At 41.3% G+C, this 42,159-nt stretch carries 32 protein-coding genes and 4 pseudogenes; 32 read left to right on the forward strand and 4 right to left on the reverse strand.

The features are described 5' to 3' along the window. Positions 1-293: 293 nt before the first annotated feature. The 7 genes and pseudogenes from M313_RS0110235 (at position 294) to spo0A (ending at position 8,868) form a co-directional block, all read left to right on the forward strand. On the forward strand, positions 294-893 hold the full coding sequence (locus tag M313_RS0110235) for a hypothetical protein (protein ID WP_010194880.1): 600 nt from the start codon (positions 294-296) through the stop codon (positions 891-893). A 22-nt stretch (positions 894-915) separates the two neighbouring features. Next, positions 916-2,808: a 1-deoxy-D-xylulose-5-phosphate synthase gene (gene dxs, locus M313_RS0110240; protein ID WP_010194881.1), complete on the forward strand. Its 1,893-nt coding sequence runs from the start codon at positions 916-918 to the stop codon at positions 2,806-2,808. Between the two features lie 6 nt (positions 2,809-2,814). After that, entirely contained in the window at positions 2,815-3,651 is an 837-nt protein-coding gene (locus M313_RS0110245) for a TlyA family RNA methyltransferase (protein ID WP_010194882.1), read from the forward strand. A 92-nt stretch (positions 3,652-3,743) separates the two neighbouring features. Continuing rightward, a complete protein-coding gene (ahrC, locus tag M313_RS0110250) occupies positions 3,744-4,193 on the forward strand; it encodes a transcriptional regulator AhrC/ArgR (protein ID WP_010194884.1) in 450 nt (149 codons plus the stop codon). 22 nt (positions 4,194-4,215) lie between these two features. Further along, positions 4,216-5,924: pseudogene (recN, locus tag M313_RS23320) on the forward strand (DNA repair protein RecN). Positions 5,925-6,507: 583 nt separating this feature from the next. Continuing rightward, a complete protein-coding gene (spoIVB, locus tag M313_RS0110260) occupies positions 6,508-7,803 on the forward strand; it encodes a SpoIVB peptidase (RefSeq protein WP_010194886.1) in 1,296 nt (431 codons plus the stop codon). 273 nt (positions 7,804-8,076) lie between these two features. Continuing rightward, a complete protein-coding gene (gene spo0A, locus M313_RS0110265) occupies positions 8,077-8,868 on the forward strand; it encodes a sporulation transcription factor Spo0A (RefSeq protein ID WP_010194887.1) in 792 nt (263 codons plus the stop codon). Between the two features lie 92 nt (positions 8,869-8,960). On the opposite strand, the gene M313_RS25210 is transcribed toward spo0A, so the two are convergent. Then, positions 8,961-9,116, reverse strand: coding sequence for a YycC family protein (locus M313_RS25210; protein WP_010194889.1), 156 nt, complete (start codon positions 9,114-9,116; stop codon positions 8,961-8,963). 92 nt (positions 9,117-9,208) lie between these two features. Between M313_RS25210 and M313_RS0110275 the strand changes: the two genes are divergently transcribed. Continuing rightward, positions 9,209-9,934, forward strand: coding sequence for a glycerophosphodiester phosphodiesterase (locus tag M313_RS0110275; RefSeq protein WP_010194892.1), 726 nt, complete (start codon positions 9,209-9,211; stop codon positions 9,932-9,934). 28 nt (positions 9,935-9,962) lie between these two features. Here the strand turns inward: M313_RS0110275 and M313_RS0110280 are convergent, their stop codons facing one another. After that, the gene (locus M313_RS0110280; RefSeq protein ID WP_010194894.1) at positions 9,963-10,205 is read right to left on the reverse strand and encodes a DUF2627 domain-containing protein; all 243 of its coding nucleotides are present in this window, start codon (positions 10,203-10,205) and stop codon (positions 9,963-9,965) included. Between the two features lie 189 nt (positions 10,206-10,394). Between M313_RS0110280 and M313_RS0110285 the strand changes: the two genes are divergently transcribed. From M313_RS0110285 to M313_RS0110330, 9 genes and pseudogenes are all read left to right on the forward strand, one after another. Then, a complete protein-coding gene (locus M313_RS0110285; RefSeq protein ID WP_010194896.1) occupies positions 10,395-12,446 on the forward strand; it encodes a sigma 54-interacting transcriptional regulator in 2,052 nt (683 codons plus the stop codon). Between the two features lie 135 nt (positions 12,447-12,581). Beyond that, positions 12,582-13,481 (forward strand): phosphate butyryltransferase, encoded by a 900-nt coding sequence (gene yqiS, locus M313_RS0110290; protein ID WP_010194898.1) that lies wholly within the window; start codon positions 12,582-12,584, stop codon positions 13,479-13,481. Positions 13,482-13,533: 52 nt separating this feature from the next. Beyond that, positions 13,534-14,637, forward strand: a complete 1,104-nt coding sequence (gene bcd / locus M313_RS0110295) for a branched-chain amino acid dehydrogenase (RefSeq protein ID WP_010194900.1) — start codon at positions 13,534-13,536, stop codon at positions 14,635-14,637. Positions 14,638-14,714: 77 nt separating this feature from the next. Beyond that, a complete protein-coding gene (buk, locus tag M313_RS0110300) occupies positions 14,715-15,842 on the forward strand; it encodes a butyrate kinase (protein WP_200859860.1) in 1,128 nt (375 codons plus the stop codon). 16 nt (positions 15,843-15,858) lie between these two features. Beyond that, positions 15,859-17,283 carry a dihydrolipoyl dehydrogenase gene (gene lpdA / locus M313_RS0110305; protein ID WP_010194904.1) on the forward strand — a complete coding sequence of 475 codons (1,425 nt, stop codon included), beginning with the start codon at positions 15,859-15,861 and terminating at the stop codon, positions 17,281-17,283. Between the two features lie 216 nt (positions 17,284-17,499). Next, positions 17,500-18,492: a thiamine pyrophosphate-dependent dehydrogenase E1 component subunit alpha gene (locus M313_RS0110315; RefSeq protein WP_010194908.1), complete on the forward strand. Its 993-nt coding sequence runs from the start codon at positions 17,500-17,502 to the stop codon at positions 18,490-18,492. 12 nt (positions 18,493-18,504) lie between these two features. Next, positions 18,505-19,488 carry an alpha-ketoacid dehydrogenase subunit beta gene (locus tag M313_RS0110320; protein WP_010194911.1) on the forward strand — a complete coding sequence of 328 codons (984 nt, stop codon included), beginning with the start codon at positions 18,505-18,507 and terminating at the stop codon, positions 19,486-19,488. A 217-nt stretch (positions 19,489-19,705) separates the two neighbouring features. Then, positions 19,706-21,062 (forward strand): annotated as a pseudogene (locus M313_RS23325) (dihydrolipoamide acetyltransferase family protein). 318 nt (positions 21,063-21,380) lie between these two features. Then, positions 21,381-22,355 (forward strand): NAD(P)-dependent alcohol dehydrogenase, encoded by a 975-nt coding sequence (locus tag M313_RS0110330; protein WP_010194924.1) that lies wholly within the window; start codon positions 21,381-21,383, stop codon positions 22,353-22,355. Between the two features lie 53 nt (positions 22,356-22,408). On the opposite strand, the gene M313_RS0110335 is transcribed toward M313_RS0110330, so the two are convergent. Continuing rightward, entirely contained in the window at positions 22,409-22,837 is a 429-nt protein-coding gene (locus M313_RS0110335) for a hypothetical protein (RefSeq protein ID WP_010194932.1), read from the reverse strand. Between the two features lie 205 nt (positions 22,838-23,042). Here M313_RS0110335 and M313_RS0110340 point away from each other — a divergent pair, with 205 nt between their 5' ends. The 8 genes from M313_RS0110340 (at position 23,043) to M313_RS0110375 (ending at position 34,275) form a co-directional block, all read left to right on the forward strand. After that, positions 23,043-24,902: a methylmalonyl-CoA mutase subunit beta gene (locus tag M313_RS0110340; protein WP_010194934.1), complete on the forward strand. Its 1,860-nt coding sequence runs from the start codon at positions 23,043-23,045 to the stop codon at positions 24,900-24,902. Next, positions 24,892-27,069 (forward strand): methylmalonyl-CoA mutase, encoded by a 2,178-nt coding sequence (gene scpA, locus M313_RS0110345; RefSeq protein ID WP_010194937.1) that lies wholly within the window; start codon positions 24,892-24,894, stop codon positions 27,067-27,069. The genes M313_RS0110340 and scpA overlap by 11 nt, the downstream gene beginning before the upstream one ends. After that, positions 27,062-28,087, forward strand: coding sequence for a methylmalonyl Co-A mutase-associated GTPase MeaB (meaB, locus tag M313_RS0110350; RefSeq protein WP_010194940.1), 1,026 nt, complete (start codon positions 27,062-27,064; stop codon positions 28,085-28,087). Before scpA ends, meaB begins: the two co-directional genes overlap by 8 nt. Before the next feature lie 176 nt (positions 28,088-28,263). Then, complete coding sequence (locus tag M313_RS0110355; RefSeq protein ID WP_010194943.1) at positions 28,264-28,701, forward strand: BrxA/BrxB family bacilliredoxin; 438 nt, start codon at positions 28,264-28,266, stop codon at positions 28,699-28,701. Positions 28,702-29,136: 435 nt separating this feature from the next. Beyond that, positions 29,137-30,654, forward strand: a complete 1,518-nt coding sequence (locus M313_RS23330; RefSeq protein ID WP_010194944.1) for a glycosyl hydrolase family 18 protein — start codon at positions 29,137-29,139, stop codon at positions 30,652-30,654. A gap of 206 nt (positions 30,655-30,860) precedes the next feature. Then, positions 30,861-31,553: a response regulator transcription factor gene (locus tag M313_RS0110365; protein WP_010194945.1), complete on the forward strand. Its 693-nt coding sequence runs from the start codon at positions 30,861-30,863 to the stop codon at positions 31,551-31,553. Further along, complete coding sequence (locus M313_RS0110370; protein WP_010194946.1) at positions 31,531-33,768, forward strand: sensor histidine kinase; 2,238 nt, start codon at positions 31,531-31,533, stop codon at positions 33,766-33,768. The genes M313_RS0110365 and M313_RS0110370 overlap by 23 nt, the downstream gene beginning before the upstream one ends. After that, complete coding sequence (locus M313_RS0110375) at positions 33,769-34,275, forward strand: RNA polymerase sigma factor (protein WP_010194947.1); 507 nt, start codon at positions 33,769-33,771, stop codon at positions 34,273-34,275. Positions 34,276-34,406: 131 nt separating this feature from the next. On the opposite strand, the gene M313_RS0110380 is transcribed toward M313_RS0110375, so the two are convergent. After that, positions 34,407-34,994: a hypothetical protein gene (locus M313_RS0110380; RefSeq protein WP_010194948.1), complete on the reverse strand. Its 588-nt coding sequence runs from the start codon at positions 34,992-34,994 to the stop codon at positions 34,407-34,409. 269 nt (positions 34,995-35,263) lie between these two features. Here M313_RS0110380 and M313_RS0110385 point away from each other — a divergent pair, with 269 nt between their 5' ends. From M313_RS0110385 to M313_RS26365, 7 genes and pseudogenes are all read left to right on the forward strand, one after another. Then, positions 35,264-36,055, forward strand: a complete 792-nt coding sequence (locus M313_RS0110385) for a transporter substrate-binding domain-containing protein (protein WP_010194949.1) — start codon at positions 35,264-35,266, stop codon at positions 36,053-36,055. Between the two features lie 119 nt (positions 36,056-36,174). Continuing rightward, a complete protein-coding gene (locus M313_RS0110390; protein WP_034774706.1) occupies positions 36,175-36,801 on the forward strand; it encodes an amino acid ABC transporter permease in 627 nt (208 codons plus the stop codon). Then, positions 36,794-37,519 (forward strand): annotated as a pseudogene (locus M313_RS23335) (amino acid ABC transporter ATP-binding protein). Before M313_RS0110390 ends, M313_RS23335 begins: the two are co-directional and overlap by 8 nt. A 438-nt stretch (positions 37,520-37,957) precedes the next feature. Next, the gene (locus M313_RS23340; RefSeq protein WP_087942047.1) at positions 37,958-38,530 is read left to right on the forward strand and encodes a peptide-methionine (S)-S-oxide reductase MsrA; all 573 of its coding nucleotides are present in this window, start codon (positions 37,958-37,960) and stop codon (positions 38,528-38,530) included. Positions 38,531-39,061: 531 nt separating this feature from the next. After that, entirely contained in the window at positions 39,062-40,939 is a 1,878-nt protein-coding gene (gene pepF / locus M313_RS0110410) for an oligoendopeptidase F (protein ID WP_010194958.1), read from the forward strand. Between the two features lie 95 nt (positions 40,940-41,034). Continuing rightward, positions 41,035-42,000 (forward strand): aromatic acid exporter family protein, encoded by a 966-nt coding sequence (locus M313_RS0110415; RefSeq protein WP_010194960.1) that lies wholly within the window; start codon positions 41,035-41,037, stop codon positions 41,998-42,000. 57 nt (positions 42,001-42,057) lie between these two features. After that, positions 42,058-42,159: pseudogene (locus M313_RS26365) on the forward strand (L,D-transpeptidase); the annotation flags it as partial.

Below are 42,159 nucleotides of genomic sequence, written 5' to 3' on the forward strand. Positions count from 1 at the left end.
CTAGACTGTTCTGAAATTTAGACATGTATTGAGGATTATAGTGCGGACTAAGTGGTAATCCAGTCTAGTCGCTGGCGACACGGCTAAGGCAGGTTTAAAGGGAAACCGCCAGTATGGCGACATCTGGTACTTGCTTGGGAAAACCTACTGGACCTAAGCCGCAGTTTTTACTCCATGCATGACCACTTTACATAATAAAACGATTGAAGTTTGGTGGATTAAAATAATTTTGTCTATAATAAAATGTAAGATAACTACAAAAGCTTACTTATATAGAGTTGGGATTTTATACTATGGTTAATAAATGGAAAGATGCAATAAATTGGAGTTTAGCTATCGCCGTTATCACACTCGTGTTAGCGGCTATTTTTTCAATCGTTTCCACCTACCTGCTCTCAGGGGTAACCTGGGCTGTTGGAATGGTCATTGTATTTATCATTGTCTTTATCGGAATATTTTTCGATATGCTAGGTATTGCTTCCACAGCAGCAGATGAAATACCGTTTCATGCCATGGCGGCAGAAAGGGTAAACGGTTCCAAACAGGCCATACAAATTGTCAGGAATGCCGATCGGTTTGCAAGTTTTTGTAATGATGTAATCGGCGATATTTCTGGAATCATCAGTGGTACCGCATCTGCGATAGTAGTGATATCGTTTACCCTGTCAGTAGGGCAAAGAGAGGACTCTTTGTTTCACTATATTGTAGCAGTTGTATTCACAAGCGTAGTTGCGGCTGTTACAGTTGGTGGAAAGGCTTTCGGAAAGTCGATGGCCATCCGGTATTCCACACCTATTCTGTTTCAAGTGGGAAGACTGTTTTATATACTAGAAGATAAATTTAACATCGTGGTGTTAAAGGAAAATAAAAAGCGTAAAAATAAGCGAAATTAGCAAGGAAAGAGAGTGATCCCTTTTGGATCTTACAAAGATTGAAAATCCGCAATTTTTAAAGAAAATGTCTATAGATGAATTGGAGAGCCTTAGCGAGGATATCAGACGTTTTCTCATTGAGCAGCTCTCCACATCAGGCGGCCATATCGGGCCAAACCTAGGGGTAGTCGAACTTACTATTGCACTTCACAAAGTGTTTGACAGCCCTAAAGACAAGTTTTTGTGGGATGTTGGACACCAGGCCTATGTTCATAAAATTTTGACAGGTAGAGCCTGTGATTTTGGTACGTTGCGTAAGTATAAAGGTCTCTGTGGGTTTCCGAAAAGGAATGAGAGCGAGCATGATGCATGGGAAACTGGACACTCATCCACCTCTCTTTCCGGGGCGATGGGTATGGCGGCTGCTCGAGACATTAAAGGAACAGATGAATATGTTATTCCGATCATCGGCGACGGAGCTTTGACCGGCGGAATGGCCTTGGAAGCATTAAATCATATCGGCCACGAAAAGAAAGATATGATTGTCATTTTAAATGATAATGAAATGTCCATTGCGCCAAATGTTGGTGCCTTGCACAGTGCACTTGGAAGAATGCGTACGGCTGGTAAATACAATTGGGTAAAAGACGAACTGGAAGTGCTTCTTAAGAAAATACCTGCAGTTGGCGGGAAACTGGCGTCAACGGCTGAGCGCATCAAAGACAGTTTGAAGTACCTAGTTGTCAGCGGTATGTTTTTCGAAGAACTTGGTTTTACGTACTTAGGACCAATTGATGGACATAACTACAACGATCTCATTGAAAATCTTAAATATGCCAAGAAGACAGAAGGACCTGTCTTGATTCATGTGGTGACGAAAAAAGGAAAAGGCTATGAGCCGGCTGAACTGGACACTATTGGAACATGGCATGGAACAGGCCCGTATAAAATTGAAACGGGTGACTTCCTGAAGCCTGTTGGCGGACCGCCGGCGTGGAGCAGTGTAGTTAGTGAAACAGTTCGAAAATTGGCGCGTGAAGACGAGCGCATTGTCGCTCTGACGCCTGCAATGCCTGTAGGATCTAAGCTTGAAGGTTTTGCAAAAGAATTCCCGGACAGAATGTTTGATGTTGGAATTGCAGAACAGCATGCTGTCACGATGGCAGCCGGGCTTGCAACACAAGGGATGAAACCGTTCCTTGCCATTTATTCTACTTTCCTGCAAAGAGGGTACGACCAAGTCGTGCATGATGTCTGCCGTCAAAACTTGAATGTATTCTTTGGAATTGACCGTTCCGGTTTGGTTGGAGAAGATGGCGAAACACATCAAGGTGTTTTTGACATCGCATTTTTAAGGCATTTACCGAACATGGTCCTGATGATGCCAAAAGACGAGAATGAAGGCCAACATATGGTTTATACGGCAAATAAGTATGATGACGGTCCGATCGCACTTCGCTATCCGCGCGGTAATGGACTGGGTGTCAAAATGGATGAGGAATTAAAAGAAATTCCAATTGGGTCATGGGAAGTTCTGAAAGAAGGAACAGACGCTGTCATCCTGACTTTCGGAACGACAATTGGAATGGCACTTGAAGCTGCTGATTATCTGAAAAAAGAAAACCTCTCGGTGAAAGTGGTGAATGCAAGATTCATCAAACCGATGGATGAGGCGTTATTGCATGACCTCTTCAAATCAGGTATACCTTTCGTAACGATTGAGGAAGCAGTCCTTCAAGGTGGATTCGGCAGTGCGGTTGTTGAATTTGCTAGTGATAATGGATATACGAACCGTGTGGTAAGAATGGGAATTCCTGATCGCTTCATTGAACATGGAAGCGTGAAGGAGCTGCTACAGGAAATAGATTTAACAACAGAAAAAGTCGTGGAAAATGTTAAATTGATTGCAGCTAGAAGAAAACAAAAAAGGGCTTAAGGATATATGGCGAATAAAGAAAGAGTAGATGTCCTTTTAGTGGAGCGTGGCCTAGTGGAAACACGTGAAAAAGCAAAGCGCTCCATTATGGCAGGACTTGTATATTCAAATGAACAACGGCTGGACAAGCCTGGTGAAAAAGTAGCATTGGATGCTCCTTTGACTGTAAAAGGCAATGTAATGCCATATGTTAGTCGAGGCGGTTTAAAACTGGAGAAAGCGCTAAAAGTCTTTGACTTAGATGTGAAGGATAAGATATTGCTTGATATCGGTGCTTCTACAGGCGGATTCACGGATTGTGCCCTGCAAAATGGTGCAAAGTTAAGCTATGCACTTGATGTAGGATACAATCAACTAGCATGGAAACTTCGTCAAGATGAACGAGTTGTCGTGATGGAGCGAACCAACTTCAGATACGTTACGCCGGTTGATTTAAATGAAGGTATGCCGGATTTCGCAAGCATTGATGTATCATTCATCTCACTGAAATTAATTTTACCTGTCTTAAAGACCCTGCTGGTATCAGGCAGCGACGTGGTGGCACTTGTTAAACCTCAATTTGAGGCAGGAAGAGAGCAGGTCGGCAAGAAAGGTATTGTCCGCGAACCGAAGATACATGAAGCGGTGATGGATAAGATCATTGACTTCAGCCTGAAGGAAGGGTATGACGTGATGAATGCCTCTTACTCACCTATTAAGGGAGGAGAGGGGAACATTGAATTCCTCCTTCATTTGCAATGGAATGGACATACAGAAGAAAACGCAGAAAATAATCTCGATACTTCCATATCCGCTCTAGTTGCAGATGCGCACCTACAATTGAAGGTCGAAAAAGGGGAATAACTATTACGATGGTTGTTCCTTTTTTCTTTTACATATTGAAAGGTTTCCATTAACATAAAGCTAGGTTATATAGATTATTAAGGGGTGCCAACATGACAAAGGGCCAAAGACACATAAAGATTAGAGAATTGATTACAAACAGCGAAATCGAAACACAGGACGAGCTTGTCGATCGTTTGAAAAGTTTAGGGTTTAATGTGACCCAAGCAACCGTATCAAGGGATATTAAAGAGCTTCATCTTGTAAAAGTTCCGCTATTAGACGGCAGGTATAAATACAGCCTCCCAGCAGATCAACGCTTTAATCCTCTTCAAAAACTGAAACGCTCTTTAATGGATGCGTTTGTTAAAATTGATATAGCAGGTCATATGATTGTGATGAAAACAATGCCGGGGAATGCAAATGCTATCGGTGTTTTAATTGATAATCTTGATTGGTCGGAAATCCTCGGAACTATTTGTGGGGACGATACATGTTTGATCATTTGCCGCACGCCGGAGGATGCAAAAGAGTTATCCGACCGCTTTATAAATATGCTATAAAATCACGCGAGGATGTGATGATATGATTGCTGAGTTAACAATCAAAAAATTTTGCCATTATAGAATCCCTATCTGTTTTCTTTTGACAAAGGGTTAACGGTTTTAACCGGTGAGACTGGAGCAGGTAAATCCATTATCATTGATGCTATTCACTTGCTGGCAGGTGGACGGGGATCTCATGAGTTTGTTCGATTTGGAGAAAAAAGAGCGGAATTAGAAGGATTGTTCCTACTTGAAGAGGAGAAGCATCCTGCCTATAAAGTTTGCCAGGAGCTTGGTATTGATATTGAAGACGAAATGGTTGTCTTAAGACGAGAAATCCATTCTACAGGTAAAAGTGTTTGCCGTGTTAATGGAAAGCTTGTCACCATTGCGTTGTTAAGGGAAGTTGGTCAGACATTGGTGGACATTCATGGACAACATGAGCATCAAGAACTAATGGACCCGGATTTGCACCTTTCGCTTTTAGATCAGTTTGGCGGAGTAGCTGTGCAAAAGGAACTTAAAGAATATAGAAACATTTATACTTCTTTTAAGGATGTAGAAAAAAGGCTGTTAGAACTCACTGAAAATGAACAAAAGGTTGCACATCGCCTTGATTTACTGCAGTTCCAAGCAGAAGAGATCAGAAACGCGCAATTAACCGTGAATGAAGAGGATGAGCTGCTCGAGGAACGTAACAAAATCAGTAACTATGAGCGACTTTATCAATCGCTCAACAACTGTTACCATGCGATGCACGGGGAACAAAAGGGACTCGATTGGGTTGGACAAGCCATGTCTGAATCAGAGGGCCTGGAAGAAATCGATAAAAACCTTAAAGATGTTCACGAAATCATTTCTAATTCTTATTATCAATTAGAAGAACTCTCTTATCGTATCAGGGATGAAATTGATCAGCTAGAATTTGATCCAAACCGCCTTGATTTTATTGAAGGAAGATTAAATGAGATCAAGCAGTTGAAGCGAAAATACGGTACTACGGTTGCTGAAGTTTTGGAATATGCTTCGAAAATAGAAGAGGAGCTAGAGACGCTGCAAAACCGTGATTCGCACATACACCAGCTGCAGGAGTCCTTAGAGTCGCTCAAACAAGATCTTGCACTTGAAGCGAAATCTCTAACTGATGCACGTAGAAAAGCTTCCGAGAAATTGATGAAGAGCATCCATAAAGAGCTCAAAGACTTGTACTTGGAAAAAGCGATCTTTGATGTGAACATGGACGTGAAAAAAGAAAAGGCATCAGGGGAGGTCGTGTTTGGTAAAAATGGCGTGGATGTTGTGGAATTCTACCTTACGACAAACCCAGGGGAGCCGTTAAAACCGATGGCAAAAGTCGCTTCTGGCGGAGAGCTTTCGAGGATTATGCTTGCTTTGAAGAGCATCTTCTCTAGACACCAAGGTATCACATCCATTATTTTTGATGAAGTTGATACAGGAGTCAGCGGTAGGGTGGCACAGGCTATCGCCGAGAAGATTTATCAGGTCTCCGTTGATTCGCAGGTGCTTTGTATTTCCCACTTACCGCAAGTTGCAGCGATGTCTGACACTCATCTATTCATCAGTAAGGAAGTATCCGGTGAGCGCACGAAAACGAAGGTGCGTGGGCTGGATCAAGATGAAAAAGTACGTGAGATTGGTCGGATGATTTCTGGCGTGGAGATTACTTCTTTGACGAAGGAGCATGCGCGCGAGTTGTTGGAGATTGCTGGGAGTATTAAGCAGGGGTAGGGGATTAGATTTTTTATTTAGAGTTGGCCGTTCGCATTTAGAGATGTGGACGGTTTTTTTGGATCCTTATCGCTATTATGAAGACTTCAGTGACGAAGAAAAAGCAGGAGAGATGTCTTCATCGTCGGGATGAAGTCATCAATGACGAGATATCAGGAGGAGAGGTGTCTTCATTGTCGTTATGAAGACATCAGTGACGAGAAATCAGGAGGAGAGCGGTCCTCATCGTCGTTATGAAGACCTCGGTGACTAGAAATCAGGAGAAGTGATGTCTTCATCGATCCGGAATCTTCGTAACTCCCGAAAATCTTCAAACATAAACCCTCGAGATCCTCAAAAATAATGATATCACAAGCTGGAAACCAAAAACCCAACGACACCGTGCCTAAAGTTAGAGCATATTCACATAAAATTCTTCAACCTCATCCCATCAATATTTATCCCCATTCTCCCCTTATTACATAACTATCCATAATGGGTAGCATTTAAATTAATATCGTTGTTATAAATGTAGCCTGACAAGGCAAAATTATATAATGTAGCCATGAATGGTGTGGGATAGGACCGAGGAGAGTGAAAATGTTTGAGAGAAGATATAATTAGAAAAATTGTTGGTGTATTTCTCCTTGTTTCAGTCATGGTATTATGTGTAAGTCAACCATTTAAAGAGTATGTCCAAATCCCAAATAAAATAACGATGTTTGAAGGACAAGGGTTACATTTCCAGTCATCTGTTCCGGTGACTGCGAAGGTGAATGAAGATTCTTCCTCCTCTCTCGGGATTAAGGCGAACGATAAAACGTTAGCATTCCAAGGCAAACAGGCTGGGGATGGGCAGGTTGTTTTACAACTGGCAGGTATCCCGGTTAAGCAAGTCAATGTAGATGTCATCCCTGAATATAAAGTGTATCCTGGTGGTCAATCGATCGGCGTAAAGTTAAATACTTTAGGTGTACTGGTAGTAGGACACCACCAAGTGGACACAGCAGATGGAAAGAAATCACCTGGAGAAATAGCAGGAATTCAAGTTGGCGATATCATCACCAAGATTAATGGGAAAACCATTGAACAAATGAGTGACGTAGCTCCATTCGTACAAGAATCCGGCAAAACCGGAGACCCCCTTGATGTTGTCATCACACGAGAAAAAGAAACCATTGAAACGAAACTTATTCCTTTAAAAGACAAGCAAGAAAGCTCCTTCAGAATTGGATTATATATTCGTGATTCTGCAGCAGGTATTGGTACCATGACTTTTTATGACCCCATTACCATGAAGTATGGAGCACTAGGACACGTAATATCAGATATGGATACGAAAAAACCAATAATTGTGCAAGATGGGCAAATCGTACGATCCACCGTAACATCCATCGATAAAGGCAGTAATGGGGTTCCTGGAGAGAAGCTTGCACGATTCTCTAGCGACCGTTCGGCTATCGGTGATATCTCAAGGAATAGTCCTTTCGGGATATTTGGAACTTTGCATCAGGATATTGAAAACGGCATTATGGACAAAGCTTTGCCGATCGCGTTGTCTTCTGAGGTGAAGGAAGGTCCGGCCAAGATATTGACGGTGGTCGAAGGTGATAAAGTGGAAGAGTTTGATGTAGAGGTTTTAAGCAGCATTCCTCAGAAATTCCCTGCAACCAAGGGGATGGTCATAAAGATTACGGACCCTGCCCTTTTGGAAAAAACGGGGGGAATCGTTCAAGGGATGAGTGGAAGTCCGATTATACAGAACGGAAAAGTAATCGGCGCAGTAACCCATGTTTTTGTCAATGACCCTACAAGCGGTTATGGCGTTCATATCGAATGGATGCTGAATGAAGCGGGAATTGATATTTATCAAAAGGACAAAGAGAAGAAAGTGGGCTAACACAGCTCACTTTTTTTCTTTTGTTTTGCAAATAAGTACGTTAAGATGAAGGAGATAAAGATTTTTCGACATATCCACCAATAAATGTAATAGATTGCGGTTTACGTCGAATTTAAGAGGATTCTGGAGAAAAATAAAGATTTAATATAAATTTTACGGTTTTTTAAATTTTTTAAAGGAAAAGAGGTTGCATTGTCGAATTTAATATTTAGAATAAAATTAAAGGCTTAATGCTTTATTGAAAGTATAGGGACTGAGGAGGAAACTAGTAATATGAAAATTAAAGTATGTGTTGTAGATGACAACCGCGAATTGGTCGGTCTTTTGGAAGAGTATATTTCAGCGCAAGAGGACATGGAAGTTGTAGGGGTAGCTCACAATGGTCAAGAATGTCTTCAGTTGCTTCAAGATAAAAATCCGGACGTTTTAGTGCTTGATATCATTATGCCTCATCTTGACGGCTTAGGAGTACTTGAAAAAATGCGTGGCTTAAACCTTGAGAAATCTCCTAATGTTATCATGTTAACTGCTTTTGGACAGGAAGATGTGACAAAGAAAGCGGTTGACTTAGGAGCTTCATACTTTATCCTAAAACCGTTTGATATGGAAAATCTGGTGGGTAACATCCGTCAAGTAAGCGGAAAAACATCACCTATCCTTAAGAGATCCGGTTCATCATCTGTCCGTTCCTCCAGCCCAGAAAATAAAGGTAGAAACCTTGATGCCAACATTACTAGCATCATTCATGAAATTGGAGTACCTGCCCACATAAAGGGTTACCTATACTTACGCGAAGCAATCTCGATGGTGTACAATGATATCGAATTATTAGGATCCATTACAAAGGTTCTATATCCTGATATCGCTAAAAAGTACAATACCACTGCAAGCCGTGTAGAACGTGCCATTCGTCATGCGATTGAAGTTGCTTGGTCGCGCGGAAATATCGACAGCATCTCTTCTCTGTTCGGATATACCGTGTCTATGACAAAAGCTAAACCTACAAATAGTGAGTTCATTGCAATGGTTGCGGATAAGTTAAGACTAGAGCACAGAGCTTCTTGAGAGGGTAAGGAATAGAAATACTAGTAAAATGAAAACCCAACATGCATTAGTGTATGTTGGGTTTTTATGTTACATATATTAATATGTTAGAATTACTCATTATTGCTGTTACCTGACTCGTTTCGTTCCAATTCTACAAGCTTTTGAACAAGGATATGTTGAGGAAGATGCATGACTTGTTCGATAGGCACATCTAAAGCCTCAGCAAGTTTTTGGGCGGTTTCAGCGGATATTTGTAATGGGCGCATTCTGATCACCTCGCTTTATCTAGAAATTTTACTAAATAATACGTACGTTGACAATTATTTCTGACAAGAAAGAGAAAGAAAGGTGTGTAAAAATGACGAAAATTTTCGGCCATAGGGGATCGGCAGGTACTCATCCGGAAAATACGATGATCAGCTTTGAGCAAGCATATAAAGACGGAGCCGATGGCATTGAGCTAGATGTTCAGTTAAGTAAAGACGGCATTCCTGTTGTCATACATGATGAAAAAGTGAATCGGACAACCGACAGTAAAGGCTTTGTCCAAGATTTAACCTTAAGAGAATTAAAACAACTAAATGCTGTACATAAATTTAAAAAACAATATAAACATGCAGAAATACCTACATTAGAGGAAGTGTTGGATTGGGCTTCCAGAAAGCAGACGATAGTCAATATTGAACTAAAGAACAGTATCCTTCCTTATGCAGGCATGGAAGAGAAAGTGCTGGAGCTAGTAGACAAACATAAGATGGCTCATTTGATTATCTTTTCAAGCTTTAACCACTACAGCATAGCTCGTTTAAATACATTAGCGCCGAAAATAGAAAAAGCAGTTCTATATATGGAAGGGATTTACAAACCGTGGGATTATACGAAATGGGTCGGCGGAAGCGGAATTCATCCCCATATCAAGGCAGCAACTGCCAGTATCATTCACCGTTCTCAACAATCGGGAGTACCTGTCAGGCCATTCACGGTAAATGATGAGAAGACGATGAAGAGACTGTTTGCAGAAGAATGTGCAGGATTTTTCACGGACTACCCGAAGAAAGCTGTGCAAATAAAATATCAAAATTAAAACCGGCTGCCATATACAGCCGGTTTTCTTATTTCTCTCTCTTTTGAAATCTTTTTTGTACATTGTTCCGCTTGCGGTCGCGGTGAAAAATAAATCCTGCAACAAACCATAAACCGATTAAGAAGAATAATAATCCGATGATGAATTGTAAGGTTAATGAAGGGATTAATGGGTGCGCAATGTTAAAAACCATGTCGCGCATCAATTTTATTCCATATACAGCAATTATTCCAGGAATCAATAAAATAATTAAAGCGATTATACGTTGCATATCAATTGTTGGCCTCACTTTCAAAGCTTTCGGTTTCCATTATAGCAGAAATAACCTTGCATAGAAGAGAAAAAAGATTTAAGATAAAAGTGTGCAAGAAATTTCATACCTTTTATAGAAGACTGTGAATTTTCTTTCAATTTACCTATAGTAAGAGAAATATACGTATCAGGTGTAGAGGAGTTTTTTATGCAGACTGTATTAGTAGTTGGTGCTGGTAAAGGTGGCTCTGCGATTTTAAAAATGTTAACGCATTCAGGAATGTTCCATTTGATTGCTGTAGTTGATGTTAATCAGGCGGCACCTGGCTTGGAACTTGCTGAGGAAATGGGGATTCCAGTTGGACGTGATTGGAAGGATTTCTTATCGGAGAAGGTTGACATCATTATTGAAGCGACTGGTTCTGATGAGGTGTTTCTTGAAATTCGTGAGGCGAAGAATCCTAAGACGGTTCTCGTACCAGGAACGGTAGCTCACATTACTGCAACTTTGGTAGAAGAAAAAGAAGAACTGATTGCAAAAATGAAATACGAATCCCATAAACGCGACCTCATTTTCAATCTTTTGCATGATGGATTGATGGTGGTTGATCAACACGGGAAGGTAATTATCTACAATAAAAGTGCCGAAAAAATAGTAGGAATAAAAAAAGCGCATATGCTTGGACAACATATCTTAGAAAATGTGCCGACAAGCAGACTGCAAGATGTGATACATACGCAAAAAGTAGAAAAGAACAAAGAGATGCTCCTGGAAAATGGCAAAAAAATCATTACCACAAGATCTCCTCTTATAGATGAAGATGGGAAGGTAATTGGAGCTTTCGCTGTGTTCAAAGACATTACAGAAGTGATGAACCTTGCAGAAGAAGTAACAAACTTAAAAGGTATACAAACCATGCTTGAAGCAATCATTCAATCCTCCGATGAAGCCATTTCCGTAGTGGATGAATTTGGTAGGGGGTTGATGATAAATCCTGCATATTCAAGGCTGACAGGACTGGAAGAACAACAAATCATTGGCAAGCCAGCTACAGCGGATATTTATGAAGGTGACAGTATGCATATGAAAGTGCTGGAAACCAGGAGAGCTGTACGCGGTGTGAACTTGAAAGTTGGTCCTTCCAAGAAGGAAGTCATTGTAAACGTTGCGCCAATTATTGTGGACGGCAAGTTAAAGGGGAGTGTGGGTGTTATCCACGATGTCTCTGAAATACAAACGCTTACCACTGAGTTGGACCGTGCAAGGCAGATTATCAGAACGCTTGAAGCCAAGTATTCTTTTGAGGATATCATTGGTTCCTCAGAAGAGATGAGCCTTGCTATTGAACAGGCCAAACTTGGAGCGAAAACTCCGGCAACTGTATTGTTACGCGGGGAGTCTGGTACAGGAAAAGAACTTTTTGCTCATGCTATTCATAACGCCAGCAGCCGTAAGTATAACAAATTCATTAGAGTGAATTGTGCGGCCCTTTCTGAGTCTTTACTTGAAAGTGAACTTTTCGGATATGAAGAAGGTGCCTTTTCTGGTGCTAAACGGGGCGGTAAAAAAGGGCTTTTTGAAGAAGCGAACAACGGTAGTATTTTCCTTGATGAGATTGGGGAATTATCTGCCAATACTCAAGCAAAACTATTAAGGGTTTTACAAGAAAACGAAATTATACGGGTAGGTGGCACCAAGTCAATCTCCATTAATGTCAGGGTCATTGCTGCCACAAATGTTAATCTTGAAAAAGGGATTGCAGATGGCTCATTCCGTGAGGATCTTTATTATCGTTTAAATAGAATGCCGATTCACATCCCGCCTCTTCGGAAAAGAAAAGAGGATATAGAGGCATTAAGTGAACACCTTATAAGAAAAATAAACCAAGACTACGGTAGAAATGTGGATGGGTTAACCCCTCGTGCAATCAATCACCTTGCTGCATACGATTGGCCAGGCAATGTGAGAGAGCTTGAAAATGTCCTTGGTCGAGCCATTATTTTTATGAAATTCAATGAAGTGTTTATTGATACGGAGCATATTCCGGACTTGGCGACGAGCGGAGGCAAGATTGTCCAGGATTCTACCGAAGCTGTTGCAAGTGATTACACTTTGGCGGAAATGTTGGAAGGATACGAAGCGAAAATAATTCAGAAGACATTGAAGAAGAATAAAGGCAATAAAACAAAGACGGCAAAAGAACTCGGTGTTTCCATAAGAAATCTTTATTACAAAATGGAAAAGTTTATGATTGATTGAACTTGCATGCAAAAAACTGCACACTATGAAGAAACTTGCTTGTTGTTGAACGCTAAAATAAAGCGTTTTCATTAAAATGAAGTTGGCACGCTTCTTGCATATAGAATATTGGAGTAGAAAGGAAGGGTTGAGAAAATGAAACTAGAGGAACTTATCACCAAAGCAACCCAGCTCACTTCTAAAGTAGTAGCCATTGCTGCAGCTGAAGATGAAGAAGTGATCGAAGCGGTTTCTCATGCATTAGACAAACAGTTGGCTTCCTTTATATTGTTTGGGCATGAGGAAAAAATAGTAGCATTATTAAAAGAACATAATGTGGATGCATCACACCCAGCATTGAAAATTGTAGCTGCTGATGGTGCCAAAAAGGCATCAGAACTTGCAGTGAAAGCTGTTTCCGGCGGTGAAGCGGATGTGTTGATGAAAGGAAATGTCCCGACGGCAACCATTCTAAAAGAAGTGTTAAATAAAGAATATGGTTTGCGTACGGGGAATGTCTTATCACACGTTGCTGCATTTGAAGTGCCAGGCTATGAACAGTTAATTTTTGTAACAGATGCCGCAATGAATGTAGCACCAGACCTACAACAAAAGGTGCAAATTGTTCAAAACTCTGTTCAGGTTGCAAGAGCACTAGGAATAGAACTTCCGAAAGTGGCGCCACTAGCGGCCGTTGAGGTAGTGAATCCAGCTATGCAAGCAACAGTTGACGCAGCACTTCTTACACAAATGAATAATAGAGGTCAGATAAAGGATTGCATCATTGATGGCCCGCTGGCTTTGGACAACGCCGTATCAGCACTTGCTGCTGAGCACAAAGGAATTCAAAGTGATGTGGCAGGGCAGGCAGATATCTTGTTTGTTCCAACCATTGAAGCTGGTAATGTCCTATATAAATCTCTGATCTATTTTGCAAAAGCAAAAGTCGGCGCAATCATCGCCGGCGCAAAAGCACCAATTGTATTAACATCTAGAGCAGACTCAGCTGAGAGTAAACTAAACTCACTCGCACTTGCAGTTTGTTCTGTTAAATAAATTTTTATAAATCATACTAAAATTATTTACTATCTTGGGGAGGAATTTTATCATGGAAATTTTCAAATATATGGAGACTTACGACTACGAGCAACTGGTGATCTGCCAAGACAAACAATCTGGACTAAAAGCAATCATTGCCATTCACGATACTACACTCGGACCAGCACTTGGTGGAACACGGATGTGGACATACGCAAACGAAGATGCAGCAATTGAAGATGCACTTCGCCTTGCAAAAGGAATGACTTACAAAAACGCAGCAGCTGGATTAAACCTTGGTGGCGGTAAAACAGTTATCATCGGTGATCCACGCACAGACAAAAACGAAGAAATGTTCCGCGCTTTCGGCCGTTACATCCAAGGATTAAACGGACGCTACATCACAGCAGAAGATGTTGGAACAACTGTTGCTGACATGGACTTAATCTATGAAGAAACAGACTATGTAACAGGTGTATCTCCTGCATTCGGTTCTTCCGGTAATCCATCTCCTGTAACAGCATTTGGTGTGTACCGCGGTATGAAAGCTGCAGCGAAAGAAGCATTCGGAACAGATTCTTTAGAAGGTAAAGTGGTAGCAGTTCAAGGTGTAGGAAACGTGGCATTCAACCTCTGCCGTCACTTGCACGAAGAAGGCGCGCAACTTATCGTAACAGATATCAATAAAGAAGCAGTTAATCGTGCAGTTGAAGAGTTCGGTGCAAGAGCAGTAGACATCAACGACATCTACAGTGTTGATTGCGATATCTATGCACCATGTGCACTTGGCGCGACAATCAACGACGAAACGATTCCACAATTAAAAGCAAAAGTTATCGCTGGTGCAGCGAACAACCAATTGCTTGATACAAAACACGGCGATATTATTCACGAAATGGGTATCGTTTACGCTCCAGACTACGTAATCAATGCTGGTGGAGTAATTAACGTAGCGGATGAGCTTTACGGATATAACCGTGAGCGTGCAATGAAAAAAGTAGAAGGAATCTACGACAACATTGAAAGAGTTATCGAGATCGCAAAACGTGACGGTATTCCGACTTACCGTGCAGCAGATCGTCTTGCTGAAGAGCGTATCGAAAGAATGAAAAACTCTCGCAGCCAATTTTTACAAAACGGACATCATATTTTAAGCCGTCGTAACGGACGCTAATATAAATTAATATTAAGTTTCTCAGAAGGGGGCAAACGGGATGAAAAGGAATTTCGCTCGTTTGCCGTCCGTCTGAAATGGAGGTTTCAACAGTGTTAGAAAAGGAATATCGCATACTTGTCATCAATCCAGGATCCACATCAACGAAAATCGGCGTATTTGATAATGAACGCTCTGTTTTTGAGAAAACATTACGTCACGATAGCGAAACGATTAATTCCTTTGCAAGTATCTATGATCAATATGAATTCAGAAAAACGACCATTCTTGAAACATTGGATCAAGAAGGCATCAATATATCAAAACTTAGTGCAGTGTGTGGCCGCGGTGGACTTCTTCGTCCAATCGAAGGCGGAACATACGCTGTAAATAAAGAAATGCTCCAAGACTTGAAAATCGGTTATGCAGGCCAGCACGCATCTAACCTTGGTGGAATCATCGCTTACGAAATTGCTACTGGTTTGAATATCCCATCTTTCATCGTGGACCCGGTGGTAGTGGATGAGCTGTCTGACATTGCTCGTATTTCAGGATTTTCACTAATTGAACGCAAAAGTATCTTCCATGCCTTGAACCAAAAAGCGGTCGCGCGCAGAGTAGCGAAAGATCTTGGCAAAAAATATGAAGATCTTAACCTGATTGTTACCCATATGGGCGGAGGTATCACAGTAGGTACGCACATTGGCGGCAGAGTAGTCGATGTAAATAACGGTCTTCATGGTGACGGTCCATTTAGTCCAGAACGTGCTGGAACGGTACCTGCAGGTGAGTTGGTATCACTATGCTTCTCCGGTGACTATTACCGAGATGAAATCATGAAAAAGCTAGTAGGACAAGGTGGCCTTGTAGGATACCTTGGAACGAATGATGCAGTTAAAGTCGAACAAATGATAGAAGCTGGCGATGAAAAAGCCGCTTTAATTTTCGATGCAATGGCATATCAAGTTGCAAAAGAAATCGGTTCAGCAAGTGCAGTCCTTGCAGGTAAAGTTGATGCCATCATTTTAACTGGCGGACTTGCTTATGGAAAAGGGTTTGTTAAACAAATCTCCGAGCGCATCAGCTGGATTGCAGACGTCATCGTACAACCAGGTGAAAATGAACTGCAAGCTCTTACAGAAGGAGCGCTTCGCGTATTACGTGGGGAAGAAGAAGCAAAAGAATACCCCGGAACAGTCGTTGACACCAAAGTAGTACAGAGCTAGAAGGGAGCAAGGAATAATGGCACAAGAATATGATTTAGTCATCCTAGGTGGCGGAACAGGCGGGTATGTCGCGGCTATTCGTGCATCTCAACTTGGCTTAAAAACAGCAGTAGTAGAAAAGAAGAAAATCGGTGGAACATGCCTTCATGCAGGGTGCATTCCAAGTAAAGCATTGCTTCGCAGTGCAGAAGTCTTTGCGCAAACGAAAAACAGTGAAGAGTTTGGCGTTATTTCAGGAGAAGTGAAACTGGACTTTTTCAAAGTGCAAGAGCGTAAACAAAAAATCATCGACCAGCTTCACGGCGGTGTGCAACACCTAATGAAGCAAGGAAAAATAGATGTGTTCTACGGAACAGGACGTATCTTAGGACCATCCATTTTCTCTCCAATGCCAGGTACGATCTCTGTGGAGTTCGAAAATGGTGACGAGAACGAAATGTTAATTCCGAAGAACGTTATTGTCGCAACAGGATCTCGTCCACGTTCTCTTCCTGGACTTGAAATTGACGGCACACAAGTAATGACTTCTGATGAAGCATTATCACTAGAGGAACTTCCTAAATCAATCATCATCGTAGGTGGGGGCGTAATCGGTATCGAGTGGGCATCCATGTTAGATGACTTTGGTGTAGAAGTAACCGTCCTTGAATATGCAGATCGTGTATTGCCAACAGAAGACAAAGAAGTGTCCAAAGAAATGCAACGTCTGTTGAAAAAACGCGGCATCAAAGTAGTAACAAGTGCGAAGGTACTTTCAGAAACACTAGAAAAAGCAGATGGATCTGTAACAATCAAAGCCGAGCATAAAGGAGAAGAGAAATCCTTTACTGCAGAAAAAATGCTAGTATCTGTTGGTCGCCAAGCAAACGTGGAGGGCATCGGTCTTGAAAATACAGAAATTCAAGTGGAAAAAGGTTTCATCACAACAAATGACCGTTTCCAAACAAAAGAGTCCCATATCTACGCAATCGGTGATGTAATCGGGGGCTTACAGCTTGCACACGTTGCTTCTCACGAAGGAATCGTAGCAGTGGAGCATATGGCAAACGAAAACCCAGCTCCAATCGATTACTCCATGATTTCCAAATGTGTGTACTCAAGTCCTGAAGTGGCGTCTGTTGGTTACACGGAAGAAGAGGCAAAAGAAAAAGGCTTTGACGTAAAAACAGGTAAATTCTCTTTCCGCGCAATTGGAAAAGCACTTGTTTACGGCGAATCTGATGGCTTCGTTAAACTTGTAGTGAACAAAGAAAACGATGACATTCTAGGCGTCCACATGATCGGGCCACATGTAACTGACATGATTTCAGAAGCTGGCCTTGCACGTGTCCTTGACGCAACACCATGGGAAATCGGACACACCATCCACCCGCATCCATCTCTATCCGAAGCAATCGGCGAAGCAGCCCTTGCAGTAGATGGAAAAGCGATTCATTCGTAAAACCTGTAAGAAGGAACGTTGATTGAAGCGGAAGGCACGAGACTCCTGCGGGAGGAAGGGACATGGGAGACCCCGGAAGGCGAAGCCTGAGGAGGCTCCCGGACCGCCCGCGGAAAGCGAGTGCCTGCAGCGGAAATCAACAGCCTACATCATATTGATTTATTTGTTAGAGGAGCTACACGCTCCCAACTCTCTACATATAGGAGGTAAAATTAAATGGCAGAAAATCGTCACCAAGCTCTAGGGCTTACAGATGAAAACGTATTAGAAATGTTCGAAACAATGTTACTAGCTCGCCGCATTGACGAGCGCATGTGGTTACTAAACCGTGCAGGAAAAATCCCATTCGTAATCTCTTGCCAAGGTCAAGAAGCAGCTCAAGTAGGAGCAGCATTCGCATTAGACCGTGAGAAAGACTATGTACTACCATACTACCGTGACATGGGTGTTGTACTTACTTTCGGTATGACAGCAACTGAATTAATGCTTTCCGGTTTCGCAAAAGCAGAAGATCCAAACTCAGGCGGACGTCAAATGCCAGGTCACTTTGGTCAAAAGAAAAACCGTATCGTAACTGGTTCTTCCCCTGTAACGACACAAGTACCACACGCAGTTGGAGTGGCACTTGGTGGCCGTTTAGAAGGAAAAGATCTTTGCACATTTGTAACGTTTGGTGAAGGTTCATCCAACCAAGGGGACTTCCATGAAGGCGCTAACTATGCAGCAGTTCACAAGCTGCCAGTTATCTTCATGTGTGAAAACAACAAATATGCAATTTCTGTTCCTTACGAAAAGCAAGTGGCATGTGAGAAGATCTCTGACCGTGCACTTGGATATGGAATGCCTGGAATCACTATTGACGGAAACGATCCGCTGGAAGTATATGCAGCGGTTAAAGAAGCAGCAGACCGTGGACGTCGTGGCGAAGGCCCTACACTTGTTGAGGCTATCTCCTACCGTTTGACACCTCACTCCAGTGATGACGATGATCGTGCATACCGTGAGCGTGACGAAGTGGCAGCAGCTAAAGCCAATGACCCAATCATCAGCTTTGCAGCTTACTTAAAAGAGGTTGGCGTTCTAACAGATGAAAAAGAAAAAGAAATTAACGATAAAATTGCAAAAGAAGTAAACGAAGCAACAGAATACGCAGAAAATGCTCCATATGCAGATGCTGAATCCGCAATGAAGCATGTCTACGCAGAGTAAGGGGGAACTATCATGGCAGTTATTTCTTATATAGATGCAGTTACAATGGCCATCCGTGAAGAGATGGAACGTGATTCTAAAGTATTTGTACTTGGGGAAGACGTAGGAAGAAAAGGTGGAGTATTCAAAGCTACTAACGGCCTTTACGATCAATTTGGTGAAGATAAAGTTATCGATACTCCTCTTGCAGAATCAGCAATCGCTGGTGTCGCAATCGGTGCAGCAATGTACGGAATGCGTCCAATCGCAGAAATGCAATTCGCAGACTTCATCATGCCTGCAGTTAACCAAATTATTTCCGAAGCAGCGAAAATCCGTTACCGTTCCAACAACGACTGGACTTGTCCATTAGTTGTTCGTGCTCCATACGGAGGGGGAGTTCACGGTGCACTTTACCACTCCCAATCCGTTGAGGCAGTGTTCGCGAACCAACCTGGTTTGAAAATTGTTATGCCTTCTACTCCTTATGATGTAAAAGGATTATTGAAAGCGGCAATCCGCGATGAAGATCCAGTTCTATTTTTCGAACACAAACGTGCATACCGTCTAATCAAAGGTGAAGTACCAACTGATGATTACGTACTTCCAATCGGTAAAGCAGATGTAAAACGCGAAGGAGAAGACATCACGGTTATCACGTACGGTCTTTGCGTACATTTTGCACTACAAGCAGCAGAGCGTCTTGCACAAGACGGAATCTCCGCTCACATTCTTGACTTGCGTACAGTGTATCCGCTTGATAAAGAAGCTATCATGGAAGCGGCATCTAAAACTGGTAAAGTTCTTCTACTTACAGAAGATACAAAAGAAGGAAGCATCATGAGTGAAGTATCTGCCATCATTGCAGAAAACTGCTTATTCGACCTTGACGCACCAATCATGCGCCTTGCTGGACCAGACGTACCTGCAATGCCATATGCACCAACGATGGAAAAATACTTCATGGTTAACCCGGACAAAGTAGAAAAAGCGATGCGTGAGCTAGCTCAATACTAATTTCTGATATAAGTGGAAGAGTGAACGAATGGTAATGTTGAGTTTCCAGCAGTTGATTGTAGTGGAAGGAGCTTGACTCCTGCGGGAGGAAGGACATGGGAGACCCCGCAAGGCGAAGCCTGAGGAGGCTCCCGGACCGCCCGCGGAAAGCAAGCTCCTGGAACGGAGATTAACTGCAGAGTTCAACAGAGCCCACCGATTAAAGGAGGTTCTCATCATGGCAGTAGAAAAAATTACTATGCCACAGCTTGGGGAAAGCGTAACTGAAGGAACAATCAGCCGCTGGATCGTAAGCGTAGGCGACAAAGTAAACAAATACGACCCTCTAGCAGAGGTCATGACAGATAAAGTTAACGCAGAAATCCCATCTTCTTTTACAGGCACAATCAAAGAACTTGTAGCAGAAGACGGTGACACTCTAGCAGTAGGAGAAATCATCTGCTATATCGAAACAGAAGGTAGCGGAGAAACAGAAGCAACTGCTGAAGCACCGAAAGAGAAAAGTGCACCAGCATCTGCACCTGCAGCAAAATCCCAAGCACCATCAGCACCAGCTACGCAAGAGGATGCAGACGCACCAAACAAACGTCGCTACTCTCCAGCAGTTCTTCGTCTTGCACAAGAAAACAATGTAGATCTTGAGCAAGTAAAAGGAAGCGGAGCAGGCGGACGTATTACAAGAAAAGACATCCAAGCGGTGATCGATTCCGGTAACATTCCAACTGCTGATTCCAAACCGGCAGCTACTCAAGCTCCCGCATCGGAAGCTCCCAAAGCTGCATCTGCAGCACCGGCCGCTCCATCTGCACCGGCAGCGGCAAGTGCTCCTAAAGCAACAACTCAACCTGTAAACGTACCAGTAGAAGCAGGCGACATCGAAATTCCTGTAACAGGCGTACGTAAAGCAATCGCTGCAAACATGCTACGCAGCAAACATGAAGCACCACATGCATGGACAATGATTGAAGTGGACGCAACAAACCTTGTAGAATACCGCAACTCCTTGAAGGGCGAGTTCAAGAAAAAAAGAAGGCTACAACCTTACTTTCTTCGCATTCTTCGTAAAAGCGGTAGCGCAAGCTTTGAAAGAATTCCCACAAATCAACTCCATGTGGGCTGGCGATAAGATTGTCCAAAAAGAAAGACATCAACATCTCCATCGCCGTTGCAACAGACGACGCACTTTATGTGCCGGTTATCCGCAACGCTGATGAAAAAAACAATCAAAGGTATCGCACGTGAAATCACAGAACTTGCCAAACAAGGTTCGCGCTGGTAAACTAACATCTGCAGAAATGCAAGGTGGAACATTTACTGTCAACAACACTGGATCTTTCGGTTCTGTACAATCACAAGGTATCATCAACTACCCGCAAGCAGCCATCCTGCAAGTGGAATCCATCGTGAAACGTCCAGTAGTTATGGACCACGGCATGATCGCTGTTCGCGACATGGTAAACTTATGTATGTCTCTTGACCACCGTGTTCTTGATGGTCTTGTATGCGGACGCTTCCTAGCGCGCGTTAAAGAAATTATCGAGAAAATGTCTAAAGAGAATACGTCGATCTATTAATAGTTTGGAACCAACCGATAAAGTCCTCCTCGAATGGAAGACTTTGTCGGTTTTTTTGTGTTCGCCCGATTACTCGTGAAAATCGCCCGTAAAATCAAATTTTCGCCCGATTGCCTTCAATTTTCGCCCGTAAATTTAAATAATCGCCCGTTTTTTCGAAAAATCGCCCGATAGCCATCAAGAATCGCCCGAAACGGTTTGACCGCCATTTTGGACGGACGTTCAAAATGTTCTACAAACAGGTGGAAGTATTTTCTCGTGGATCAACATACAATGATTGCAGGCAAATAAAAAAACTTTCACACAGGGGGCAAGCCCATGAAAGCTGTTGTGTACACCAAATACGGTCCACCAGAGGTACTTCAATTAAAAGAGGTCGAAAAACCTGTCCCAAAAGATAATGAAATTCTAGTTAAAATAGTGGCGACAGCTGTCAATGCAGCAGATTGGCGATTGCGAAAAGCGGATCCAGCTGCTGTGAAATTGTTCTTTGGGCTAACACGTCCCAAGAAGTCCATTCTAGGAGGAGTCCTGGCAGGAATAGTTGAATCTGTAGGAAGTGAAGTTATCCGATTTAAAGCAGGGGACCAAGTTTTTGGATCTACAGGGATGAGCTTAGGTGCTTACGCAGAGTATATATGTCTGTCTGAAAAAGGAATAATAGCATTAAAACCACAAAATTTAAGCTATGTAGAGGCGGCAACTGTTCCGTTTGGAGGGCACACAGCTATACATTTTCTAAGGAAAGCAAATATCCAAAATCGGCAAAAAATTCTCATTTACGGGGCATCAGGTGCAGTCGGTACAGCAGCCATTCAACTTGCCAAATTATACGGTGCTGAGGTTACAGGGGTATGCAGCACAGCCAATATCGAAATGGTGAAGTCGTTAGGGGCAGATAAAGTAATTGACTATACCAAAGAAGAAATCGATGGGGAAAATTATGATGTCATTTTTGATACAGTTGGGAAAATCCCTTATGAAGCAGTAAAGAAAACGCTTAAGAAAAAAGGAACCTGGATTCTAGGTGCAGCAGGAGTTACTCAGATGGTGCAGGGGTATTGGAGTGGCATGACACGTGGCTATAAAATATTTTCAGGTCTTGCCTTGGAAAAAGAAGACGATATCAAGTTCCTGAAAGATTTGATAGAAAAAGGAAAGTATAAAGCAGTTATCGATAAGTGCTATCCGATGGAACAATTATCAGTTGCTCACAGCTATGTGGAAAAGGGACATAAGAAAGGGAATGTTGGGGTTGTTATCGATGAAGCTTTAGAAACAATATACAATTAAAAAAAAGAGTGTATGAAATCGCTAAGTTTTCATACACTCTCCTGTTATTCTGTTTATCTGTTCGACAAAAACATCCCATCTAACTCCCGCATCTTATCATAAGCCTGCAAGAGATGCTCAGGTACGACCGTCCTTCCGAATACCCACGCATTTTTTTCAATTTGACGCATCAAGATTTTTTTCTCATCTTCTCCGCCATACATCAGTATTCTCAAGTCATGCTTGTTCTTTTTAAAATCCAAATAATAGCCGACTTCATGAAAGAGAATGAGTTTCACAAAGTTTTCGTCAGTTTCTCTAATTTTATTGTTGATCTTCGCTTTGTAACCGTTAATCTGCAAATAATTGAATTTGATTGTATTGGTCGATATATTAAAGCTCATTGGTGCTTTTAAACAATTGTCAAATTCAAAATTAATATCTAAACCAAGTTCCTCTAAAGTTTCTTTAATTATGTTTTCAATATTCCATGTGTATAACATTGCTACAAATCACTACCTTTTTAGAAAACTATCATTGATATAGTAAGTATAGTTTTTCTCTCTAAGGAATACCACCGAAAAATAAGTAATTCCAATGCTTTCTTTATTTGCCGTGCCCACATAACTATATTAAAATAAATATATGAACTTTTGAAAAATTTAAATTTGTAAGCGATTACGCAATTGAGGGAACGAGGGGATGAAGATGAGTAAATTGAAAGAAATGAAGAGCAATAGTTTCCCGAAAGTGACAATGGAAGAGTGGGTAGAGCAGGCAGAGAAAGCGTTAAAGGGGAAGCCTGTTTCCAAGCTCAACACCGTTACATATGAAGGCATTACACGTAAACCGGTATATACAGAAAACGATAGAAGTGAGCTTGCATCTAAAAATCTTATAGAAAAGTCTGATTGGGCAGTCAGCCAGCAACTTTATGCATCAACTTCATTTGAGGAATTGAATGCTCAACTGAAACAGGAACTAGAAAGTGGTTTGGAATCCATTCACTTTGCCACTTTTCCATCAACAGAACCTAAAGCCTTATTGATAAAAAAACCAACAGACCTTAAGACTTTACTAAAAGAGATTTCATTAAATGACATAGCTCTCCAAGTACATGCAGGAGCCAGCGCCACAACGTTCATCAATGCATTGATTGATAGTGAGATAGAAACAAAGAACCTGCACGGCATTATCGGAGCGGATCCTGTTGGGGAGCTTGCAGCAACAGGCAAGCTGAGTCAGCCATTGGAGCAGTATTATGACGAAATGAAATCCAATATAGAGTGGAAAGAAAACAATGCTCCGACACTTAAAACTGTTTGGGTCCAGTCCAATGCTTATCATAACGGGGGAGCTAGTGCCGTGCAGGAGCTTGCAGCTGTGATGGCGACCGCTGTTGAATATTTGCAGGAACTTATGAATAGAGGCATGTCAATTGATGAAGCTTCCCAGGAAATAGCATTCACTTTCCCGGTTGGAAGTGACTTTTTCATGGAGCTCAGCAAGCTGAGAGCGGCACGAGTGTTATGGGCAAATATCGTGGAGGCTTTTGGAGGAAATGAAAAAGCACAGAAGATGACGGTCCATGCTACAACCTCTATGTTCACCAAATCTAATCTGGATCCGTACGTCAATATGCTCCGTTCGACAACCGAAGCTTTTTCAGCTGCAATTGGTGGAGCAGACAGTATCAATGTGGATAGCTATCAGCAAGGCAAAGATGCTTTCTCACGAAGAGTAGCAAGGAATACTCACTATATTTTAAAAGAAGAAAGCTTTTTAGATAAAGTGGTGGATCCTGCGGCAGGCTCATATTACGTAGAAAACCTGACAAATCAATTGGCGGATGAGGCATGGAAGCTATTTCAGGAGCTGGACAAGCTTGGTGGGATCTTGGAAGCTCTACGAACGAATTTCTTACAGGACCGCATTGCCGAGGTAAAAGAAAAGCGACTCAAGGATGTCCAGAGCAGGAAAAAAGTGTTGGTCGGGACGAATATGTTTGCGAATCTTCAAGAGGAGTTAAAGTGGCAAATAAGCACTCAACCTAATGAAGAAACGGAACATGCTCCAGTCAAAGTACAGGCCATTCAATCATTAAGATTATCTGAAGCATTTGAACGCTTGCGTTACCAAGCCAAGTTGTATCAGGAAAAACAGGGAACGTCGCCAAAAGTTACCTTGATCAATCTTGGTTCATTAGCAACACACAAGGCCCGAACTGACTTTGCATCAGGCTTTTTCCAGGTAGGAGGTCTTCTGCCTGTCGTCAGTCCAAGTTTTGAACATGCAAAAGAATTAGTGGAGTGGATATCTGATCAAAACATCTCTGGCTATGTATGCATTTGCGGAAGTGATGATACATACGAAGAGCTACTAAATCCTGCGGTTATGGCTGTTAATTCGCCTAACAGAAAAGTATTGGTTGCTGGATTGCCTCAAGCAACTCGTCAAAAAGCGTTGCAGGAATTAGGGGTAAGTGATTTTATTCATATGCGCGCCAATTGTTATAAGGTATTAGTAAAGATACACCAAGAAATGGGGTTGACCGACAATGAAGCCTGATTTTTCTACGAGAACATTAAACAAGGAAACTACAGTTACCCAAGTGTCATTATCCAACGAAGCGGTGGAAGAACTATTTTATGAAACAAATGAACAGATTAAATTGAAAGCCAATTACACAAAGGCCGACTTGGATGGAGCCGATCACTTAGGGACCCTTCCTGGTATTGCGCCGTATGTGCGTGGACCTTACCCGACGATGTACGTTAACCGTCCATGGACGATACGGCAGTACGCTGGTTTCTCTACAGCGGAAGAAAGCAATGCATTTTACAGAAGAAACTTGGAAATGGGGCAAAAAGGATTGTCGATTGCCTTTGACCTTGCGACACACCGTGGCTACGATTCTGACCATCCCCGAGTAGAAGGGGATGTTGGAAAAGCTGGTGTTGCTATTGATTCCATTCTGGATATGAAGGTATTATTTGATGGAATTCCATTGGATAAAATGTCTGTATCCATGACAATGAATGGAGCGGTCCTGCCGATAATGGCTTTTTACATCGTTACGGCTGAGGAGCAAGGGGTCAGTCCGGAGAAGCTTTCCGGTACGATTCAAAATGATATTTTAAAAGAATATATGGTTCGTAATACGTATATTTATCCGCCGGACATGTCCATGAGAATTATTGGTGATATTTTTGCTTACACGTCCCAGCATATGCCGAAGTTTAATAGCATCAGTATTTCGGGTTATCATATGCAAGAAGCAGGAGCACCTGCGGATATTGAGCTAGCCTATACGCTTGCAGATGGTTTGGAGTATGTGAGAACGGGACTTGAAGCGGGCATTGATATTGATAAGTTTGCGCCAAGACTATCATTCTTTTGGGCAATCGGCATGAACTTTTTCATGGAAGTGGCGAAAATGCGGGCTGCTCGATTTATCTGGGCGAAGATGATGAAGGAGTTCTTACCACAAAATCCAAAGTCCATGGCTTTAAGGACCCATTCTCAAACGTCCGGTTGGAGCTTGACAGAACAGGATCCGTTTAATAACGTGACGCGTACATGCATTGAAGCACTAGCGGCTGCCAATGGACATACGCAATCCTTACATACCAATGCATTGGATGAAGCGATTGCCTTGCCAACGGACTTTTCCGCACGTATCGCCCGCAATACGCAGTTGTATTTGCAGGAAGAAACGGAGATTACCAAAGTCATTGACCCTTGGGCTGGTTCCTATTATGTGGAAACGTTGACGAAGGAATTGATTGATAAAGCTTGGGCACATATTGAAGAAATTGAAGAGCTTGGAGGCATGGCAAAAGCAATTGAAACAGGATTGCCGAAGATGAGAATTGAAGAAGCGTCTGCACGCCGTCAAGCAAAAATCGATTCAGGGAAAGAATCCATCATTGGCGTGAACAAATTCCGTTTGGAAAAAGAAGATATGGCTATTGATGTGTTGGATATTGATAATGCGGAAGTTCGTAAAAAGCAAATCCTTCGCTTGCAAGAGCTTCGTGAAAACAGAGATGAAACGGAAGTTATTTCTGCACTAGAAGCACTAACAGATGCGGCTCGCACAGGGAAAGGTAATCTTCTCGAGCTAGCAGTGGACGCTGCCCGTGCCCGAGCAAGTCTGGGTGAGATTTCTGATGCCATTGAAAAAGTAGCCAATCGCCATCGCGCTGTCATCCGTTCTATTAGTGGCGTGTACAGCAGTGAATTCTCTAATGAGGAGGAGATGAAGGCCGTGAAGGATAAAATCGAAGAATTCTTGGAGCTCGAAGGAAGACGTCCAAGAATTATGATTGCGAAAATGGGGCAGGATGGTCATGACAGAGGGGCAAAAGTCATTTCCACCGCATTCGCCGACCTTGGATTTGATGTGGATATCGGACCTCTTTTCCAAACGCCTGCAGAAACGGCGCTGCAAGCTGTGGAAAATGACGTGCATGTTATCGGCATCAGTTCCCTTGCAGCTGGGCATAAAACACTTCTACCACAACTCGTAGAAGAACTGAAGAAATTGAACCGTGAAGACATCATCGTTGTAATTGGTGGGGTAATCCCAGCACAGGATTATGAATTCCTATATAGTAAGGGCGCTTCCGCTATTTTCGGACCTGGAACGGTCATCCCACGTGCAGCCGAAAAGGTTCTAGAGGAAATCTACGAGCGCCTTGGCTATGAGGAAGTGGAAGAGACGCATGACTAAAGAGCGTAAACCGCGAAAAAAGGTGCTCAAAAAGGAGGAGCGGAGTACAGCGGATATCATTTCTGGTATCCATTGGGGAGTCCGTTCTGACCTCGCTCAGGCCATCACGCTAGTAGAAAGCAATGCAACTAGACATTTTCATAAAAGCCAAGAAATCATACAAGAGATCATGCCTTCGACCGGCCGCTCTGTTCGAATAGGGATAAGCGGTGTACCAGGTGCCGGCAAGAGTACGTTTATAGAAGCGTTTGGATTGTATTTGTGTGAGCAAGGACACAAGGTCGCCGTGCTTGCAGTCGATCCCAGTAGTTCCAAGACAGGTGGTAGTATCCTTGGAGACAAAACAAGGATGGAACAACTCGCAAGGCACCCGCAAGCATTCATCCGGCCATCTCCTTCAAGTGGCACATTGGGTGGAGTGCATATGAAAACGCGTGAAAGCATTCTTTTATGTGAGGCTGCTGGGTATGATGTGATTTTAGTAGAGACAGTAGGTGTAGGACAGAGCGAAGCCATAGTCCGAGATATGGTTGATTTCTTTTTACTGCTTGTTCTAACGGGTGCAGGCGATGAGCTGCAAGGCATGAAAAAAGGGATTATGGAGCTTGTTGATGCAATTGTGGTAAACAAGGCGGATGGAGATAATAAAGCGAGGGCGGAGAAAACTGCTCATGAGTACAAACAAATTCTTCATTTCTTGCAGCCGGCAACAGAAGGCTGGGAGACGAAGACGTTTACTTGCTCGGCTATGAATAATGTGAATGTAGATGAGACGTGGAAAATTGTTCAAGAGTTTGTGCAAAGCACGAAAGATTCAGGAGTTTTTGGTGAACGCAGGAATGCACAAAAGAAGACGTGGTTCTATACATCTTTGAAGGATCAAATAGAGCAGATGTTTTTTGAAGATGAAAAGGTGAAAAAAGAGTTGCCGGTGCTAGAGAAGCAAGTTGGGGAAAATGAAGTCTCTGTATCTTTGGCTGTGGAGAAGTTAGTGGGAAGGTATAAGCATCAATTATAGGGCAACAAAAAAAAGGAAAGTGAGCATATCACTTTCCTTCATCTAGGGAGTATAGGGGTATGGATATCTAGATGTTAATGATATAATACCCGCCAACTTAGAAAATAAACCTTTTTTATTTTATTATTTGAAAAAAATTGGTATGATAGAGATAGTTTAAGAAGAGGTGATACAACATGAATATCGATTTTAATATGTTTATGAATGATGTTGTTCGTACTGCCAGAGAAGAAATGGATAACGCTGGCTATGAGCAACTTAGAACTGTAGAAGATGTTGAAGAAGCATTTGCACGTAAAGGGACGACACTTGTAATGGTGAACTCTGTATGTGGTTGTGCCGGCGGTATCGCACGTCCAGCTGCAACACATGCGGTGCATTATGACAAGCGCCCAACACACTTAGTTACTGTGTTTGCTGGTCAAGATAAAGAAGCGACGGAGAAAGCACGCGAATATTTTGAAGGCTATCCGCCATCTTCTCCTTCTTTTGCTTTATTAAAAGACGGCAAGATTGTAACGATGGTAGAAAGACACGAAATCGAAGGCCATGCGCCAATGTCTGTCATCACAAAGCTACAAGGTTATTTCGAAGAACATTGTGAAGAGCTATAAAAAACTTTAAAAAATGTCGATTCCAATTATGGGATCGGCATTTTTTGTTGTTTAGGAGTTTATAAAATAATTGAATTATGGAGTAATCGTTAGGGTAAACCTAAATCCTCGTGATGAAGACCTCGGTTAGGAGAAAAAGGGGGAAGAGAGGTCCTCATAGGGGTGATGAAGACTTCAGTGACGAGTAAAAAGGAGAAGAGAGGTCCTCATAGGGGTGATGAAGACTTCAGTGACGAGTAAAAGGGAGAAGAAAGGTCCTCATAGATGAGATAAAGAGCTTGGTGACAATGGTTTATATTGAATCAGTCAAGAATGAAGCGTAAGGGCAAGTGCTTTTTGGTTGTATCATCTAAAGCTAATATTTACCGCTACATCCTCCACCAATAGCATATTACAATAATAGTTAGGCAGTTAAATAGGAGGAAGTAACAGAACATGCAACTTAGACGAAAACTTACGTTAATTTTATTAGCTATACTGATTTTTATAAATGCAGTAGCTATCTATTTAATAAATTCTACAGAGTCGAAACCTACTAGTACCACTTCAGAAAAGAAACCGGAAGTCGTGGAGGAACTAACTGACAACCGACCTGAAATTATTAATTTCAACCATACTTCTTCAGATGAGAAGAAAAATTCTGTAGTAAGTGGGGATGTAGAACTCCAATTAGAAGCAAAGGATGACAACTCAATCAGTAAGGTTGAATTTTATTCTAGCAATGGCGACTACTTAATTGGTGAAAAGACAGAAGCGCCATACACGATCAATTGGTCGACCGATCCCTGGGTGGAAAATGGGGAGCAGATATTGAAAGTGGTTGTTTACGATAGTGCCGGACAGAAGGCGGAAGCAACGAAAAAGGTGACCGTAGAAAATAAAGTAGAGCCTGAAGCGGACTACAAAATGGTCGGCTATTATGCAGGTTGGTCCAGTTATTCGGGATTCAACGTTTCCAGCATTGATGCTAGTAAATTGACACATATAAACTATGCATTTGCTAATATATCAGACGATGGAGAAATTATTGTGGGTGACCCAGCAAGCGACTATGAAAATTTCAAGCAAATGCTACAACTAAAGAAGCGGCACCCTAATCTGAAAACAATGATTTCTGTTGGTGGTTGGACTTGGTCAAAGAACTTTTCTGATGCAGCGGCTTCTGAAGATTTTAGAACCAAATTTGCAGAAAGTGTTCGTCGATTTATTTTAGAATATGGGTTTGATGGGGTGGATCTTGATTGGGAGTATCCGGTGAGTGGGGGACATCCTGATAACGTAAACCGCCCAGAGGATAAGCGAAATTACACACTTTTACTTAAAAAGATCAGGGGAATCTTGAACGACCAAGAAAAGAAGGATGGCAAGGAGTATTTGCTTACAATTGCAGCGGGAGCGAGTGAGTCACATGCTGCAAACATGGAATTATCAGAGTTGCATCAATATGTCGATTATATTCAGTTAATGACCTATGACATCAATGGGGAATGGGATGAACTGACCGGTTTAAATGCGCCATTGTATAAAGATCCTAAAAGTATGTTCCATTGGCAGTGGAGTGTAAAAGACGGCATTGATACGTATATCGCTAGCGGTGTGCCTTCCGATAAACTGGTCATGGGTATGCCGTTTTACGGAAGGGTATTCCATGAAGCTATTGCTGACAATAATGGGTTGTACCAAGCGTTTAATGGAGGTACTTCCATAAGTTATGGAAAACTAGCAGCGGAGTATGTTGGTAAGAACGGATATGAGAGACACTGGATAGAGGAGACACAAGTACCAGTACTCTATGATGGCAATACATTTATTAGCTATGATGATGAGGAATCCATTGCAAAGAAGACCGATTTTTTAAAAAAGAATGATCTTGGTGGAGCGATGATGTGGGAGTTGAGTCAAGATCCCGACAGAGTACTTTTAAATCGAATTTATATAGAACTTAGTAAATAAGGAATGGAAGGCACGCAATTAAAACTAGCGTGCCTTTTTGTATTCCGCCGAATTAATTGCGATTACCTATGTTTCCCACTTCCCATCAATTATATAATAGGTTAGTAACTTAAGAAATTCTTAAGAAAATACTTCAATAATACTTAAGATTTACCATATATGATGTGTACATAGAGAAAGAATGGTAAGTGGGAGAAGGGTGAGAGATGGCGAACTATACAGTATTAGTAGTGGATGACGAAAAAGAAATTAGAGATGCGATTGAAATCTATTTGAAAAATGAAGGTGTAAGGGTCTTAAAAGCTCAAGATGGAGTGGAAGCGTTAGAAATGCTTCATGAAAATGAAGTGCATCTAATTTTACTAGATGTGATGATGCCAAGGCTTGATGGGATATCTGCGACGCACAGAATTCGCGAGGAGAAGAACATTCCAATCATTATTTTAAGCGCAAAAAGTGAGGATACCGATAAAATCCTTGGGCTGCAGGTGGGAGCGGATGATTATGTAACAAAGCCTTTTAATCCGATGGAGCTTGTGGCGAGAGTGAAATCTCAGCTCAGGAGGTATGTCACACTCGGAACGTTTGAAGGAATCAAGAAAGTCATTGATTTGAACGGACTTACCATTGATAAGGAATCGAAAGAAGTTACGGTCCAGGGAGATCCTGTCAAGTTGACGCCGATTGAATACAAAATAGTGGAGTTATTGATGACCAATGCCGGTCGGGTATTTTCCATTAATGATATATATGAGCGGGTATGGAAGGAGCCTGGCTACAATGCGGAAAATACTGTAGCGGTACATATTCGGAAAATTAGAGAGAAGATAGAGATAGATCCAAAAAATCCAAGATATTTAAAGGTGGTATGGGGGATTGGATACAAAATGGAGAAATAGAGTAATAGCTTTTTTAATGGCACTAGTTTTTGTTTGTGCGTTAAGTGGAAGCTTTTATTTTATTTATAATATAGATAGGTTTAATCAGGAAAGTTATTTTGATACAGAAGAATTTCAGAATGAGTTACAAGAATATGCCAATTATTTGCTAACAAATGAGCTTGGAAACATATCAGCGGAAAGTGTGAAAGAAAAGCTTACGGTTACGAGAGAAGAAATAGAAGAGCATCGATATGAATATGGTTCATTGGACGCTCAGCTTGATAACATTCGTTATCAATATGAAGAGAGAATACAACTGGCAGAGGATGGTGATTCTAGTGAGGATCCAGAGGAAGTAATTGCTGAAAGAGATACCAAATTAGAAGATATTCAAAAAAACTTCTCAAGTGATGCGCATGTAGAGAAGAAAATAATAGCAGAAAAAGAAAAAATAGTGGAAGAGTATTTCGCTAAAGATTCAAACTTTGATTCGTATCCTTCAAGATTTTATCAAGATTTTCAGTGCTTTTTTGAACAAGATGGGGAAAGTTTCACCAACATAGGCGCGAACAAAACTTCTGCAGATCAAATGTTCGGTGAGGAAAATATGCAATATGTAACCATTTATACTATTAGAGGAGATGACTATTTTAATTCCTACAATTGGCCTTATGAAGACTGGTTGTACCAAACAGTAGCAGAAGTGAGAGGAGACTTTGAAGGTATTATAGGTGTTCCAAAAGGGCTAGCTTCGGATAGCGAATTAATGAAAGCAAAAACTGGTTATGAAGAAAATAGAATATGGTTTTGGAGACTTGGGGTAGCATCACTGATTGCTTTATTGATTTGGTTTGTCTCGATGATTAAAGTAGTTTCCATACCAAATGAACGAGGGAAATGGCAAGATCTCTATGCCAAAATTCCAGTTGATTTAAGCGTAGTTGTGTTGGGAATATCAGCTTTATTATTCCTATTCAGTCTAATGTGGGTGCATGATTGTATTAATCAGCTAACATATAACTCCACTATGTATCTCACTGAATTTGTTATAAGTATATTTATATCAACTGTATTATGTTTACTCACTTACGTCCAGTTACGTTATTTGTTTACTAGTTTGAGGCATATAACTGATTTAAGAGAACTATGGAAGAGTAGTTTGTTCTTCATTATTTTTAAAAACTGTAAAAAAGTATACCAACGCATTTATCAAGTTATTAAGGAGGCCTTCCTAAATACAGCTACAGGCATCCAAGTATTTATTCTTCTTGCGATCGTATTTGGACTAGGCTTTGGTTTCTTTATGATTTTTATTGATATAGCTTTCTTCCTGCTATATTTCCTCTTCGCTGTTTTCATAGGAGTGCCGACGTTCATTCTTTTAGTAAAAAGTGTCGGTTATTTCAATAAGATCTCTATCAAAACTGAAGAGATGGCATCAGGTAAACTAGGGGAGATAATAGAAATTAAGGGGAATTCCGTTCTTTCTAAAATGGCGGCAAACCTAAATGAATTGAATCAAGGGGTAAAAGTGTCTTTAAATGAGCAGGCGAAAAGTGAGCGTCTTAAAACGGAGCTTATAACAAATGTCAGTCATGATCTTCGGACACCGTTGACATCCATCATCACTTATACGGAGCTGCTGAAGAAAAACGAACTAACTACTGAGGACCGGTCCGCGTACCTGGAGATTATTGATAGAAAGTCACAACGTTTAAAAGGGTTAATTGAAGATCTATTTGAAGTATCCAAAATGGCAAGCGGCAATATCGAGCTTGTAAAAGAGCGTGTAGATTTAAATCAGCTTCTTCAACAAGCCTTGGCGGAATATGATAGTTCGTTGAAAGAATCTAATTTACAATTTCGAGTTGCAAACACGGATAAGCCACTATATGCCATGGTGGATGGACAGAAAATGTGGCGAGTGTTTGATAACCTGATAGGAAATATTGTGAAGTATTCATTGGAGAACTCGCGTGTATATATTCAAGTCCAACAGTTTAATGATAAAGCAAAAATTACGTTTAAAAATGTATCAAAATACGAATTGAATGATCAAAGCGAGGAATTATACGAACGCTTTAAAAGAGGAGATACTTCACGGAATACAGAAGGATCTGGCCTTGGCCTTGCAATTGCAAAATCAATAATCGATCTTCATGAAGGTAATCTAGACATTGAAACCGACGGCGATTTATTTAAAGTGAATATTTGTTTGAGAGTGGTGGATTAAATGGATTTCACTACGATATATAATGAGCATTATGACAGAGTGCTTTACGTGAGCTTCGCCGTTATTCGTGACCGTCAGTTAGCTGAAGACAATGTCCAGGAAACTTTCATAAAGGCTTTTAAGAAGTTGGATAGTTTGCAAGAGATTGATAAAGTTGGTGCTTGGCTTTGCGTGATTGCCACAAGAACAGCTATTGATTTTGTCAGACGAGAGCGGAAAAACAAAGGATGTCCGATGGAGTTAGATGTGTTAGATTGTCTAGGAAAAGAAGAAGGTCATAATGTTGCAGCAGAAGTGGAAGCGAAATTGCTGAAAGAAATTCTAGATGAAAAGATGGAAGACTTTTCAATGGAAGACAAGAAACTGCTCGTCCTTAAAATGGAAAGAGGATTAAAGGAGCGGGAAATTGCTAATGCTTTGGAAATGAATCCAGCTACAGTGAAATCAAAGATCCATAGAGCTAGAAGGAAATTAAAAGAACGCATGGCTGTAGAGTTGAGTGCATAAGGGGATATTATATTTGTGCAGGGACCACTTTGTGTAAAAGTGCTCCCTGCACTTTTTTGAATAGGAATTTGTGTTTTATTATAGAAGTTCTTACGAGGACAAACTCCATTGGGTATATTTAAGGGAATTAATTATGTTGATTCAAAATCACGTTGATCTCTTTCATCCAATTTTGCAGAAATTTCTTCAAGAATCGCTTCAATATCCTTCGTTTGATCCTCTTCTATCCTTGATAATGTAGCATTGATTTCATTAAAACGGTCGTTCACATCATGCCTGAATAAGTAGAATTCCTCACGAAGTGTGCTAGTTGTATTAGTTAAAGAATGGAGTTCCTCTTTTATCTGGTGCTGTCCTGCAGAAAGCATGAATGTCTTTTCACTAAGGCCGCTGATTTCATCTTTCATCAGTATCTGATTGTCAGCGAGTGTGGAAGTTTTTTCATTAAGACCTCGAATCTCATCGTTCATCAGTATCTGAGTGTCAGCGAGTGAGGAGGTTTTTTGGTTAAGACCTCGAATCTCATCTTTCATCAGTATCTGATTGTCAGTTAGTGTGGAGGTTTTATCGTTAAGACCTTTGATCTCATCTTTCATAAGCACTTGATTGTCAGACAGGGTGGAAGTTTTACTGTTCAATTCACTTAATTCTTTTTTCATTTCAACCTTAAAATCCAACATCCTATTTAAAATCAAATCCAATTTAGCATCCGTATTCATCTTAATATCACCTCCTTTTTCTAGTGCAATGTAATTATAACATGAACCTAGACTAATGGAACTATTACAAGAAGCATATATTTCAGAATAATAAAAATATAAAAACTTTATTTATCTTTATTAACTATATTGCATAAATATTAACATGTGTTAAAATACATTTATCCGAATAAACATACATCATAATAATACTTGATTTAAATGTAGGTTTGTTTCATAATTAGATTAAATTTTTAACTTTTCTGAAAAAAGAACAGGGGGAAATTATTGTGAAAAAATGGTTTTTGTATTCATTAATTAGTATTTTAGTAGTAGGCTTATTGTCAGCTTGTGGAACATCCGGTAATGGAGATGAAACGAGTGGAGAAGGTGAAGATGGAAAGAAAGTATTAGTTATGGGAACTTCCGCTGACTACCCTCCATTTGAGTACATTGATACTGAAGTAGGAGAAGAAATTATCGGTTTTGATGTGGATCTTGCAAAAGCTATTACTGAAGAACTTGGTTACGAATTGAAAGTTCAAGATATGGACTTTGGAAGTTTAATTACCGCGATGAAATCAGGTAACATCGATCTTATCTTAGCAGGTATGACACCGACAGAAGAACGTGCTGAGCAAGTTGATTTTACAAATGTATACTATACAGCGAATCACATGATTGTTTCATTGAAAGATAGCAATATTACTAGTTTAGAAGATTTAGTAGGTAAAACGGTCGGGGTTCAAATGGGATCCATCCAGTATGATAAAGCGGAAGAAATTGCGGAAGAAGTGAATATTACTATTGAAAACCGAGACCGCATCCCACAAATTGTTCAAGATTTAAAAACGGGCCGTTTTGATGCAGCTATCATTGAAGATACAGTTATGAAAGGCTTTATGGAAAAAGATGAAGACCTTACTGGTTTTACACTTGAGTCTGATGAAGAAGGATCTGCCATTGCCCTTCCAAAAGGCAGCGAATTAACGGAGGAGTTCAACCGTGTTCTAAAAGAGATGGAAGAGAACGGTGAGATGGAAAAGTTAATTAACAAATGGTTTGGTGGAGAAGAAGAATAAGATTTAACGAAATCAAAAGGGTGCAGTAACCGCCCTTTTGATTTTCTTGTTAATATGACAGAAAGGACTGGTAGCACTTGACGATCGACTTCTTAGACTTTAGCGCCATAACGGGTTCGATGGATTATATTCTTGCGGGTGTAAAGGTAACGCTTCAAGTCGTATCACTTGCTGGGATACTAGGTTTTATCATCGGAACGCTATTGGCTTTATGTAAGATTGGTAGGGTTAAACTACTAAGAATCTTAGCGGATATTTATACATCCATATTTCGAGGTACACCGCTTGTTCTTCAATTAATGTTAATATTTTTTGGGTTACCACAAGCAATTGGCATCACGCTTGAACCGGTCACTGCAGCCATTCTAGCTTTCGGGTTGAACTCTGGGGCCTATATATCGGAAGTTATCCGTGCAGGAATTATGGCTGTTGATAAAGGACAGCGAGAAGCAGCCATGGCCCTTGGCGTTCCTTATCGCCAAATGATGAAAGACATCATTTTACCGCAAGCACTGAAAAACATTTTACCAGCACTTATGAATGAATATATTACACTTACTAAAGAATCAGCCATTGTTACAGTTATCGGGGTAATGGACGTTATGAGGCGTTCTTTTATGACAGCATCGAATACTTATGCATATTTGGAAGCATTCATTTTCGCTGGACTTATTTATTATGTGTTAGTAATGATACTCACGTTAATTGGCAAGCTCATTGAAAGGAGAATGAGACGCTATGATTAAAATAGAAGATTTGCATAAATCCTTTGGCAAGCTAGAGGTGCTAAAGGGGATTTCGACACAAATTATAGGAGGGGGAAGTAGTGGCCATCATCGGTCCATCGGGGTCTGGTAAATCCACTTTGCTTCGCTGTATGAATCTATTGGAAGAGCCCAACTTCCGGTCACATTTGGATTAAAGACCAGGATGTTGCAAATAAGAAAACCAACATCAATAAAGTACGTCAGAATTTGGGAATGGTGTTTCAGCACTTTCACCTGTTTCCTCATAAGACAGTTCTGGAAAACCTAACGTATGCTCCTGTTTCTGTAAAAGGAGTGTCAAAAAAAGGAAGCGGAAGCGAAAGGAATGGACTTGCTTGCAAAAGTGGGACTAGCTGAGAAAGCGCAGGAATATCCTAATCGCCTGTCTGGTGGACAGAAGCAGCGTGTTGCGATTGCACGAGCTCTTGCGATGGATCCTGAGGTTATGTTGTTTGATGAACCAACTTCCGCCTTGGACCCGGAGATGGTAAAAGAGGTGCTTGAAGTAATGAAGGCACTTGCGCATACAGGAATGACGATGGCAATTGTGACACATGAAATGGGCTTTGCCCGTGAAGTTGCTGACCGCGTATTGTTCCTTGATGATGGAATGTTGGTAGAGGATGCGCCGCCTGCAGAGTTTTTTACAGCTCCGAAGTCCGAGCGTGCGAGGGTGTTTTTGGAGAAGATGTTGTAGGAATGAGGGGAAACCGGCTCTTATGGGGGAGCTGGTTTTCTTTGTTTTGAATGAGGACAAAGTAAGCGGGAAAATGGAAAGATTGTCCTCGTAGAGCGTGAATGAGGACAAAGTAAGCGAAAAGACAGAAACATTATCCTCGTAGGGCATGAATGAGGACAAAGTAAGCGGGAAAACGGAAACATTGTCCTCGTAGGGCGTGAATGAGGACAAAGTAAGCGGGAAAACAGAAACATTGTCCTCGTAGGGCTTGAATGAGGACAAAGTAAGCGGAAAAACGGAAACATTGTCCTCATACAGCAGCTTCCCATACATAATTAATCATGCTAACTTAAAACTAACAAATAATAACTATTGCCATAGAAAGGAGCACATACAATGACCAATTACGATCACAATCTCCAAACCGTCACTCTCGGCATGGGCTGATTCTGGGGAATTGATGCCCGGTTCGGGTATTTAAAAGGAGTCATTAGAACAAGAGTAGGCTATGCAGGTGGAACCACTCAGACGCCTACCTACAAACAAATGGGAGATCACACTGAGTGCTTACAAATTGATTTTGATCCTACCCAGATAACTTTTGATGAGATTGCCCGTCATTTTTGGAACTCCCACAATTCTAATCGTGGAAACTATAAGGGTAGACAATACTTATCGATATTTTTATACCATGATTTCCATCAAAAAGAAGCTATTGAAAAGATTAAGCAAGAAATCCAAAATACAAACTCACAATCAATAGGAACAGAAATAGCACCACTAGATCTATTCACACTGGCTGAAGAAAAACACCAGAAATATTACCTGAAAAGATATTCTAATGCTACCAAAAAACTAAGAGAGTACTTCCAAACTGAAGAGGCATTTACAGATGCAACTTTGGTAGCGAGGTTAAACAGCTTTGTAAAAGGATATGGGACACTTTCTTCCTTGAAGGAAGAGATTATGCAATGGGAGAGTGAAGACGCAGCCGAGTTAATATCGTTAGTGAGTGAGTTAAGATGGTGAATGGGTTTGCATGCTGATTGATCTTTAGATAAAAGGATGAAAGTACTTTTAATCGGGATTTTAACCCGGAAGTGTTTTCATTCAGTAATTCTATACGCCCGAAGCGCAAGTGAAAGCATTCCTTCGGTCAAATAGAGCCCCTCTATACGACCGAAGCACAAGTAAAAGTTCTCCTTTGGTCAAATAGTGGCCTTCTATACGCCCGAAGCGCAAGTGAAAGCTCCCCTTTGGTCAAATAGAGGCCTTCTATACGCCCGAAGCGCAAGTGAAAGCTCCCCTTCGGTCAAATAGAGCGCTTCTATACGCCCGAAGCACAAGTAAAAGACCCCCTTCAGTCCAATAGAACCCTTCAACCACCTCCAAAAGACGCTTTCAAAACGAAACACAGCTGGAAAATGTCTTCATCCTCTTCAAAGTCTTTTCCTAAGTTAATTTTCAATATAGTCCTTGTATTTCCTACCCCATGCATAGAAAAAGCTGGAAAACAAACACTAACCCTTAGTAGAAAACTAAGGGAGGACAACGACCACAATGACTATGAAAACCACACGAATCTTCGCATCACTTTTAATAACCGCCATTTTAAGTTTCGCGTCAACGTTAACCTTTGCAGAAAGCCCAACCTATAAATCGCGCGCTGATATTCCAGCCGAATATAAATGGAACCTTCAGACTCTATATAAGAATGAAACGCAATGGAAACAGGATGTGTATAAAGCCAAAAAGCTGGCAGATCGTTTTGCCAAAAAAGAAGAAAAGTTAGACAGTGATAAGGAAATCCTCACCCTTTTAGAAGACTATTTTGAGCTGTTTCGCTTGATGGAAAAGATCTTTGTCTATTCTAGAATCAATCTGGATGTGGATATTAGCAACACCTCTGCTCAAGGATTATCTGATGAAGGGCAAAATATGATGATTTATGTGGTGGAGCGGACCGCGTGGTTCTCGAATGAACTGCAGGCTATTGAGAAGGAAAAGTGGGAGAAGCTCCTCGAAAGCCCAAAACTCAAACCATACTACACCCATTTAAAAGATACGTATGAGGATAAAGTGCATTCTCTGCCTCCTGAAATGGAAAAGATGCTCATTAAGACAATGCCTATAGTTAACGCTCCAAGTGAGCTTTTTACGATGATGTCTAAAGACCTTGTCCTTCCTAGTTTTACAGTAAAGGATAAAGTGTATGAAATGTCGGCACCATTATATTCTGTCTATATGTCAAGCAAGGATAGGGATGTGAGGAAGGCTGCTTTTCAAACGTATTACCAGACCCTTGGAAGTTACCAAGACACTTTTGCTTCGATGCTTGCCAATATCGTAAAGGCGAATAACTTTTTTGCCACAACAAGAAACTATCCTTCCTCGTTAGAAGCTCATTTAGAGAGAAACGATATTGACCCAAAAGTTTACACACAATTGATTGACACCGTTGAAGAAGGCCTTCCATTATTTCATCGATACCTAAAATTGAAAGAGAAATATGTTGGCATCGACGGCTCTATGCACATGTACGATTTGTCTGCTCCTTCTCCTTTTACAAAAGAGGAAAAGATTCCATATGAGGAGGCGAAGGAAATAGTCATGAAAGGATTATCACCGATAGGAGAGGCTTATTTAAAAACACTATCACAAGGGCTTTCTTCCAATTGGGTGGATGTCTATAACACTCCGGGTAAAGCGACAGGGGCATATCAGATTGGATCATATGATTCCCATCCATTTGTATTATTGAATTATCAGGGACTTCCAAGTGATGTGTTGACGCTTGCGCATGAAATGGGACATGCGATGCATTCTTATTTTTCCAATCAAAATCAGCCTTATCAAGATGCAAGATATGTGACGTTTACGGCGGAAGTTTCCTCTACCTTGCAAGAGCATCTTCTTCATAAGCAATTGATGGATGAAGCAACGACGAAGGAAGAAAAGATTCATGCTCTCTATCAATACTTAGAGGATTTCCGGGTGACCTTATTCCGTCAAACGCAATTTGCGGAGTTTGAAAAGATTATTCATGAAATGGGACAAAATGAAGAGCCTTTACATGCAGAGGCTATTAAAGGGGTCTATTATGATCTCAATAAAAAGTATTATGGGAAGGACATGGAAGTGGATAAGGAAATTGCGATGGAATGGGCCAGGGTTCCACACTTTTTCCATTCCAGTTTCTATACGTATCAATATGCAACAAGTTTTGCCGCTTCCGCTGCCCTTGCAGAACAACTCGAAGAAGGCGGGTCTGAGGCGCAGAACAAGATAGTAAAAGAGCTGTTCTCTTCAGGTGGCAGCCTACCCCCGATTGATATTTTAAAACGCGCGGGAGTGGATATGAGCACAAAAGAACCAATTGAGGAATCGTTAAAACGGTTTGAAGAGCTGGTAGATGAATTTGAGGAGCTATTAAAATGACAGCCCGAAAATTAAGTGAACAACTCCCTACAATTTTCATGTATAGTAGTACTATGTGATATATTGAACAAACGAAAGTCGGGAGAGTTTTATGGATGAGAAAATTTAAAATTGGATACCGGACAGCAAAGACGGCCCTTGGTACTGGGATTGCAATTAGTATTGCTCAGTTATTGAACTTGGACTTTTACGCATCGGCCGGGATCATTGCAATCCTTTGTATCCAGAATACAGTAAGGAAGTCATGGAAAGTGGCAACCGCCCGCTTTTTTGCATGCTCTTTAAGCCTTTTATTCGGCTTTGTGTTCTTTGAGCTGTTAGGGTACAATCCGGTTTCCATCGCATTATTATTGTTATTTTTTATCCCTGTGACTGTAATGCTAAGGATTACAGAGGGAATAGCAACCAGTTCAGTTATTCTTCTTCACGTCTATTCAGTTGAGGCTTATTCAATCGGGCTAGTAGTCAATGAGTTAAGCATCATCTCAATCGGTATAGGGGTGGCGCTTATTTTGAACACCTATATGCCGAGTGTCGAGAAGGAATTGAAAAGCTACCAGTTGCAGGTAGAGGAAAACTTTCATAAGGTGTTTTCCGAAATAGCCTATTTCCTTCGCCACGGAGATCGTGGTTGGAGTGGGGAAGAGATACCGGAAACAAATAAAATATTAAAAGAAGCGAAAAGTCTGGCCTTCCGTGATGTGGAAAACCACTTCCGACGAGAGGAAAATCATTATTATTTTTATTTTAAAATGAGGGAAAAGCAGCTGGATGTCATGGAACGGATGCTTCCTATAGTAGCTACGATAGAACATAATGTGGAACAGGCCCACATGGTAGCAGATTTCATAGAGGACCTTGAACATGCCATACATGCAGGCAATACCGCTTATCGCTTCTTACAACGCTTGCGCGAAATGCATGACGCCTTTCAGGAAATGCCGCTGCCACAGTCCCGGGAAGAGTTTGAGACGAGAGCGGCACTTCGTCATCTCCTTAAAGAATTTGAACAATATTTAATACTTAAAAGTGATTTTATTGGATTGAAAACGAAGAAGTAGACGAATGGAATGGACATCTTTCAACCACACTATACCTAAAAGGCAGGTGGTTGGAAGGTGTTCATTTTTTCATTGATCTTTGCATTGGTGACATCACCACTTTGGCCGCTTGGACCAAATCCGCTTCCAGGCGATCCATATATTATCGTGAATAAACAG

The organism is Bacillus sp. m3-13 (assembly GCF_000175075.1).
Lineage (GTDB): Bacteria > Bacillota > Bacilli > Bacillales > Bacillaceae_I > Sutcliffiella_A > Sutcliffiella_A horikoshii_C.

Excerpts from the sequence above, each read along its gene's own strand:
- M313_RS0110355 (WP_010194943.1), top strand. The coding sequence starts at position 28,264 with ATGAATATCGATTTTAATATGTTTATGAATGATGTTGTTCGTACTGCC.
- meaB (WP_010194940.1), top strand. The coding sequence starts at position 27,062 with ATGACTAAAGAGCGTAAACCGCGAAAAAAGGTGCTCAAAAAGGAGGAG.
- M313_RS0110280 (WP_010194894.1), bottom strand. The coding sequence starts at position 10,205 with ATGCAACGTATAATCGCTTTAATTATTTTATTGATTCCTGGAATAATT.
- M313_RS0110365 (WP_010194945.1), top strand. The coding sequence starts at position 30,861 with ATGGCGAACTATACAGTATTAGTAGTGGATGACGAAAAAGAAATTAGA.
- M313_RS0110275 (WP_010194892.1), top strand. The coding sequence starts at position 9,209 with ATGACGAAAATTTTCGGCCATAGGGGATCGGCAGGTACTCATCCGGAA.
- M313_RS0110380 (WP_010194948.1), bottom strand. The coding sequence starts at position 34,994 with ATGAATACGGATGCTAAATTGGATTTGATTTTAAATAGGATGTTGGAT.
- M313_RS0110245 (WP_010194882.1), top strand. The coding sequence starts at position 2,815 with ATGGCGAATAAAGAAAGAGTAGATGTCCTTTTAGTGGAGCGTGGCCTA.
- M313_RS25210 (WP_010194889.1), bottom strand. The coding sequence starts at position 9,116 with ATGCGCCCATTACAAATATCCGCTGAAACCGCCCAAAAACTTGCTGAG.
- M313_RS0110415 (WP_010194960.1), top strand. The coding sequence starts at position 41,035 with ATGAGAAAATTTAAAATTGGATACCGGACAGCAAAGACGGCCCTTGGT.
- yqiS (WP_010194898.1), top strand. The coding sequence starts at position 12,582 with ATGAAACTAGAGGAACTTATCACCAAAGCAACCCAGCTCACTTCTAAA.
- M313_RS0110390 (WP_034774706.1), top strand. The coding sequence starts at position 36,175 with ATGGATTATATTCTTGCGGGTGTAAAGGTAACGCTTCAAGTCGTATCA.
- M313_RS0110285 (WP_010194896.1), top strand. The coding sequence starts at position 10,395 with ATGCAGACTGTATTAGTAGTTGGTGCTGGTAAAGGTGGCTCTGCGATT.
- pepF (WP_010194958.1), top strand. The coding sequence starts at position 39,062 with ATGACTATGAAAACCACACGAATCTTCGCATCACTTTTAATAACCGCC.
- scpA (WP_010194937.1), top strand. The coding sequence starts at position 24,892 with ATGAAGCCTGATTTTTCTACGAGAACATTAAACAAGGAAACTACAGTT.
- M313_RS0110320 (WP_010194911.1), top strand. The coding sequence starts at position 18,505 with ATGGCAGTTATTTCTTATATAGATGCAGTTACAATGGCCATCCGTGAA.
- lpdA (WP_010194904.1), top strand. The coding sequence starts at position 15,859 with ATGGCACAAGAATATGATTTAGTCATCCTAGGTGGCGGAACAGGCGGG.
- spo0A (WP_010194887.1), top strand. The coding sequence starts at position 8,077 with ATGAAAATTAAAGTATGTGTTGTAGATGACAACCGCGAATTGGTCGGT.
- M313_RS0110315 (WP_010194908.1), top strand. The coding sequence starts at position 17,500 with ATGGCAGAAAATCGTCACCAAGCTCTAGGGCTTACAGATGAAAACGTA.
- ahrC (WP_010194884.1), top strand. The coding sequence starts at position 3,744 with ATGACAAAGGGCCAAAGACACATAAAGATTAGAGAATTGATTACAAAC.
- M313_RS0110375 (WP_010194947.1), top strand. The coding sequence starts at position 33,769 with ATGGATTTCACTACGATATATAATGAGCATTATGACAGAGTGCTTTAC.
- M313_RS0110330 (WP_010194924.1), top strand. The coding sequence starts at position 21,381 with ATGAAAGCTGTTGTGTACACCAAATACGGTCCACCAGAGGTACTTCAA.
- M313_RS0110335 (WP_010194932.1), bottom strand. The coding sequence starts at position 22,837 with ATGTTATACACATGGAATATTGAAAACATAATTAAAGAAACTTTAGAG.
- M313_RS0110340 (WP_010194934.1), top strand. The coding sequence starts at position 23,043 with ATGAGTAAATTGAAAGAAATGAAGAGCAATAGTTTCCCGAAAGTGACA.
- M313_RS0110235 (WP_010194880.1), top strand. The coding sequence starts at position 294 with ATGGTTAATAAATGGAAAGATGCAATAAATTGGAGTTTAGCTATCGCC.
- M313_RS23330 (WP_010194944.1), top strand. The coding sequence starts at position 29,137 with ATGCAACTTAGACGAAAACTTACGTTAATTTTATTAGCTATACTGATT.
- bcd (WP_010194900.1), top strand. The coding sequence starts at position 13,534 with ATGGAAATTTTCAAATATATGGAGACTTACGACTACGAGCAACTGGTG.
- buk (WP_200859860.1), top strand. The coding sequence starts at position 14,715 with ATGGAGGTTTCAACAGTGTTAGAAAAGGAATATCGCATACTTGTCATC.